At 52.8% G+C, this 57,671-nt stretch carries 48 protein-coding genes, 1 tRNA gene and 1 pseudogene (1 of these 50 running past the window's edge); 36 read left to right on the forward strand and 14 right to left on the reverse strand.

Going from position 1 to position 57,671, the window contains the following annotated elements; all coding sequences use genetic code 11:
- Positions 1-209: 209 nt before the first annotated feature.
- A pseudogene (locus ACLD4K_RS12160) lies at positions 210-460 on the reverse strand (hypothetical protein).
- A gap of 208 nt (positions 461-668) precedes the next feature.
- On the opposite strand from ACLD4K_RS12160, the gene vapB reads away from it, so the two are divergent.
- From vapB to ACLD4K_RS12215, 11 genes are all read left to right on the forward strand, one after another.
- The gene (gene vapB / locus ACLD4K_RS12165) at positions 669-896 is read left to right on the forward strand and encodes a toxin-antitoxin system antitoxin VapB (protein ID WP_000557549.1); all 228 of its coding nucleotides are present in this window, start codon (positions 669-671) and stop codon (positions 894-896) included.
- Entirely contained in the window at positions 896-1,294 is a 399-nt protein-coding gene (gene vapC, locus ACLD4K_RS12170; RefSeq protein ID WP_411011929.1) for a tRNA(fMet)-specific endonuclease VapC, read from the forward strand. Before vapB ends, vapC begins: the two co-directional genes overlap by 1 nt.
- Positions 1,295-1,672: 378 nt before the next feature.
- Positions 1,673-2,131, forward strand: a complete 459-nt coding sequence (gene tnpA / locus ACLD4K_RS12175) for an IS200/IS605-like element IS200F family transposase (RefSeq protein ID WP_000502119.1) — start codon at positions 1,673-1,675, stop codon at positions 2,129-2,131.
- Between the two features lie 679 nt (positions 2,132-2,810).
- A complete protein-coding gene (locus ACLD4K_RS12180) occupies positions 2,811-3,347 on the forward strand; it encodes an STM3031 family outer membrane protein (RefSeq protein WP_001038506.1) in 537 nt (178 codons plus the stop codon).
- A gap of 46 nt (positions 3,348-3,393) precedes the next feature.
- Positions 3,394-4,026 carry a YfdX family protein gene (locus ACLD4K_RS12185; RefSeq protein ID WP_000835265.1) on the forward strand — a complete coding sequence of 211 codons (633 nt, stop codon included), beginning with the start codon at positions 3,394-3,396 and terminating at the stop codon, positions 4,024-4,026.
- Between the two features lie 718 nt (positions 4,027-4,744).
- Positions 4,745-5,329 carry a fimbrial protein gene (locus tag ACLD4K_RS12190; RefSeq protein WP_001244638.1) on the forward strand — a complete coding sequence of 195 codons (585 nt, stop codon included), beginning with the start codon at positions 4,745-4,747 and terminating at the stop codon, positions 5,327-5,329.
- A 119-nt stretch (positions 5,330-5,448) separates the two neighbouring features.
- Positions 5,449-7,938, forward strand: a complete 2,490-nt coding sequence (gene stdB, locus ACLD4K_RS12195) for a fimbrial outer membrane usher protein StdB (protein ID WP_000705484.1) — start codon at positions 5,449-5,451, stop codon at positions 7,936-7,938.
- 40 nt (positions 7,939-7,978) lie between these two features.
- Positions 7,979-8,722 carry a fimbrial biogenesis chaperone StdC gene (stdC, locus tag ACLD4K_RS12200; protein WP_000798504.1) on the forward strand — a complete coding sequence of 248 codons (744 nt, stop codon included), beginning with the start codon at positions 7,979-7,981 and terminating at the stop codon, positions 8,720-8,722.
- Positions 8,719-9,795: an outer membrane protein gene (locus ACLD4K_RS12205; protein WP_000141329.1), complete on the forward strand. Its 1,077-nt coding sequence runs from the start codon at positions 8,719-8,721 to the stop codon at positions 9,793-9,795. The genes stdC and ACLD4K_RS12205 overlap by 4 nt, the downstream gene beginning before the upstream one ends.
- Before the next feature lie 143 nt (positions 9,796-9,938).
- The gene (locus ACLD4K_RS12210) at positions 9,939-10,451 is read left to right on the forward strand and encodes a CaiF/GrlA family transcriptional regulator (RefSeq protein WP_000336259.1); all 513 of its coding nucleotides are present in this window, start codon (positions 9,939-9,941) and stop codon (positions 10,449-10,451) included.
- Entirely contained in the window at positions 10,438-11,196 is a 759-nt protein-coding gene (locus tag ACLD4K_RS12215) for a transcriptional regulator (RefSeq protein ID WP_000134792.1), read from the forward strand. Before ACLD4K_RS12210 ends, ACLD4K_RS12215 begins: the two co-directional genes overlap by 14 nt.
- Before the next feature lie 209 nt (positions 11,197-11,405).
- On the opposite strand, the gene ACLD4K_RS12220 is transcribed toward ACLD4K_RS12215, so the two are convergent.
- On the reverse strand, positions 11,406-12,230 hold the full coding sequence (locus ACLD4K_RS12220) for a nickel/cobalt efflux protein RcnA (RefSeq protein ID WP_411011930.1): 825 nt from the start codon (positions 12,228-12,230) through the stop codon (positions 11,406-11,408).
- A gap of 121 nt (positions 12,231-12,351) precedes the next feature.
- On the opposite strand from ACLD4K_RS12220, the gene rcnR reads away from it, so the two are divergent.
- On the forward strand, positions 12,352-12,624 hold the full coding sequence (gene rcnR / locus ACLD4K_RS12225; RefSeq protein WP_000019953.1) for a Ni(II)/Co(II)-binding transcriptional repressor RcnR: 273 nt from the start codon (positions 12,352-12,354) through the stop codon (positions 12,622-12,624).
- Positions 12,625-12,654: 30 nt separating this feature from the next.
- On the opposite strand, the gene ACLD4K_RS12230 is transcribed toward rcnR, so the two are convergent.
- Positions 12,655-13,884, reverse strand: coding sequence for an amino acid permease (locus ACLD4K_RS12230; protein ID WP_411011931.1), 1,230 nt, complete (start codon positions 13,882-13,884; stop codon positions 12,655-12,657).
- A gap of 141 nt (positions 13,885-14,025) precedes the next feature.
- Complete coding sequence (locus tag ACLD4K_RS12235; protein WP_001519547.1) at positions 14,026-14,481, reverse strand: multidrug/biocide efflux PACE transporter; 456 nt, start codon at positions 14,479-14,481, stop codon at positions 14,026-14,028.
- A 103-nt stretch (positions 14,482-14,584) separates the two neighbouring features.
- On the opposite strand from ACLD4K_RS12235, the gene ACLD4K_RS12240 reads away from it, so the two are divergent.
- The 6 genes from ACLD4K_RS12240 (at position 14,585) to ACLD4K_RS12265 (ending at position 21,409) form a co-directional block, all read left to right on the forward strand.
- A complete protein-coding gene (locus tag ACLD4K_RS12240) occupies positions 14,585-15,448 on the forward strand; it encodes a LysR family transcriptional regulator (protein ID WP_368372229.1) in 864 nt (287 codons plus the stop codon).
- A gap of 122 nt (positions 15,449-15,570) precedes the next feature.
- Positions 15,571-16,749 carry an acetyl-CoA C-acetyltransferase gene (locus tag ACLD4K_RS12245; RefSeq protein ID WP_058111118.1) on the forward strand — a complete coding sequence of 393 codons (1,179 nt, stop codon included), beginning with the start codon at positions 15,571-15,573 and terminating at the stop codon, positions 16,747-16,749.
- Positions 16,750-17,165: 416 nt separating this feature from the next.
- On the forward strand, positions 17,166-18,002 hold the full coding sequence (kduI, locus tag ACLD4K_RS12250; protein WP_411011932.1) for a 5-dehydro-4-deoxy-D-glucuronate isomerase: 837 nt from the start codon (positions 17,166-17,168) through the stop codon (positions 18,000-18,002).
- Between the two features lie 56 nt (positions 18,003-18,058).
- Positions 18,059-18,820 (forward strand): 2-dehydro-3-deoxy-D-gluconate 5-dehydrogenase KduD, encoded by a 762-nt coding sequence (kduD, locus tag ACLD4K_RS12255; protein WP_000602490.1) that lies wholly within the window; start codon positions 18,059-18,061, stop codon positions 18,818-18,820.
- A 352-nt stretch (positions 18,821-19,172) separates the two neighbouring features.
- Entirely contained in the window at positions 19,173-20,588 is a 1,416-nt protein-coding gene (gene araE / locus ACLD4K_RS12260; RefSeq protein WP_183058801.1) for an arabinose-proton symporter AraE, read from the forward strand.
- A gap of 113 nt (positions 20,589-20,701) precedes the next feature.
- The gene (locus tag ACLD4K_RS12265) at positions 20,702-21,409 is read left to right on the forward strand and encodes an aspartate/glutamate racemase (RefSeq protein WP_411011933.1); all 708 of its coding nucleotides are present in this window, start codon (positions 20,702-20,704) and stop codon (positions 21,407-21,409) included.
- Here ACLD4K_RS12265 and ACLD4K_RS12270 read toward each other — a convergent pair.
- Positions 21,381-22,316, reverse strand: a complete 936-nt coding sequence (locus ACLD4K_RS12270; RefSeq protein WP_115198352.1) for a LysR family transcriptional regulator — start codon at positions 22,314-22,316, stop codon at positions 21,381-21,383. The genes ACLD4K_RS12265 and ACLD4K_RS12270 overlap by 29 nt on opposite strands.
- Positions 22,317-22,433: 117 nt before the next feature.
- Here ACLD4K_RS12270 and lysA point away from each other — a divergent pair, with 117 nt between their 5' ends.
- Positions 22,434-23,696, forward strand: coding sequence for a diaminopimelate decarboxylase (gene lysA / locus ACLD4K_RS12275; RefSeq protein WP_411011934.1), 1,263 nt, complete (start codon positions 22,434-22,436; stop codon positions 23,694-23,696).
- A 9-nt stretch (positions 23,697-23,705) separates the two neighbouring features.
- Here lysA and ACLD4K_RS12280 read toward each other — a convergent pair whose 3' ends face one another.
- Positions 23,706-24,728, reverse strand: a complete 1,023-nt coding sequence (locus ACLD4K_RS12280) for a LacI family DNA-binding transcriptional regulator (protein WP_411011935.1) — start codon at positions 24,726-24,728, stop codon at positions 23,706-23,708.
- 10 nt (positions 24,729-24,738) lie between these two features.
- On the reverse strand, positions 24,739-25,767 hold the full coding sequence (gene galR, locus ACLD4K_RS12285) for an HTH-type transcriptional regulator GalR (RefSeq protein WP_000201030.1): 1,029 nt from the start codon (positions 25,765-25,767) through the stop codon (positions 24,739-24,741).
- Between the two features lie 592 nt (positions 25,768-26,359).
- On the opposite strand from galR, the gene aas reads away from it, so the two are divergent.
- Together aas and lplT are read left to right on the forward strand one after the other, a co-directional pair.
- Positions 26,360-28,519 carry a bifunctional acyl-ACP--phospholipid O-acyltransferase/long-chain-fatty-acid--ACP ligase gene (gene aas / locus ACLD4K_RS12290; protein ID WP_000896101.1) on the forward strand — a complete coding sequence of 720 codons (2,160 nt, stop codon included), beginning with the start codon at positions 26,360-26,362 and terminating at the stop codon, positions 28,517-28,519.
- Positions 28,512-29,714, forward strand: coding sequence for a lysophospholipid transporter LplT (lplT, locus tag ACLD4K_RS12295; protein WP_411011936.1), 1,203 nt, complete (start codon positions 28,512-28,514; stop codon positions 29,712-29,714). The genes aas and lplT overlap by 8 nt, the downstream gene beginning before the upstream one ends.
- Positions 29,715-29,800: 86 nt before the next feature.
- Here lplT and ACLD4K_RS12300 read toward each other — a convergent pair whose 3' ends face one another.
- The 4 genes from ACLD4K_RS12300 to mutH all read right to left on the reverse strand — a co-directional run bounded on the left by ACLD4K_RS12300 (position 29,801) and on the right by mutH (position 33,010).
- Complete coding sequence (locus ACLD4K_RS12300) at positions 29,801-30,841, reverse strand: NADP(H)-dependent aldo-keto reductase (RefSeq protein ID WP_411011937.1); 1,041 nt, start codon at positions 30,839-30,841, stop codon at positions 29,801-29,803.
- Between the two features lie 190 nt (positions 30,842-31,031).
- Positions 31,032-31,250, reverse strand: a complete 219-nt coding sequence (locus ACLD4K_RS12305) for a YgdI/YgdR family lipoprotein (protein WP_000758662.1) — start codon at positions 31,248-31,250, stop codon at positions 31,032-31,034.
- Between the two features lie 169 nt (positions 31,251-31,419).
- The gene (locus ACLD4K_RS12310) at positions 31,420-32,133 is read right to left on the reverse strand and encodes a TerC family protein (protein ID WP_000895635.1); all 714 of its coding nucleotides are present in this window, start codon (positions 32,131-32,133) and stop codon (positions 31,420-31,422) included.
- Positions 32,134-32,314: 181 nt separating this feature from the next.
- Positions 32,315-33,010, reverse strand: coding sequence for a DNA mismatch repair endonuclease MutH (gene mutH / locus ACLD4K_RS12315; protein ID WP_411011938.1), 696 nt, complete (start codon positions 33,008-33,010; stop codon positions 32,315-32,317).
- 682 nt (positions 33,011-33,692) lie between these two features.
- On the opposite strand from mutH, the gene rppH reads away from it, so the two are divergent.
- The 12 genes from rppH (at position 33,693) to recD (ending at position 52,115) form a co-directional block, all read left to right on the forward strand.
- Positions 33,693-34,223, forward strand: a complete 531-nt coding sequence (rppH, locus tag ACLD4K_RS12320) for an RNA pyrophosphohydrolase (protein WP_000564481.1) — start codon at positions 33,693-33,695, stop codon at positions 34,221-34,223.
- 12 nt (positions 34,224-34,235) lie between these two features.
- A complete protein-coding gene (ptsP, locus tag ACLD4K_RS12325) occupies positions 34,236-36,482 on the forward strand; it encodes a phosphoenolpyruvate--protein phosphotransferase (RefSeq protein ID WP_000957888.1) in 2,247 nt (748 codons plus the stop codon).
- A gap of 215 nt (positions 36,483-36,697) precedes the next feature.
- On the forward strand, positions 36,698-37,573 hold the full coding sequence (gene lgt / locus ACLD4K_RS12330) for a prolipoprotein diacylglyceryl transferase (RefSeq protein ID WP_000204645.1): 876 nt from the start codon (positions 36,698-36,700) through the stop codon (positions 37,571-37,573).
- A 6-nt stretch (positions 37,574-37,579) separates the two neighbouring features.
- Positions 37,580-38,374, forward strand: coding sequence for a thymidylate synthase (gene thyA / locus ACLD4K_RS12335; RefSeq protein ID WP_000816247.1), 795 nt, complete (start codon positions 37,580-37,582; stop codon positions 38,372-38,374).
- A gap of 184 nt (positions 38,375-38,558) precedes the next feature.
- The gene (locus tag ACLD4K_RS12340) at positions 38,559-39,029 is read left to right on the forward strand and encodes a prepilin peptidase-dependent protein (protein ID WP_079943941.1); all 471 of its coding nucleotides are present in this window, start codon (positions 38,559-38,561) and stop codon (positions 39,027-39,029) included.
- Positions 39,020-39,583, forward strand: a complete 564-nt coding sequence (locus ACLD4K_RS12345; protein WP_000029156.1) for a prepilin peptidase-dependent protein — start codon at positions 39,020-39,022, stop codon at positions 39,581-39,583. Before ACLD4K_RS12340 ends, ACLD4K_RS12345 begins: the two co-directional genes overlap by 10 nt.
- Positions 39,580-39,987, forward strand: a complete 408-nt coding sequence (locus tag ACLD4K_RS12350; protein ID WP_001078529.1) for a DUF2509 family protein — start codon at positions 39,580-39,582, stop codon at positions 39,985-39,987. Before ACLD4K_RS12345 ends, ACLD4K_RS12350 begins: the two co-directional genes overlap by 4 nt.
- Complete coding sequence (locus ACLD4K_RS12355; protein ID WP_411011939.1) at positions 39,972-40,292, forward strand: prepilin-type N-terminal cleavage/methylation domain-containing protein; 321 nt, start codon at positions 39,972-39,974, stop codon at positions 40,290-40,292. The genes ACLD4K_RS12350 and ACLD4K_RS12355 overlap by 16 nt, the downstream gene beginning before the upstream one ends.
- Before the next feature lie 15 nt (positions 40,293-40,307).
- A complete protein-coding gene (recC, locus tag ACLD4K_RS12360; protein ID WP_411011940.1) occupies positions 40,308-43,679 on the forward strand; it encodes an exodeoxyribonuclease V subunit gamma in 3,372 nt (1,123 codons plus the stop codon).
- A gap of 177 nt (positions 43,680-43,856) precedes the next feature.
- On the forward strand, positions 43,857-46,745 hold the full coding sequence (gene ptrA, locus ACLD4K_RS12365) for a pitrilysin (protein ID WP_411011941.1): 2,889 nt from the start codon (positions 43,857-43,859) through the stop codon (positions 46,743-46,745).
- Complete coding sequence (gene recB / locus ACLD4K_RS12370) at positions 46,738-50,283, forward strand: exodeoxyribonuclease V subunit beta (protein ID WP_411011942.1); 3,546 nt, start codon at positions 46,738-46,740, stop codon at positions 50,281-50,283. The genes ptrA and recB overlap by 8 nt, the downstream gene beginning before the upstream one ends.
- Complete coding sequence (gene recD, locus ACLD4K_RS12375; protein ID WP_411011943.1) at positions 50,280-52,115, forward strand: exodeoxyribonuclease V subunit alpha; 1,836 nt, start codon at positions 50,280-50,282, stop codon at positions 52,113-52,115. Before recB ends, recD begins: the two co-directional genes overlap by 4 nt.
- A gap of 102 nt (positions 52,116-52,217) precedes the next feature.
- Here the strand turns inward: recD and argA are convergent, their stop codons facing one another.
- On the reverse strand, positions 52,218-53,549 hold the full coding sequence (gene argA / locus ACLD4K_RS12380) for an amino-acid N-acetyltransferase (protein ID WP_183058809.1): 1,332 nt from the start codon (positions 53,547-53,549) through the stop codon (positions 52,218-52,220).
- A 232-nt stretch (positions 53,550-53,781) separates the two neighbouring features.
- On the opposite strand from argA, the gene amiC reads away from it, so the two are divergent.
- Positions 53,782-55,035, forward strand: coding sequence for an N-acetylmuramoyl-L-alanine amidase AmiC (amiC, locus tag ACLD4K_RS12385; RefSeq protein WP_000011919.1), 1,254 nt, complete (start codon positions 53,782-53,784; stop codon positions 55,033-55,035).
- Between the two features lie 114 nt (positions 55,036-55,149).
- Here amiC and ACLD4K_RS12390 read toward each other — a convergent pair.
- Positions 55,150-55,226: transfer RNA gene (locus ACLD4K_RS12390), tRNA-Met, on the reverse strand.
- Between the two features lie 207 nt (positions 55,227-55,433).
- On the opposite strand from ACLD4K_RS12390, the gene mltA reads away from it, so the two are divergent.
- Positions 55,434-56,531 carry a murein transglycosylase A gene (gene mltA / locus ACLD4K_RS12395; protein WP_000678621.1) on the forward strand — a complete coding sequence of 366 codons (1,098 nt, stop codon included), beginning with the start codon at positions 55,434-55,436 and terminating at the stop codon, positions 56,529-56,531.
- Between the two features lie 109 nt (positions 56,532-56,640).
- Positions 56,641-57,447 carry a tRNA cyclic N6-threonylcarbamoyladenosine(37) synthase TcdA gene (gene tcdA / locus ACLD4K_RS12400; RefSeq protein WP_061424620.1) on the forward strand — a complete coding sequence of 269 codons (807 nt, stop codon included), beginning with the start codon at positions 56,641-56,643 and terminating at the stop codon, positions 57,445-57,447.
- Positions 57,448-57,498: 51 nt separating this feature from the next.
- Here tcdA and rarD read toward each other — a convergent pair whose 3' ends face one another.
- A protein-coding gene (gene rarD, locus ACLD4K_RS12405; RefSeq protein WP_014343890.1) for an EamA family transporter RarD crosses the window boundary here: on the reverse strand, positions 57,499-57,671 show its 3' end. The gene runs 715 nt beyond the window's last position; only the last 173 of its 888 coding nucleotides appear in the window; its start codon lies off the right edge, out of view; its stop codon occupies positions 57,499-57,501.

A 57,671-nucleotide genomic window follows, 5' to 3' on the forward strand; every position in this document is an offset into this window, starting at 1 on the left:
ACCACTTTGTCGGATACATCAGATTATGACCAGACGGTTCGCGCTGTACGCTTACGATCATCATACGACTTTATTCGCAGTTGTTTTTTGCCTGATCGTCAAAGCCAACATGCCCCTTCAGGCTGGCTTATAAGTCAGAGTGTAGATTCCGACGTGTCCGATCAGCGATTCTGACGCGCCCACCTCGGTGTGGCGGTCGTCGCTGACGATCACTTTGACATGGAGAATTTTGTACTCACTGAATGTCCGAACCGGACCACCTCCGAAGAGGTGAAGGAATAGTCCATCAGACGGATTTCCTGTCGCGCGGTCTCAATTATCTTAAGAACAAGCTGGAGAGCTGTACCTTCCGGATAAAATCCTGCCTCAATGATGGCTGCGTAAGTATGCGGTACTGGCGCACACAGAGCCAGACCGAGCAAACCGGGCAGAAGCCATCGGCCATATGTTTTTTATGCATTGTTTGCATGGTATTTCCTTCATTGGATGTATTCAGAAATGCCGGAGTCGGGGAAACTCGTTTTCCCCGATTGCCGGGGTTGGACAAGGATGCCCTGCGGAGTGCGCGTTATGTGACTGGATTATTTTTTCCTGTATATCTCTTTGACATATACATCGCCTCTACTCATAATGGATATACGCGTTGTATATCCAGAAAGGAGGCAGTTATGCACACAACACTTTTTTTTAGTAACCGGACCCAGGCAGTCAGATTGCCTAAATCGATATCCTTTCCGGAGGATGTGAAACATGTCGAAATCATTGCGGTTGGCAGAAGCAGAATCATTACTCCAGTCGGAGAATCCTGGGACAGCTGGTTCGATGGCGAAGGCGCCAGTACTGATTTTATGAGTACCAGAGAACAACCCGCAGTACAGGAACGGGAAGGATTCTGATGCTGAAATTCATGCTTGATACCAATACCTGTATTTTCACCATCAAAAATAAGCCCGAACACGTCAGAGAACGCTTCAACCTCAATACATCCCGAATGTGTATCAGCTCCATCACCTTAATGGAGCTGATTTACGGGGCTGAAAAAAGCCTGGCGCCGGAGCGTAATCTTGCCGTCGTGGAGGGATTTATCTCCCGCCTTGAGGTTCTGGATTACGATACACAGGCAGCGATACATACCGGTCAAATCCGTGCCGAACTGGCCCGCAAGGGAACACCTGTCGGGCCTTATGACCAGATGATTTCTGGCCATGCCCGTAGCCGCGGACTGGTTGTCGTCACAAACAATCTCCGCGAATTTGAACACATTCCGGGTATCCGAATCGAAGACTGGTGCTAATTTCTGCATCAGATGTTATCCCCGGATTCATGCTCTTTTCCGGATTTAGTGGTCAAGTAATTTGGTTACCTGCTTAATGGTGGTTTGCATCACATTTTTAGCTGGTGGTATTTTTTTATGTTGACTGGAGATATCTGCCAACAGCATAACTTTTACGGCCAGATAATAAATAAAAGAGTACCAAAATGTCGTATTCTGACATGTTTACGAAGGGAGTACCGCTCCCTTCTTTTTTGTCTATGGAAAACCCCCAGCTAGGCTGGGGGTTCCGGAAAGCTTTCAGCTTTAAGCCAGTTATTAAAACCCCTTTTGATTTGTTAAAACATCTTGCGGTCTGGCAACTGCAAAAGTTCAACAAGAAATCAAAAGGGGGTCCCAATGGGGGACGAAAAGAGCTTAGCGCACACCCGATGGAACTGTAAATATCACATAGTTTTCGCGCCCAAATACCGAAGACAAGCGTTCTATGGAGAGAAGCGTAGGGCAGTAGGCAGCATATTAAGAAAATTGTGTGAATGGAAAAACGTACGAATTCTGGAAGCAGAATGTTGTGCAGATCATATTCACATGCTTCTGGAGATCCCGCCGAAGATGAGTGTGTCGAGTTTCATGGGATATCTGAAGGGTAAAAGTAGTCTGATGCTTTACGAGCAGTTTGGGGATCTAAAATTCAAATACAGGAACAGGGAGTTCTGGTGCAGAGGGTACTATGTCGATACGGTGGGTAAGAACACGGCGAAGATACAGGACTACATAAAGCACCAGCTTGAAGAGGATAAAATGGGTGAGCAATTATCGATCCCGTATCCGGGCAGCCCGTTTACGGGCCGTAAGTAACGAAGTTTGATGCAAATGTCAGATCGTATGCGCCTGTTAGGGCGCGGCTGGTAAGAGAGCCTTATAGGCGCATCTGAAAAACCTCCGGCTATGCCGGAGGATATTTATTTTGTTTCCTGGATACTCACTGAACAATGCCGTTACTGCCCGATAACTGCCGCATCCCCCTCTCCATAGCCGTTTCCTGCAACTTAAATCACAGACGTTGATTTACCAGGCCGATAGGCCTTCTTTCCCGTTATATACCCTTCATACTTCAAGTGGCTTATGTGTTAGCTACGGATTACTCAGTCCATCCATGGGCCTCGCCCTGACGGGCCGTCGCATGCGACGTTCAAGTCTGCTCCCGGCAGATTTGTTGCTCTCCCCGGTCACAGCGTTATCTATGCTCCCGGGGACTCACTCCCTTGCCGCCTTTCAGCAACTCAAATTATTTTTGGTATATATCAGTGAACTTCTATTTTTGTCAGTTTTTATTTTCCAGTTTATTTATTATTAAATACTGTTTCTGGCCTGGATATATTTTCGTGAATAGCCTCCCGACAGCCGGAGATAAAGTTATTTGCTGGCGTAACAGTGCTCATAATTTAAAAGATTTATTTATAGTTTGTTATCACGGAAAGATTTTAACTTAATACATGCCAGTAAGGCATCAGGTAAAATAACCGGAGAGAAGAAGATGAACAAAATGCTATTAGCCGGAAGTACCGGTATTGTTCTGCTGTCTGCTGCAGCCAGTCCGGTATGGGCAGACGATAATGCCAGTACATTTTCACTTGGATACGCCCAGTCCCATACTAATCACGCCGGGACGTTGCGTGGGGTACGGCTGGCAAACAACTATGAAATGTCACCGGACTGGGGGCTGACAACCTCATTTGCATGGCTAAATGGAAGCCAGCGCTATTCCGATGAAAGCAGTAATGGTCGTGTAACAACCCGTTATTACTCCCTGCTTGCAGGCCCCTCATGGAAAATAAATAACCAGTTAAGTCTGTATAGTCAAGTGGGCCCCGTATTATTGCATCAGCGTGATCACGGGATAAATGAGTCTGACAGTAAGGTCGGATATGGTTATTCTGCTGGCGTGGCTTATACCCCGGTCAGTAGTGTCGCTATAACTCTGGGTTATGAGGGAGCGGATTTTGATGCTACCCATAACAGCGGAAGCCTTAATAGCAATGGTTTTAATCTTGGCGTGGGTTACCGGTTCTGAATAGGATAATCCGATAAAAAATGTTACTTTGTGGAGATGATGGATTATGAAAAGCCATATTATGCCAGGCGTTGCGCTGATGGTTATCCTGTTTTCAGGAAATATTATGGCCGCAACAAACATGACTGATAACGTTACTCTGAATAATGACAAGATATCCGGACAGGCCTGGCAGGCCATGCGTGATATCGGAATGTCGCGATTCGAGTTGTTTAATGGTCGCACCCAAAAGGCGGAACAACTGGCTGCGCAAGCAGAAAAACTCCTGAACGATGACAGCACTGACTGGAATCTGTATGTCAAATCAGATAAAAAAGCCCCAGTTGAAGGAGACCACTATATTCGGATAAATTCATCGATTACGGTAGCAGAAGATTATCTCCCTGCGGGCCAGAAAAATGATGCTATTAATAAAGCAAACCAGAAAATGAAAGAAGGAGATAAAAAAGGGACTATAGAGGCCCTGAAACTAGCAGGCGTCAGTGTTATTGAAAATCAGGAACTCATTCCTCTTCAGCAAACCCGTAAGGATGTGACCACAGCGCTTTCCTTGATGAACGAAGGAAAATACTATCAGGCAGGTCTGTTACTGAAATCAGCTCAGGATGGCATAGTTGTAGACTCTCAGTCAGTTCAGGAATCACCCACGCACTCCGTGCAGCACGACGCCGCGCATTAATATCCCCCAGCCTGCTGTATACATTACAGCAGGCAGCATTATGTCTGACAGCTATTACCAGTTTGTTCTTTGCTGTCGGCATTGTTTTTAAATTTCATCCGCGAAGTTCAGAAATGTCAGGGTACCTGCATTTATATCTATTGTGATGCCCATCACAAATACAGAAGAATATCATTTCATTTATTATTTTTTATTCCTTCCACTTATGATGGTTCATAATGATTTATTAAGTTAATGTTTTGGAATTAAATGCCTTTTACTTGCATTATATCCAGTTTTTTATGCTACCAGTAATTTCATTGTTATATATGATTAGTATTATGTTTTGTAAATATCCAGTGTAATGGAAAAGCAAAACATACATTCCAGATAATATATTACAAAATATTTCATGTCCGCTGCGAATATCTGTCTGTTAGGTATTCACCCGCTTATAATTACATTAAAAAGTATTTCTTTGATGATTATTCTTAAATTACGATCATAATCATCGATCGTATCGATCTATTTTTATTGTTTTAATTTGAATAAGAATTTTCTTACAACTGATTAGGCATTAGCTGAAATCAATATTTTTCGATGGAAAGTTCAGGTGCTTCGTTTAACACCAGGCGTTTATTATTCATACGAATCTTTTCTGAACGCTTTCATTAATACCCTCAGAGTTGTTTTCAGCCTTTGCAAAATAATTCTCATTCACCCAAAGGACATATTATCTATGCGTAATAAAATAATACTTGCCATGGCGGCTGCCGGTATGATGTATGGTGCTTCTGTATTTGCCGCCGATACTACACCCACAGCAGGCCCGTTCGGCTCAGGTAAAATTCTTTTCACTGGTACCATCACCAACTCACCCTGTGATATCGCACCGGGCGACGATGCGATCACCGTTCCGTTTGGACAGATTTCTTACCGTAAACTGAATACCGCCAATGCAACCACGGACTCAAAACCGTTCACCATTCATCTGCAGAACTGCGCCTTCGATCCGAATGAAACTACAATAGCCGGCTCCGCAGGGAAAATGTCTAAAGTAACCGTCTCTTTCAGTGGCACAGCAGATACCTCAGGTAAAGCTTACGTCAGCACCGGCAGTGCCCAGCATGTTGGTGTGCAGCTTCTGAAAGGTGACAACACCTCACTGATTACACCCAATACCCCGATGCCGGATGGCGACGCCCAGCAACTGCAGGCCGGGAATAACGAACTCAACTTCTTTGCCCGCCTGATAGCCCTGACAGATGCCGCAACTCCTGGCGATGTTAACGCATCCGTCACCTACACCCTGAAATACCTGTGATTTCACGCGGTAAATAACGACAGGGAGAAGCCGTCCACGGAGGGGATCGGACGGCTTTTATATCTGACTGTGCCTGCGGGCTGTCTGTTACACGGACGACAACACGAAAGCGCCATGCCATGAAAATTACCCGGCTTGCCATTCTGATTACCCTGACATTTTCCGTCCTGAAGTCGCAGGCCACGGAGTTCAATGCCAGCCTGCTGGACAGCGGGAACCTGTCTAACGTGGACCTCACGGCCTTCAGCCGCGAGGGGTATGTGGCGCCCGGTAACTATATTCTCGATATCTGGCTCAATGACCAGCCGGTACGGGAACAGTATCCGGTCAGGGTTGTACCGGTTGCCGGACTCGACGCGGCCGTCATCTGTGTGACAACAGACATGGTGGCCATGCTGGGTCTTAAGGATAAGATTATTCATGGCCTGAAACCCGTTACCGGTATCCCGGACGGGCAATGCCTTGAGCTGCGCTCCGCTGACAGTCAGGTACGGTACAGCGCTGAAAATCAGCGTCTGACCTTCATTATTCCCCAGGCCTGGATGCGTTATCAGGACCCGGACTGGGTGCCCCCTTCACGCTGGAGCGACGGCGTCACCGCCGGCCTGCTTGATTACAGCCTGATGGTCAACCGCTATATGCCGCAGCAGGGGGAAACCTCTACCAGCTACAGCCTCTACGGCACCGCCGGGTTTAATCTCGGCGCCTGGCGATTGCGGAGCGATTACCAGTACAGCCGTTTTGACAGTGGGCAGGGCGCATCACAGTCCGATTTTTATCTGCCGCAGACGTATCTGTTCCGTGCCTTGCCAGCACTGCGCTCAAAACTGACGCTCGGACAGACGTACCTCAGCTCCGCTATTTTTGACTCCTTCCGCTTTGCCGGGCTCACTTTGGCCAGCGATGAGCGCATGCTGCCGCCCTCTCTTCAGGGGTATGCCCCGAAAATTAGCGGCATTGCGAACAGTAATGCACAGGTCACCGTCAGCCAGAATGGTCGCATTCTGTACCAGACCCGGGTGTCGCCGGGGCCTTTTGAGCTTCCCGACCTGAGCCAGAATATCAGCGGCAACCTGGATGTCAGCGTCCGGGAAAGCGACGGTAGCGTCCGGACCTGGCAGGTCAACACGGCCAGCGTCCCCTTTATGGCACGCCAGGGACAGGTTCGCTATAAGGTGGCCGCCGGACGTCCGCTGTACGGCGGGACGCATAACAACAGCACGGTCAGCCCTGACTTTCTGCTCGGGGAGGCCACCTGGGGAGCATTTAACAACACGTCGCTGTATGGCGGCCTCATTGCCTCCACCGGCGACTACCAGTCCGCGGCGCTCGGGATCGGCCAGAATATGGGGCTGTTGGGCGCTCTGTCTGCGGACGTCACCCGCTCAGATGCGCGGTTGCCGCATGGGCAGAAGCAGTCCGGTTACAGCTACCGTATCAACTATGCCAAAACGTTTGATAAAACCGGCAGTACCCTGGCGTTCGTCGGATACCGCTTCTCGGACCGCCATTTTCTGTCCATGCCGGAGTACCTGCAGCGTCGGACCACTGACGGCGGCGATGCATGGCATGAAAAACAGAGCTACACCGTGACTTATAGCCAGTCCGTTCCGGTACTCAACATGAGCGCGGCCCTCTCGGTAAGCCGGCTCAATTACTGGAACGCACAGTCCAACAATAACTACATGCTCAGCCTCAACAAGGTGTTCAGTCTCGGCGACCTTCAGGGACTCTCGGCCTCGGTGTCGTTTGCCCGTAACCAGTACACCGGCGGGGGTAGCCAGAACCAGGTCTACGCCACCATCAGTATCCCGTGGGGAGACAGTCGCCAGGTGAGTTACAGCGTACAGAAAGATAACCGGGGCGGCCTGCAGCAGACCGTGAATTACAGCGATTTCCATAACCCGGACACTACATGGAACATCAGCGCCGGTCATAACCGTTATGACACCGGCAGCAACAGCAGCTTCAGCGGCAGCGTGCAGAGCCGTCTGCCGTGGGGCCAAGCGGCAGCGGACGCCACCCTGCAGCCCGGACAGTACCGCAGCCTGGGCCTGAGCTGGTACGGCTCGGTGACTGCCACCGCCCACGGTGCCGCTTTCAGCCAGTCGATGGCCGGGAATGAGCCCCGCATGATGATAGATACCGGAGACGTGGCCGGTGTGCCGGTGAACGGCAACAGCGGGGTGACCAACCGCTTCGGGGTGGGCGTGGTGAGCGCCGGCAGCAGCTATCGCCGCAGCGATATTTCGGTTGATGTGGCCGCCCTGCCGGAGGACGTGGACGTCAGCAGCTCCGTCATCAGCCAGGTGCTGACGGAGGGCGCGGTGGGCTACCGGAAGATTGACGCCAACCAGGGGGAGCAGGTGCTCGGTCATATCCGGCTGGCTGATGGCGCAAGTCCGCCGTTTGGCGCCCTGGTGGTGTCCTGGAAAACCGGCAGAACCGCGGGGATGGTCGGAGATGGCGGTCTGGCCTACCTGACAGGTCTCAGCGGGGAAGACCGCCGGACCCTGAATGTGTCCTGGGATGGCCGGGTGCAGTGCAGACTCACCCTGCCGGAAACGGTGACACTCAGCCGGGGGCCGCTGTTACTGCCCTGCAGATAAAAATATCCCTGTCACAGAGCAGGTCTAAAGGAGAAAACAGGTGAAAAACAGCAGAAGAAGCCGTGTGATTTTACTCGCACTGGCGGCGGCATGGAGCCAGTACAGCCCGGCGGCCGTCAATGTTGACCGGACCCGTATTATCATGGATGCGCCGCAGAAAACGGTGGCCATCACGCTGAATAACGATGACAAAACCACGCCGTTCCTGGCGCAGTCCTGGGTGACGGATGCTGACGGGGTGAGAACCGATGCGCTGATGGCGCTGCCGCCGCTGCAGCGTATTGATGCCGGACAGAAATCCCAGGTCCGTATCACCCAGGTTCGCGGGCTGACAGATAAGCTCCCTCAGGACAGGGAAACACTGTTCTGGTTTAACGTGCGGGGCGTTCCCCCGAAGCCGGAAGACGACAACGTCCTGCAGCTGGCCATGCAGAGCCAGCTGAAACTGTTTTACCGTCCGAAAGCCATTATCAGAAGCAGCAGTGACCAGCCGGAAAGAAAGCTGACTGCTGAGCGGAATGCGGGACATCTGACCCTCAGAAACCCGACGCCGTACTACATCACTGTGGCGTGGCTGGGAGCAGACCGTAGCCACAGGCTCAGCGGTTTCCGCGAGGGCGTGATGGTGCCGCCCCTGGGGAACCTGCCTTTAAAGGCTGTTCTGCCGGCAGAAACCCGGACGCTGTGGGTGGGGTATATTGATGATTACGGGGGACTGCAGATGAATCGCTACACCTGCGATGCCCTGAACTGCGCGTTTAAGGACGCAGGGGCGACATCATGACAGAATGGATTTTTAATCTGAAAACAAAACTGACCGTGCTGGTGATGATGTTGTGCTCTTTATGTGTGACTAAAGTGTATGCGGTTGAGCTAGGTATAAATGAATGTGCAGTCACTTCCGGTCAGAATATTAATTTAAGAAGTATAAATTTGACAACCGATGATTTTAAACCTGGCCCGGATTCGGTTATCTATACAATCAATCAGGATGCAGTTTTTAAATGTTACATGGGATATGACACGCAATTTCCACAGCTGGTATTTAATCAGGGCTACTTCAGTAAATTTACCAAGACACTAGATGCGATGGGACTTGGATTCAGAATGTCCATTCAAGAAACAGGAAATGCTTCAAGTGTTGTTTCGTTCTCCTGGGATGAAATAAAGAGTACTCAGTCAGGAAATGAGTTACGAAAAGAGTTTGGCACAAAACTACCTGTTGGGACTACAGAACGAAAAGTAAGGATAACACTGGATTTCTTATATACAAAAGCATATTCAGAGAGTAGTGCAGTTACAGCTTTTACGGGGATAAGTAATGTTTTAAATATTGTACCTTTTTCTTATTCTTTGAGACAAAACGGATTTGTTTTATCTGGTTTTAATGTGAGAATTCTCAGAAACGGATTGGGTAAAGTTGACATTGTTCCATTACAGGTCAACTTTGGGCATATTTATACGACTTATGAACCTTCACAGACCAGACAGGCAAATTTTACAGTGATCGCCAGGCAGGTTTTACGACCGGCTATGGGACAGGAATTCACGATCCCTCTGGCCATCACCTTCGGGAAAGGTGCACTGACACAGGATACCGGGCAAACTCTGAATCTTGTCAGCCTGGATGGCCCCAACAAAGGTCAGCCTAATGGGCTCCGGCTTTCAATAAAAGATGATAAAGGAAAAGAGATTACTTTTGATAAACAAGAAGTACTGGGGGATATTACTATTACAGGAGCTGTCACCGGTAATGTGTCGAAGGTATATACTGCAGTAATAACCCCGACCCCGGGGGGAAGTGTAAAGACAGGAACGTTTTCTGCTGCAATACCCGTTACTGTTACCTATAACTAATCGGGGGGGCAGATAATAAAAATAAAAGAACTGACTGAGTTATCGGGGAACTAATCCCGAATAAACACACATTAATAATAAATACTATTTAAGAGTTGTTCTTCACCTCCGGGAAATCATTTACCCAGTTATGGAGAGGTTTTATGTGCCCTGATAATACACACGCAAAAAAGCAGTACCTTACCCCTGGTAACGATATTCATTATCCCGGACAGACCAACCATGATGCCTGTTTTATTCCGGTAAGTGTCCGCCAGTATGCCGGCGAGCCCCTGTATATCATTGTGGCACACTGGTGCCTGTTGCAGCAGAACTGGGTTCAGCGTAACCAGATAGCAGAGGCGTTTCACATCACGGCCAGACGGGCCAGCTACCTGATTGCCTATCTGCGAAGCAAAACATCGCGGGTGGTCAGCATCTGCCGTCACCAGACCCTGCCTAATAAAGCACGACGCTATGAGATTTATGTTATCCGGGTTCTTGACAGTCCCACCCCGTCCACGCGCCGTGAAAAAGCCGGACCGCCGCTGGTATCAAAACGCCGGGTCGGTAATGGTGACAGGTCGATGGCAAATGAACTGTGGAACCGGCTGTGCAGTAACAGAAATGCGGGGAAGATCCTGAAAAAGAAGGAGGATGAGGATGACGGAACATAACCGGATACCGGCCTGGCAGATTATCGTTTACGGTGACTGCTGGCCGGTGACGATCGCCGTGGCACACCTGGTCCGGAGATTTATGCCGGGCTGCAACTGTGAAACCGCATACAGGCAGCCTGTTCTGTTGCAGCAATTACGTCGGAAACCGGAGGCCATACTGATACTGTGTCTGCGTCCCCGTGAACATCTCTTTTTGTTCTATTCCCTGAGACAGATACTGCCGGACTACCCGGTTATGATTATCAGCGATGAGCTGTTTTTCAGCGACCGGGTGGTACTGAAGGTATACGGCGGCATCCCGGCGCTGCTGGAGCAGGAACTGGCGGAGATACTTATTCGGTGGCGGCGGGATGAACAGTGGGCCGGGGGCGCACGCCTGCGCAGGACAGGAGCGCTGGACGCCTTTTTGTTATCTCCGGATCCGGTGACGGGCTTTCTGGAAGTGCCACCGATATTTAACAATCCGAAGCGGTTGATGAACTATATGGATCAGTTGATGCACCGGGAGATACTGGCATGCGGAGTGAGCCTGGCCCAGTTACGCTTGCTTCAGGAAGTTTACCGTGGACGAGGAAGGTTGTCAGCGTTGTGTGGAAGGCTGAATACACAGGAGAAGCAAATCTGGCAGGACAAATACCGGTTACTGGTGAAGCTGGGAATGCGGAACCGATTACGGGAACTGCTGTTTGGTACCCGGTTTTGTAAATCACTGCAGCGAACCCCGTTTATCGCTCCGCAATAACCCGCCTCCGGCGACCCTATCCAGAAACACTGACACGCCGGCTAAACCCGGTGGCGGTGGGGTATTTTTTGCCTGTGGTGTAGTGGAGTAAAATACAGAATTCAGGCGGGACGCTGAATGTATGGCCTTTCATACCGTTTGATAAGTAAAAACGCTTCTGGAATGAAACCCGACGTGAATGATACGTCCTGAGCAGAAGCGTTACATATTTACTGTATGATCCCGGTATAGCCATGAATTCCCATATACACGCCGACCAGACCAATCAGAATGCTCGAAAAATAGGGCGCCCGCCGGGCAAGCGTCGAAAAACCACTCCAGCGTTTTGCTGCCTGTTGAACGCTTATCGCCGCGCCCACGCCTACCGTCACCAGCGTTAATGCCAGGCCAAGACTAAAGCTCAGCACCATCGTGGCGCCCAGCGTAAACGCTTTAAGCTGGATACAAATCAGTAAAACGGTGATCGCAGCCGGACAGGGGATAAGCCCTCCGGTCAGGCCGAACAGCAGGATCTGTCCATTAGTCACTGTTTGACCATCAAAACGGCGTTGAATATCGGCAGCATGGGCGCGTTCATGGGCATCCTGATACGCTTTTGACGTTGCGCCTTCCGGATGTATGTGACCATGATGGTCGTGGTCGTGGTCGTGGTCGTGGTCGTGGTCGTGATGGTGGTTTCCCGCCAGCCACTGCTGCTCGCCTCGCCATGTCCGCCAGAACATCCAGCACGCGGTGCTCAGAATAATAATCGCAGAAATTAACTGCAGCCATGGCTCCACTGATTGTGCGGTGAATGCCCGGCTAAGATACATCCCACCCAGCGCGATTAACCAGACGATCGCGGTATGAGAAAGCGTTGCTGCCAGACCGAGCATGACGGCCTGTTTAACCGTACCTTTAATGGCAATGATAAAAGCCGCCATCATGGTTTTGGAGTGCCCTGGTTCAAGCCCGTGCAAAATACCTAATAAAATGGCGCTGGGAATGAAGAACCAGCCGTTTCCTTGCTGAAGAAGTGTCGAAAATTCACCCATGAGAATGATTCTTAGTTGTTTTATGTGGGTGTCATTCTACTCCCCCCTAGTATGCAATACTACCCCCCAGTAGCCTCGTAATGCTATAATTTGTATTTGTTAATGTTAGTGAGGTGTTGCAATGTCACATACCATCCGGGACAAACAAAAGCTTAAAGCCAGAACCAGCAAGATTCAGGGGCAGGTGATAGCGCTAAAAAAAATGCTGGATGAACCGCATGAATGCGCGGCCGTGTTACAACAGATCGCGGCGATTCGCGGCGCGGTAAATGGCTTAATGCGCGAGGTGATTAAAGGGCATCTGACCGAGCATATCGTTCATCAGAGTGATGAAGCCAGACGTGAAGAAGATCTGGACGTCATATTAAAGGTGCTGGATTCTTATATAAAATAGCCGGGAGTTATATCCCGGCTATCTTTTACTTTAGCCGAAAAACATCACTGATACGCAAAGTAAACCGACGACCAACGTAATGAAATTACCTACTGATCGGTAGGGTTTTAATGCCGGTATCAGGTACGTTGACAACGTGGGCATAATAAACAGAATCATCGCAATGAGCGGGCCGCTAATGGCATAAATCATAGAGATGGCATTCGGGTTAATACAGCAAATAATAAACGTAATCCCGGAAACCAGTATGATAGACAGCGCGCGATTGAACGCCCGGCTTTTTTTCACGCCAACCTGCTGTAGGGTGGTTCTTACCATTTCGGTTGCGCCCTCAATGACGCCGAAATAGGTACCGAGGAAAGATTTCGACATGGCCACGACGGCAACGATAATACCGGAAATAGAGAGCCAGGCCGGCGCATTGGGCATCATCGAGAGCGCGGAAAGGATGGTAACGCCTTCGTTGCGCGCGTCTTCAATGTATGACGGCGGAATGGAGAGCAGGCAGCTAAAGACAAAGAACAGCACGCTCAGACAGATAATCAGATAGGCGACCTTCATGATCTTTCTGCATTTATCCATGGCCTGATCGCCAAAATTTTCCCGTCTGTCGATGGCAAACGTCGAAATAATGGGCGTATGGCTAAAAGCAAAAACCATCACCGGAATAGAAATCCATACCTGGTGCAACGTGCGACTATCCAAAGACATCTGCCCGGTCAGTAACGAGGGTTGCCAGCTTCCGGTTAAGTAGAGCGAAAGGAACAAGAAGTAAGCGATAAGTGGAAAGACTAAAAAGCCCATTACGCGAAGAGTGGCATGTCTTCCCATTAAGAAAATCATATTCAGGATAAGTACTACGCCGAAGCTAACTGCCATCCGGATGCGAATATCTATCTGAATATGCTTCGCTAATTGCTCTGTCAGGGAATTGGTAATCGCCACAGCATAAATTAATACCACGACAAAAAACGCAATGAAATAAAGCGTGGTAATAATACTGCCGATTTTCTTGCCGTAATAATGAGTAACGGCGCCAGTAATTCCCTCACCGGCAGATGTCTTTGAGGAAAGAATAAACTGACACAGCGCCTTATGCGGCCAGTATGTTAGAGGCCAGGCGACCAGCGCGGTAATAAATAGCACGATTGCGCCTGCCGATCCCAACTGGATGGGAAGGAAAAGAGTGCCTGCGCCTACAGCCGTTCCGTATAATGCAAAACTCCAGAGAGTCTCATCTTTTGACCAAATTTTAGACATTATTTGAATTTATCAACTATAAAACCCACAAAAAGAAGCGCAATTTACCATAAATAGCGTCAGTTGGGGGCGTTTTAAGCAGATGGATGTCGTGGAGGAAGGGGGCCGGGAGCGTTGCGATCCCGGCAAAAAAGCGCAATATCATGCACTAACGCGCTGTTGGCGGCGGGTCACTATTCGCTGGCGTAAAACATCGTATGCCCAGTTGTACAGCATCGTGTACGGCAAAAAGAACAGGAAGAAACCAATTTCCAGGGTGAATGCTTGTAGCAGGCTGACATTCAGTACCCAGGCGACAATACTCACGCCAATGACAATAAACCCACTTTCAAATCCTAACGCATGGAGTGCGCGCACTTTGGCGGTTCGTCTCACCTGATGCGCGGGCCACAGTCGATCAAACAGAGCGTTATAAATGATATTCCAGATCATGGCCGTCGTTGCCAGCAATATCGTCAGGCCGCCCATCTCCAGCACCGAGCGCTGCATTAGCCAGGCGGTCGTTGGCGCCAGTATTGCAGTCGCAATACCTTCAAAACAGACAGCATGGAAAATACGCTCCGGCAGCGAGCGACGTTGTATGGCGTCATGTTGCATAAACGAAAAAACCTTACTCTTAATCAAGCTAAAGAAATTTCCGCTATTTTATCGTTTAATGTGATACCTAAAAGATAACATCCATCGATAAAGTAGATAGGTTATGCGTTACTCACCTGAAGCGTTAATGGCATTTGTTGAGACCGTCTCTTGCGGTTCGTTTTCTGCGGCGGCGCGCCGCCTGCGTAAAAGCCAGTCCACCATTAGTACCGCCATTGCGCATCTGGAGGCGGATCTGGGATTTTCATTATTTGATCGATCATCGCGCCAGCCCGTTCTGACCGAAGAAGGAAAACGGGTGCTTAGCTATGTTCAGGCTATTTTATCGGCGAGCGACCGTCTGGATGAGGTGGCGCTGACGTTATCCGGCGAGACGGAGACAAGACTCACGTTCGTCCTCTCTGATACCCTGCACCCTGACAGTCTGGAAGAGTTAATGGCGCAGTTTGATCGTCAATTTCCGCATACCGAGTTTGAATGCTTGATCGGAGAAAATGATGATGTCATCGACCTGCTGCAAAAAGGGCGCGCCCAGATAGGCCTGATTGAAGCGCGTGATGACTATCCCACAAACATTGGCGCGACGCGTCTGCCTGTTCAAAGCTGGATGGGGGTTTATGTGGCGACCACGCATCCGTTGGCGTCGCAGACGAACCTGCAATGGGAGCAACTGCATACCTGGCGCGAGCTGCGTCTGAATACCTACCTTGACTCTAACGCCAACATTACGCGCGGCCCGGCCTGGTCAGCGCCAAACTATTTATTGCTGTTGAGCATGGCGGTTCAGGGATTTGGCTGGTGCGTATTGCCCTGCGCGCTGGTGGAAGAGTTTGCGGCGGAAAAACCGCTGGCGCAGCTGGATGTTCCTGGCTGGCCGAGGGCGATTGCTATTGATTTGCTATGGAACAAGAAGACGCCGCCCGGAACGGCGGGGAACTGGCTTCGCTACCATCTGCAGCAGAAATAAGCTGCGCCACCGTCAAATCAGCGTCATTTCCTTTGTGATAAAACTCACTTTTTTTAAACAATCAAGATAACTAATTTTAACAATGCTCTACTATGGCGGTGTCATTTTGCGCTGAGGTGGTAATGAAAGAGGTTGTGATAGTGGGGGCTTTACGGACACCCATCGGCTGTTTTCAGGGAACGCTGGCCCGTCATTCCGCCGTCGAGCTGGGGAGCATGGTCGTAAAAGCGTTAATTGAGCGCACCGGCGTGGACGCTAATGCTATCGATGAGGTCATCCTCGGTCAGGTGCTGACGGCTGGCGCCGGGCAGAATCCGGCGCGCCAGTCAGCCATCAAAGGAGGGCTGCCGACTACCGTTTCCGCCATTACCATTAATGACGTTTGTGGTTCCGGTTTAAAAGCGTTGCACCTGGCGACGCAGGCTATTCAGTGCGGCGAAGCGGACATTGTTATTGCGGGCGGGCAGGAGAATATGAGCCGTGCGCCGCATGTCCTCAATGACAGCCGTAGCGGCGCGTTGCCTGATGCCGACAATCTGGTGGATAGTCTGGTACATGATGGCTTATGGGATGCCTTCAACGATTATCACATTGGCGTGACGGCAGAAAACCTGGCGCGGGAATATGGCATCAGCCGCGAGTTACAGGATGCTTATGCGCTCAGTTCGCAGCAAAAAGCCAGGGCCGCGATTGATACCGGGCGTTTTAAAGATGAGATTGTCCCCATCGTCACGCAACGTAATGGGCAGACCGCAATTGTCGATACGGATGAACAACCGCGGGCCGACGCCAGTGCGGAGGGGTTAGCCCTGCTGCATCCGGCGTTTGATAGTTTAGGTTCGGTGACGGCGGGTAATGCCTCCTCAATCAACGATGGCGCCGCCGCGGTGATGATGATGAGCGAGACGAAAGCCCAGGCGCTGGGGCTGCCGGTGCTGGCGCGCATCCGCGCGTTTGCCAGCGTCGGCGTCGATCCTGCGCTAATGGGGATTGCGCCGGTATATGCTACCCGGCGCTGTCTGGAGCGTGCCGGCTGGCAACTGGCGGAGGTCGACCTTATCGAAGCCAACGAAGCGTTTGCCGCCCAGGCGTTGTCGGTAGGAAAAATGCTGGAATGGGATGAGCGACGGGTAAACGTTAATGGCGGCGCGATTGCGCTGGGGCATCCCATTGGCGCTTCCGGCTGTCGAATTCTGGTTTCACTGGTGCACGAAATGGTTAAACGCGACGCGCGAAAAGGCCTGGCGACGCTGTGTATCGGTGGCGGCCAGGGCGTTGCCTTAACCATTGAACGCGACTGATCCTGCGCCAGCCATCCTTTTCCTGCTTCAGTATTCCGTCATAAAAAGCCCTCTATCACGAGGGCAAAGCCAGTGACAGAACCCCCTTTTTCGTTATAGCGCAGAACGTGTTACCGCGTCGGGCATTGCAGACGCGTACCGCTTTTAATTCAATTCGCACATAAAACAAGCTCCAATTTTTATCTGAGTAACCGCATACAGCATCTGGCGCACATGTCTGAAAATCAGACATGTGCGTAAGTTTTAGCGCCGATCGTGATCGCTACAGCAGTTTTAAAAATAACCAACCATATAAATGAAACGTTGTTTTATTTATTGTTGAAAACCTTCATCCAGGCGACTATGAAGCTGTTAAATAAATCAAAACAGTGTTTTGATTTTATGCCGTTGCGATCGATTTATCATTGGAGGGAAAGGTGGACGTAAGGCAAAGCATCCATAGCGAACACGCTAAAACGCTGGACACCCAGGCGCTGCGACGCGAGTTTTTAATAGAAAATATTTTTGTCGCTGATGAATATACGATGGTCTACAGCCATATCGACCGTATTATTGTCGGCGGCATTATGCCCGTCAGCCATTCTGTTGAAATCGGCGGAGAGGTGGGTAAACAGCTTGGCGTTTCCCGGTTACTGGACCGCCGCGAGCTGGGCGTCATTAATATTGGCGGCGCGGGCGCCATTATCGTTGACGGGCAGCGCCATGACATTGGCCATCGTGATGCTCTGTATATTGGTAAAGGGGCGAAAGAGCTGGCCTTCGTCAGCAATGAGGCGAGCAGACCGGCGAAGTTTTATTACAACTGCGCGCCAGCGCATACCGCTTATCCGACGAAAAAAGTGTCGCCTGCCGACGTTGCGCCCGTCACCTTAGGCGATAACCTCACCAGTAACCGTCGCACCATCAATAAATACTTCGTACCGGATGTACTGGAAACCTGTCAGCTCAGTATGGGACTCACCGAACTGGCGCCCGGCAATCTATGGAACACCATGCCATGCCATACCCATGAGCGCCGTATGGAAGTGTACCTCTATTTCAATATGGAAGAGGACAGTTGCGTTTTCCATATGATGGGGCAGCCTCAGGAAACCCGTCATATTGTGATGCGTAATGAACAGGCGGTTATTTCCCCAAGCTGGTCAATACATTCCGGCGTTGGCACCAAAGCCTATACGTTTATTTGGGGCATGGTGGGAGAAAATCAGGTCTTCGATGACATGGATCACGTTGCGGTACAAGATCTGCGCTAGTCGCGACCGGTGATAACGCCTGTGCGTGACAGGCATGACAAAAATAAGGATTAACAATGATTTTGAATGCATTTTCTCTTGAAGGTAAAGTCGCGGTTGTGACGGGGTGCGATACCGGATTGGGGCAGGGGATGGCGTTAGGACTGGCGGAAGCGGGCTGTGACATTGTCGGTATTAACATTGTTGAACCGACGGAAACTATTGCGCGCGTCACCGCTCTGGGACGTCGTTTTTTAAGCCTGACAGCCGATCTGCGTCAAATCGATGGTATTCCGGCGTTACTGGAACGGGCGGTGGCGGAATACGGTCATATTGATATTCTGGTGAATAACGCGGGTTTGATCCGTCGTGAAGATGCGATTGATTTCACGGAAAAAGACTGGGATGACGTCATGAACCTGAACATCAAGAGCGTGTTCTTTATGTCTCAGGCGGCGGCAAAACATTTTATTGCCCAGGGCAACGGCGGCAAAATTATTAATATCGCGTCTATGCTCTCCTTCCAGGGCGGTATTCGCGTTCCGTCTTATACCGCGTCGAAAAGCGGCGTAATGGGAATAACGCGTCTGATGGCGAACGAGTGGGCGAAACACAATATCAATGTAAACGCCATCGCGCCGGGCTATATGTCCACGAATAATACCCAGCAATTGCGCGCTGATGCACAACGTAGCGCCGAAATTCTCGACCGTATTCCGGCTGGACGTTGGGGGCTACCGGGCGATTTAATGGGCCCGGTAGTCTTCCTGGCATCCAGCGCCGCTGATTATATTAACGGCTATACCATAGCGGTAGATGGCGGTTGGCTGGCGCGTTAATCCGCTACCGACAAATACGTTTCTGGGAAAGTCGACTCCTGGACCGAAAAACTGATAAAGCCCTGTCCTCGTACAGGGCTTTTTTATGATCTCATTAGCATAGTCCATATTGTGGGTTTAACTTAATCCATATATCGTTAAACAATAGTCATGACCAATGCTTTAATTCATTGAAATATTGGTGGTTTGAAAAAATACCCGGCAACGGTGTTAAATTTAAAAAGTGTAATATCCATCACATATCGCTATAGCGTAGCCATTTAATCCATATTTATGCCGTTTCCAGCCTGACACTTGTGGAAGAGTATCCCGTACTTTCAGGCTATGTCTTACTCTGTTGTGGCAGGAAAATATGGTCTCTATTAATGACTCTGCTTTAACGCCGCGTTCGCTTCGCGATACACGACGTATGAATATGTTTGTTTCGGTTTCTGCAGCGGTAGCGGGGCTGTTATTTGGTCTGGATATCGGCGTTATCGCTGGGGCGCTGCCTTTTATTACCGACCATTTCGTACTGACCAGCCGGCTGCAGGAATGGGTCGTCAGCAGTATGATGCTTGGCGCGGCAATTGGCGCATTATTTAACGGCTGGCTTTCATTCCGGCTGGGGCGTAAGTATAGCCTGATGGCCGGCGCGATTTTGTTCGTGCTCGGCTCGCTGGGGTCGGCGTTTGCTTCCAGCGTGGAAGTATTGATTGGCGCCCGCGTGATACTGGGCGTAGCAGTAGGGATTGCGTCCTATACCGCGCCGCTTTATCTCTCTGAAATGGCAAGTGAAAATGTTCGCGGCAAAATGATCAGTATGTATCAACTGATGGTGACGTTAGGCATTGTGCTGGCTTTTTTATCCGATACGGCATTCAGCTACAGCGGCAACTGGCGCGCGATGTTGGGCGTGCTGGCGTTGCCTGCGGTGTTGCTCATTATTCTGGTGGTATTTCTGCCGAATAGTCCGCGCTGGCTGGCGCAAAAAGGTCGCCATATCGAAGCGGAAGAGGTGCTGCGTATGCTGCGCGATACCTCGGAAAAAGCCCGTGATGAACTGAATGAGATTCGGGAAAGCCTCAAACTCAAGCAGGGCGGGTGGGCATTATTTAAAGCTAACCGCAATGTTCGCCGCGCCGTGTTCCTCGGTATGCTGCTGCAGGCAATGCAGCAGTTCACCGGCATGAACATCATTATGTACTATGCGCCGCGCATTTTTAAAATGGCCGGCTTTACCACCACGGAACAGCAAATGATCGCGACGCTGGTGGTCGGACTGACCTTTATGTTCGCGACTTTTATCGCCGTCTTTACGGTCGATAAGGCCGGGCGTAAACCGGCGTTAAAAATCGGTTTTAGCGTAATGGCGTTAGGGACATTGGTGTTGGGCTACTGCCTGATGCAGTTTGATAACGGTACGGCATCAAGCGGCCTCTCCTGGCTTTCCGTTGGGATGACGATGATGTGTATCGCCGGTTACGCGATGAGCGCCGCTCCGGTGGTGTGGATATTATGTTCGGAAATCCAGCCGCTGAAATGTCGTGATTTTGGCATTACCTGTTCAACCACGACAAACTGGGTATCGAACATGATCATCGGCGCGACATTCCTGACTCTGTTGGACAGCATTGGCGCGGCAGGTACATTCTGGCTTTACACCGCGCTGAATATCGCTTTTATCGGCATCACTTTCTGGCTGATTCCGGAAACCAAAAATGTCACCCTGGAGCACATCGAACGCAAGCTGATGGCGGGCGAGAAGCTAAAAAATATTGGCGTGTAATCACCTCACCCATGCCGGATGACGCCTGTTATCCGGCATGATGAAAAATAGACTGGAAACGGATGTGTAAGTTTGCTTCACTGCCATAATGCTTTAAAAATAAGGAGAGCGCAGTGAAAACGATCGGGCTGTTGGGGGGGATGAGCTGGGAATCGACTATCCCTTATTATCGTCTAATCAATGAAGGCATTAAACAGCAGTTAGGAGGCCTGCACTCGGCGAGCTTACTGCTGCATAGCGTAGATTTCCACGATATTGAAGTATGTCAACGCCGCGGCGAATGGGATAAAGCGGGCGATATCCTGGCGCAGGCCGCGCAGGGGTTACAGCAGGCGGGCGCAGAAGGCATTGTGCTGTGTACCAACACCATGCATAAAATCGCGCACATTATTGAATCTCGTTGTTCTCTGCCTTTCCTACACATCGCGGATGCTACCGGGCGAGCCATCGCCCGTCAGGGGTTGCATCGCGTGGCGCTATTAGGGACCCGCTATACGATGGAGCAGGATTTTTATCGCGGGCGGCTGGAACAGCAATTTGCGATTGAGACCATCGTGCCGGAGGCGGACGATCGGGCGCGTATCAATCAGGTCATTTTTGACGAGCTCTGTCAGGGGACATTTACTGACGCGTCGCGCCACTATTATTTACAGGTTATCGAAAAACTGGCTGCGCAAGGCGCGCAGGGCGTTATTTTTGGCTGCACTGAAATAGGTTTGCTTGTTCCCCAGACGCAAAGTGCGCTACCGGTTTTCGATACCACGGCAATTCATGCCGCAGATGCCGTGAGCTTTATGCTTTCGTCATCGGCCCCAGAATAACCTCCAGCGGTTCGACCAGGCGCGAAAGGTGCGTTTGTAAATGCTTACTGAAGGCGTCAACCAGCGCGGAGGCGGGGCGGTGTAGCGGGCGAATCAGGCTGACGGTAAAGGGCACGTCAATGCTGAAGCGGCGAACGGTGACGCCGCTGGCGGCATAGTCCAGCGCGGTCAGCGGGTTAACGATCGAAACGCCCGCCCCGGCGCGCACCATCGCGCAGACGGAGGCCGCGCTATGCGTTTCCACCACCATTCTGCGCTTCACCTGATGTTCGGCAAATAACGTATCCAACAACTGTCGATAGCTGTCCAGGCGGGAGAGGCTGATAAAGTTTTCCCCCTGAAAATCGTCTGGCGTCAGTACCGTTTTAGCGGCAAGCGGATGGTCGCAGGGCAGTACGCACACTTCATTTAGCGTTAGTAACTCGGTACGGGTTGTTCCTGCCGGGGCATGAAGCGTCTCCGTCAGCCCTAAGTCGTGGCGCTGAGCGGAGAGCCACTCTTCCAGCAACGGCGACTCCTGCGGCACAATATTCAGGCTGACATCCGGATAACGCGCCAGAAAAGGCGGTAGTAGCGGCGGCAAAAAGGATTGTGAAAAGACCGGCAGGCAGGCGACAGAGAGCTCGCCCTGACGGAACTCGCGCAGACTTTCCGCCGCGCTGACGATGCGATCCAACCCATACCAGGAGCGTTGTACCTCTTCGAACAGGCGTAGCCCTTGCACCGTCGGATGCAAGCGCCCGCGTGTGCGCTCAAACAGCGTTAATCCCAGCACTTTCTCAAAACGCGCCAGCTCGCGACTGACGGTAGGCTGCGAGGTATGCAGCAGCCGCGCCGCTTCGGTGAGATTTCCGGCGGTCATTACGGCATGAAAAATTTCAATGTGACGTAAATTAACGGCAGCCATACGTTTCCCTGAATCATTTATCCCATATCATTTTTGCATAGACTGACAATAAAACGATATTTTTTATTCTTTCTAAGGTATGGCGTAATCGTTAAAAAGCCCGTTCCGGAGTTTGTTATGTCATTGCCGCATTATCACGCTGAAACTGACCTTAACGCTGAAAATTTGCTCAGATTGCCTGCTGAATTCGGTTGTCCGGTCTGGGTCTATGACGCGCACATTATTCGCCGTCAGATAGCCGCCCTGCAGCAGTTTGACGTCGTGCGTTTTGCGCAAAAAGCCTGTTCGAACATTCATATCCTGCGCTTAATGCGCGCGCAGGGTGTCAAGGTGGATTCTGTTTCATTGGGGGAGATCGAACGTGCGCTGGCGGCGGGCTACGATCCGCAAACGTGCCCTGATGATATCGTTTTTACCGCCGATGTGATTGACGCCGCCACGCTGGCGCGCGTCAGCGAACTGCATATTCCGGTCAATGCTGGCTCGGTAGATATGCTGACGCAGCTTGGTCAGGTTTCGCCTGGGCATCGCGTCTGGTTGCGCGTGAATCCTGGCTTTGGTCACGGCCACAGCCAGAAAACCAACACCGGGGGCGAAAACAGCAAGCACGGCATCTGGCATAGCGATCTTCCGGCGGCGCTGGCGGTAATGCAGAAATACCGACTGAAACTTGTCGGTATCCATATGCACATTGGTTCCGGCGTCGATTATGGCCATCTGGAGCAGGTTTGCGGCGCGATGGTACGTCAGGTGCTGGAATGTGGCCAGGATGTGGAGGCGATTTCGGCAGGCGGCGGACTCTCGATACCTTATCGTGAGGGAGAAGAGCCCGTTGATACGCGCCATTACTATGGTTTGTGGAACGCGGCGCGCGAGCAAATCGCCCGCCATCTGGGACATGCGGTCAAACTTGAGATCGAACCCGGACGTTATCTGGTGGCGCAATCGGGCGTGCTGGTGACGCAGGTGCGTAGCGTAAAACAGATGGGAAGCCGCCATTTCGTGCTGGTAGATGCGGGTTTTAACGATCTGATGCGCCCGGCGATGTACGGTAGCTATCACCATATTTCGGCGCTGGCGGCGGATGGCCGCGCGCTTGAAAATGGCCCGTGGGTCGAGACGGTGGTCGCCGGGCCGCTATGCGAATCAGGCGATGTTTTTACGCAGCAGGAAGGGGGAATGGTTGAAACACGCGCCTTACCTGCGGTCATCCCCGGCGATTACCTCGTATTGCACGATACCGGCGCGTACGGCGCGTCTATGTCATCGAATTACAACAGCCGCCCGCTCCTGCCGGAAGTGCTGTTTGACAATGGACAGGCGCGGCTGATCCGCCGTCGTCAGACCATTGAAGAGCTGTTAGCGCTGGAGATGCTCTGAAGCGCATCATTAGGCCGGACGTTGAAAAAACGGGCCCGCGGCGACGGACTCGCGCAGAATCAGCGTGCCGGTAAAGGGCGGGATCGGGGCGACCGGCTCGCTGTTCGCCAGACGAACGGCCTGATCGATCGCGGTGGCTATCATATCCTCGATGGGTAAATAGACTGTTGAAAGCCCCGGTTCAAGCCAGGTTGCGCCCGGCGCATCGTCAAAACCAAACAGCGACACATCCTGTGGGATGCGTAATCCGGCCTGGCGCAGCGCTTTTGCTGCGCCCAGCGCCGTGTCATCATTACAGGCGAATAGCGCGCTAAACGTGACGCCTTCCTCCAGTAATTCCCGGCATGCGTCATAGCCGCGCGTCAGCGTGTAATCGCCGTATTTCACTTTTGTCGGTTGCCACGGAATACCATACTTTTCCAGCGCCTTGCGATAACCCGCTACGCGTGATGTGCCGGTGGGAGTATGAACAGGCAGCGTAATACAGGCGATATCGCGATGGCCCTGCGTAATCAGATATTCCACCGCCTGGAATGCCGCCGTCTCCTGCTCGAAGAAAATAGCGCGATCGCGGGCCTGAGTGACGTTGCGATTAATAATCACCAGCGGCATTTCCGTGGCGTCAATCAACGACAAAATCGCCGGCTCATTCATATAGCGAGTGTAAAGAATAATAGCGTCGCACTGCCTGTCGGCCAACATTTGTACGGCTTTCTGCTCTCGTTCCGGCGTATCGTGACCATCGGTGACGATCAACTGCTTGTTATGAGACTCCGCCTGGCGCGACGCCCGGCGCAACAAACTGCCAAAATAGAAGCCGTCAAACGTAGAGACGACCAGACCGATGCTGTTGCTGGTGCGATTCGCCAGCGAGCGTGCCAGCAGGTTGGGGCGATAGCCCAGAGCCTGCATCGCCGTAAACACTTTCTGGCGCGTACTTTCTTTTACCTGTCCCGTTCCATTCAGCACCCGTGAGACGGTGGCCTTTGATACGCCCGCATGGCGGGAAACATCCAGCATTGTCGCCATCATGCTACCCTGATTAATCGGTTGTCGACAGGTGTCCGGTATCCGTCGGCGTGGACACCGAATGTCGGCGTACCAGTGTCGGACTAAATACATGGGTCACTTCCGGCGTAGGGCATTTCCCTGCCAGCGCTAACGCCAGCTCCGCCGCCTGTGTCGCCATGGTGACGATCGGATACCGAATGGTGGTCAGTCGGGGACGCACATAGCGTGAGACCAGTACATCATCAAAACCGATGAGCGATACTTCGCCCGGCACCCCCACGCCATTATCATTTAATACTCCCATCGCGCCGGCCGCCATCGAGTCGTTATAGCAGGCTACTGCGGTAAAATTTCTGCCGCGACCTAATAACTCAGTCATCGCCTGCTCGCCGCCGCTTTCATCCGGTTCGCCGAACGTCACCAGCCGATCGTTAGCCGGGATATGGCTTTCCGCCAGCGCATCGTAATAGCCCCTCAGGCGATCTTCGGCATCAGAGATGGTGTGATTGGAACAGATATACCCAATACGCGTATGACCTTGCTGGATCAGATGCCGGGTCGCCAGCCATGCCCCGTAACGGTCATCCAGCGCGACACAGCGGTGTTCTAACCCCGGTAAAATGCGGTTAATCAGCACCATGCCGGGGATTTGCTTCATTAATGAGGCCAGGTCCGCATCCGGAATCATTTTGGCGTGTACCACTAACGCTGCGCAACGATGACGAATCAACTGTTCAATAGCCTGACGCTCTTTTTGTTCGTTATGATACCCGTTGCCAATCAGTAAAAAATTGCCGGTGTGATACGCCACCTGTTCAACGGCTTTCACCATCGCGCCGAAAAAAGGATCGGAAACGTCGCCGACCACCAGACCGAGGGTTTCCGTTGCCTGCTGTGCCAGCGCGCGCGCGTTGGCGTTAGGGTGATAGCTCAGGGACTCCATTGCGCTGGTCACCGCCAGCCGGGACGCTTCGCTGGCTTTTGGCGAATCGTTAATAACGCGAGAAACGGTGGCGACTGAAACACCGGCCAGTCGGGCTACATCTTTTATGGTCGCCATGATAATACCTATAGTGGGTAAACGCTTACATTACGCCAGTTTTACGGAAAATGAACCTCTGTTCAAGCCTCTTGCCCCGCCGTGTCGGGCAAATGTGACCTGCACGGGAGAAATGCGTCTGTAAAGTGACAATACAAATCTTTCGTTACAGTTTGCGAAGCGCTGTTGCGATTGTCTGCTGGCAGGCCAGCGAGTCAGGTTGATAGAGTGGTGATCCCAGAGGTATTGATAGGTGGAATCAACGTCATTGTTGATCACACGAATTACACCAACCTGCGTAGATATGCGCAGGTTTTTTTTTGTTTCGCCTGAACCTGTAACAGTAACGGATAATTTACACAACTCGTTGCATTTCCGTTTATTCCTTTGCGTTTTCGGACTGGCGATGTAGACGCGCGAAGCCCACAATCAAGATCCCAGAGGTATTGATTGGTGAGATTATTCGGTACGCTCTTCGTACCTGTCTCTTGCACCAACCTGCGCGGATGCGCAGGTTTTTTTTCGAACCTATTTTGCTATCGCTCCTGTTACGCAACTCGTGTAATCTGCCACAATTCATGTTTTAGCGAATTGTCGGCCAAAGGGAGTTGAAATGCTGTTTGGATTTTTCCGTAACCTGTTTCGCGTGCTTTATCGTGTGCGCGTCACTGGCGATGTCCGGGCGCTACAGGGGAACCGGGTCTTAATTACCCCCAATCACGTTTCATTTATCGATGGTATGCTACTGGCGCTGTTTTTGCCGGTACGGCCTGTCTTTGCGGTATATACCTCCATTAGCCAGCAATGGTATATGCGCTGGTTAACGCCGCTGATCGATTTTGTGCCGCTCGATCCCACTAAACCCATGTCCATTAAACACCTGGTGCGTCTGGTGGAGCAGGGGCGTCCAGTGGTGATTTTCCCGGAAGGGCGGATTTCCGTGACCGGCTCGCTGATGAAAATTTATGACGGCGCAGGCTTTGTGGCGGCAAAATCGGGCGCAACCGTCATTCCGCTCCGCATTGACGGCGCGGAGCTTACCCCTTTCAGTCGCCTGAAAGGTCTGGTTAAACGGCGCTTATTCCCCCGCATTCAGCTTCATATTTTACCGCCGACGCAAATACCGATGCCGGAAGCGCCGCGCGCGCGCGACAGGCGTAAGATAGCGGGTGAGATGCTGCATCAGATCATGATGGAAGCGCGTATGGCGGTGCGCCCACGCGAGACGTTATACGAATCGTTGCTGGCGGCGCAATATCGTTACGGCGCGGGTAAAAACTGTATTGAGGACATTAACTTTACGCCGGATACGTATCGTAAGTTACTGACCAAGACGCTTTTTGTTGGCCGGATTCTGGAAAAGTACAGCGTTGAGGGCGAGAAAATCGGTTTAATGCTGCCGAATGCCGCCATCAGCGCGGCGGTGATTTTCGGCGCGGTTTCTCGTCGCCGCATTCCGGCCATGATGAACTACACAGCGGGGGTAAAAGGGCTGACCAGCGCGATTACCGCGGCGGAAATTAAAACGATTTTTACCTCCCGCCAGTTCCTCGATAAAGGTAAATTGTGGCACCTGCCGGAGCAGCTAACGCAGGTTCGCTGGGTTTACCTGGAAGATTTAAAAGCGGACGTCACACCCGCCGACAAGCTGTGGATTTTTGCCCACCTCCTGGCGCCGCGACTGGCGCAGGTAAAACAGCAGCCGGAAGACGCGGCGATCATTCTTTTTACCTCCGGCTCGGAAGGGCACCCGAAAGGGGTGGTGCACAGCCATAAAAGCATTCTGGCGAACGTCGAGCAGATAAAAACGATTGCGGATTTCACCGCCAATGACCGTTTTATGTCGGCGCTGCCGCTCTTTCACTCGTTCGGTTTGACGGTGGGCCTGTTTACGCCGTTGTTGACCGGCGCGGAAGTGTTTCTTTATCCAAGTCCGCTGCACTATCGCATTGTGCCGGAACTGGTCTATGACCGTAACTGTACCGTGCTGTTTGGTACGTCAACCTTCCTCGGCAACTATGCGCGCTTTGCCAATCCGTATGATTTTTATCGCCTGCGCTATGTGGTGGCCGGTGCGGAAAAACTTCAGGAGAGCACCAAACAACTGTGGCAGGATAAATTCGGTCTGCGCATTCTTGAGGGCTACGGGGTAACGGAATGCGCGCCAGTAGTCTCGATTAACGTGCCGATGGCGGCTAAGCCTGGCACTGTTGGCCGCATTCTGCCTGGCATGGACGCGCGTCTGCTGGCGGTGCCCGGTATTGAAAACGGCGGTCGGCTACAGCTGAAAGGGCCGAATATCATGAATGGCTATCTGCGCGTGGAAAAACCGGGCGTGCTGGAGGTGCCGTCGGCGGAAAACGCCAGAGGCGAAACCGAGCGCGGGTGGTACGACACGGGCGATATTGTACGCTTCGATGAAAATGGTTTTGTGCAGATTCAGGGGCGCGCGAAACGCTTTGCGAAAATTGCTGGCGAAATGGTCTCGCTGGAGATGGTCGAACAACTGGCGCTTGGCGTTTCGGCGGACAAAATGCACGCTACCGCCATTAAAAGCGATGCCAGCAAAGGTGAAGCGCTGGTATTGTTTACGACTGACAGCGAACTCACCCGAGAAAAATTACAGCACTATGCCCGTGAACACGGTATTCCGGAACTTGCCGTCCCGCGTGATATCCGTTATCTGAAACAGCTTCCCTTGCTTGGCAGCGGGAAACCCGATTTTGTGACGCTGAAAAGTTGGGTGGATGCGCCGGAACAACATCATGAGTGAGTCAGTACGTACTAACACCTCCATCTGGTCGAAAGGGATGCTGTCGGTGATTGTCGCGCAGTTTCTCTCGGCTTTTGGCGATAATGCGCTGCTGTTCGCGACGCTGGCACTGCTGAAAGCTCAGTTTTACCCGGACTGGAGCCAGCCTGTTTTGCAAATGGTGTTTGTGGGCGCTTACATTCTTTTTGCGCCGTTTGTCGGCCAGATAGCGGACAGCTTTGCCAAGGGCCGGGTGATGATGGTCGCCAATGGTCTTAAACTGGCGGGAGCGGCAGGTATCTGCCTCGGCGTAAATCCTTTTGTCGGTTATACGTTGGTCGGGATTGGCGCGGCGGCTTATTCTCCGGCGAAATACGGTATTCTGGGCGAACTGACGACGGGTGATAAGCTGGTGAAAGCCAATGGCCTGATGGAAGCCTCTACGATTGCGGCGATTTTGCTCGGTTCCGTCGCGGGCGGCGTATTGGCCGACTGGCATGTCATCGCCGCGCTGGTTGCCTGCGCGTTGGCCTACGCTGGCGCAGTGGCGGCGAACCTGTTTATCCCGAAGCTTGTGACGGCGCGTCCAGGACAATCCTGGCGGTTGTCGGCGATGACGCGTAGCTTCTTCTGCGCTTGCGTTGTCCTTTGGCGTAACGGTGAAACGCGTTTTTCGCTGGTGGGGACCGGGCTATTCTGGGGCGCAGGCGTGACGCTGCGTTTTCTGCTGGTGCTGTGGGTGCCGGTGGCGCTGGGCATTACGGATAACGCCACGCCAACTTACCTGAACGCCATGGTGGCGGTAGGCATTGTGGTCGGCGCGGGTGCGGCGGCAAAACTGGTGACGCTGGAGACCGTATCGCGCTGTATGCCCGCCGGGATTTTGATTGGCGTTGTGGTTGCGATCTTCTCATTACAGCACGCATTGCTGCCTGCTTATGCCTTGTTGCTGTTGATAGGTATGCTGGGCGGCTTTTTTGTGGTGCCGCTCAACGCCTTGCTCCAGGAGCGCGGTAAGAAGAGCGTTGGCGCCGGGAATGCCATTGCCGTACAAAATCTGGGCGAGAATAGCGCCATGCTATTAATGCTGGGACTGTACTCGCTCGCGGTGCTGGCTGGCGTTCCGGCAGTGGCGATAGGTATCGGCTTTGGCGTGCTGTTCGCGCTGGCGATCGCGGCGCTGTGGATCTGGCAGCGCCGGCAGGCATCATACTGAGTGAATATGCCGGGCGGCGAGTGCGCGTTATCCGGCTTACATTGTCTCTGTAAGCCCGGAAGCGTAGCGCCACCGGGCACTGACTATCACGGCGCCGGGTAGGTATAAACCTGATGCGCCGCCTCAATCTCCGCCAGGACCTCTTTGCTTAACGTCAGATGCAGACTTTCCACATTCGTCTTGAGCTGCGCCATCGTGGTTGCGCCCAGTAACGTACTGGCGACAAACGGCTGGCGGCGAACAAAGGCCAGCGCCATCTGCGCCGGATCAAGATTGTGACGCTTCGCGATATCGACGTAGGCGGCAACGGCTTTTTGCGCCTGTTCGCCGCTGTAACGTGTGAAGCGGCTGAACAAGGTATTCCGCGCGCCTGCGGGTTTGGCCCCGTTCAGGTATTTACCGGTTAATGTGCCAAACGCCAGACAGGAATAGGCGAGCAATTCAACACCTTCATACTGGCTGACTTCCGCCAGGCCGACCTCGTAGCTGCGGTTTAACAGGCTATAGGGGTTCTGGATCGTGACAATACGCGGCAGGTCATGTTTTTCCGCCAGATGCAGATAGCGCATAACGCCAAACGCTGTCTCATTTGAAACGCCAATATAACGAATCTTACCCGCTCGCTGAAACTCACTTAGCGCGTCTAACGTCTCCAGTAGACTTACTACTGGCGTGGAGTCTGTCCAGTTATAGCCGAGTTTACCGAAGCAGTTAGTGGGGCGCTGCGGCCAGTGCACCTGATACAAATCCAGATAGTCGGTCTGCAACCGGGTCAAACTGTCGTGTAGCGCTTCGCGAATATTTTTACGATCCAGCGCCTGATGAGGCCGGATGCCTTGATCATTATTACGTGCCGGTCCGCTAACTTTGCTGGCGATGATCAGTTTTTCACGGTTGCCGCGTTTGGCGAGCCAGTTACCGATATAGGATTCCGTCAGCCCTTGTGTTTCCGGGCGCGGCGGTACCGGATACATCTCGGCGGCGTCGATAAGGTTAATGCCATTTGCGATGGCATAGTCGAGCTGTGCGTGAGCGTCGGCTTCGCTGTTTTGTTCACCAAATGTCATTGTGCCCAGCCCTAGCGTACTTACTTCGAGCGAGCTGTGGGGTATACGGTGATAGTGCATAGCCGTTTCCTTTTTATTATGAAGTCAGAAATTCCCGACAAAGGACAATAAAAATGGCAGAGGGAAGGCAAAAGGGAAAGTAAAATTGCAGGCTGCGCGGTGTAATGGTTACCGGGCGTGGTCGCCACGCACCGTTACGGGACGCAGCCTGAAGGCTTGCAGAACGCTGACCTCGATCACAGGCCACCGCTTAACGTTCGATGATTTGAGACACTTCGTCACGGTTGATTTGCATCTCGTTTCCCTGTGCATCGGTATAGCTGACCAGACCGGTATCATCGTCAACTTGTGGTTTTCCATCGGTCAGGATCATACGACCATCTTTCGTTGCCATTACATAATCGCTGCTGCATCCGGATACCGCAAAAGCCAACCCTACTGCGGAAATTACAACTGCCCACTTTTTCATCCGTTTGTCCTCACATAGCCTGCATCTGATAATAGTCTGTTAATCATATGTCTGATAATAGTCTAGTAATAACGCGCAGCTCTGCATGTCGGAAGCAGCAAAATCTTAATCTGTGAGAAGAAAGGAAATAAAGTGAGTATTCGCTCCCCGGCGGGGGAGCGAGACAGGATTACAGCGGATTCTTTTTATTACGCAACAGGTTCAGGCTCTCTACTGCGATAGAGAAGAACATGGCGAAATAGATATACCCTTTCGGAACGTGAACGTCGAAACTTTCCAGAATCAGGGTAAAGCCAACCAGGATCAGAAAGGAGAGCGCCAGCATTTTTACCGACGGATGGCGATCGACAAACTCGCCGATGGGCCGTGCCGCAAACATCATGACGCCCACGGCAATAACGACTGCCGCCATCATAATAAACAGATGATCGGAGAGGCCAACCGCTGTGATAACTGAATCAAGGCTGAAAATAATATCCAGCAGCATAATCTGTACTATTGCGCCCAGGAAAGAAGAAACCCGGGTTTTTAACCCTTCTTCTTCGCCTTCGATGGACTCATGGATCTCCTTGCTGGCTTTCCAGATTAAAAATAACCCGCCCAGTAACAGAATGAGATCGCGGGCGGAAATCGCTTCGCCGAAAAGCTCAAACAGCGGATTAGTCAGCCGAGTGACCCAGGCGATTGACGCCAGCAGCGCCAGGCGCATGACCATCGCTGCCGCCAACCCAAGCCGCCGTGCGTGGTTTCGTTGCGCCGTAGGAAGTTTTGCTACCACCAGAGAAAGAAAAATAATGTTGTCGATCCCAAGTACAATCTCCAGCAGCGTCAGCGTACCGAGCGCCAGCCAGGCATTAGGATCGGTTATCCATGCAAATAACATCGAACAAAGTCCTGCCAAAAAAAGAAGCGGTAATTATAGGCCCGTCGAGTGACGGGCGAAAGCCCAGGCTGAATTTGCGCAACCAGGAACGGTGTAAAATAGCGGCGACAATACGCTTACGTTTATCCGGCGCTGGCCCGATGCGTAGCCATAGCGGAGGCGCATTTGCGTGTAATGGACGTTACGGATTCTGCAATAAAAAATGGCGAGCCAGCAGCGCCTGCGTAAAATTTTTTTTCAGATAAAATCCACGCGGTAGCGTCAAAATAGGTTCCCCGCGCGCGCCGATAGCCTCGGTGAGCGCCCTGGCATTGGCGGCTTTGGGCCGCAGTTGCAAGACTTCGCCATGACGGGCGGTAATGCGTTCCACCTGGCCCAGCACTATCATGTCCATCAGCTCTTCCCAGTCGAGGCGTAGCTGCCTGTCCTCTTCTTTACTCGGACTCCAGAGTAGCGGCGAACCTACGCGGCGTTCGGCTAACGGTATGCTGCGCTCGCCTTCGACCGGCATCCATAGCACGCGCTTCAATTTATGCCGTACGTGGCTTGTCTCCCAGGTCACGCCGCTGTTACCGGTTAACGGCGCCACGCAAACAAAGGTTGTTTCCAGAGGACGACCCAAACTATCCACCGGGATGGTTTTCAGTTCTACGCCTAACGCGGCGAAATCCTGCTCCGGCTTGCTCCCGGCGCTGGCGCCGAGCCAGATCTCCAGCAAGACGCCGATCCAGCCTTTGTCTCGCTTCAAATCTTTAGGCGTGGTAATGCCGGCCATCGCCGCCAGCTCGCCTAACGTATAGCCGGAAAGCTGCCGCGCCTGGGCTAACAGCGATGCTTCCGAAGCAGGCGGAGTCAGTAGCGGACAAAGAGCTGACATTACCATTACCTTAGATTAAAAAATGAGCAGTGATTTTATACCGTATGGGCAGAGTTTATCTTTTTCTGTGTCTTATATTCAATAGACTGATTTTTATTGCCTTTTTTGTGTTGTTTCTTCGTGTTGCGCAACGCTGAAGCGGGTTTTCCAATTCTGGTCACTGACAATAAACAGGATCTTACACTATGTTATCCACAGAAAGTTGGGATAACTGTGTAAAACCACCACTACTGTTTCCATTTACAGCCTTGACGTGCGACGAAAATCGAAAATTCAGACAAATAGTGCGTAAGTTATTGGCACAATCTGTGGATAAAACCGACGCTGGTTGATCTTTCATCAGCATAAGGATCTTAGATGTGATGCTGGTCACGCTTTATGAAGGTGGTATGTAAGATTTGTCTATAACACAATGAATATAAGGCACTATTTTTACTGTTTTCCGCATGAGGAATTCAGACTGTTCTGGGTTTTCCCGTGGTAATTCCATACTTCTTCACAACTATATCCACAGAAAAGGTGAATAAAATGGCGCAAGGGCGTCATCATCTGTTTATAACTCGGCTATTTACTGTGAGTTATTCAATTGTTATTAGGCTGTGTCACTATTACAGAGTGGTTTACCGCCTCACTGGAGTATGAAACAATCGTTCATATATAAGGTTTATGTTGAGGTAGTCCGGTGATTGATGACGATGGCTACCGCCCAAATGTAGGTATCGTAATTTGTAATCGTCAGGGGCAGGTGATGTGGGCCCGGCGATTTGGTCAGCACTCCTGGCAGTTCCCGCAGGGCGGGATAAATCCAGGGGAGTCGGCAGAACAGGCGATGTACCGGGAACTGTTTGAAGAAGTTGGGTTAAGCCGTAAAGATGTGCGGATCCTTGCTTCTACTCGCAACTGGTTGCGTTACAAGTTACCAAAACGTTTGGTGCGTTGGGACACAAAGCCGGTATGTATCGGCCAGAAACAAAAGTGGTTTCTTTTGCAGTTAATGAGCGCCGACGCCGAAATCAATATGCAAACCAGCAGTACGCCGGAGTTTGACGGCTGGCGCTGGGTAAGTTACTGGTATCCGGTTCGACAAGTGGTGTCATTTAAACGCGATGTCTACCGCAGGGTAATGAAAGAGTTTGCAAGTGTTGTCATGGCGCTTCAGGATAATCCCCCTAAGCTACAAAGCGCGCCTGCTTATCGACGTAAAAGAGGTTAAGCCACGCAAATTATGCTCACTCGCCTGCGCGAAATAGTCGAAAAAGTGGCCAGTGCGCCGCGTCTGAACGAGGCGCTGAATATTCTGGTCACGGATATCTGTCTTGCGATGGATACAGAGGTTTGCTCGGTTTACCTGGCCGATCATGACCGACGCTGTTATTACCTGATGGCGACGCGGGGGTTGAAAAAACCGCGTGGTCGAACCGTTGCGCTTGCGTTTGATGAGGGGATCGTCGGTCTGGTGGGCAGGCTGGCGGAACCCATTAACCTTGCCGATGCGCAAAAACATCCCAGCTTTAAATACATTCCTTCGGTAAAAGAGGAGCGTTTTCGCGCGTTTCTCGGCGTGCCGATCATTCAGCGTCGCCAACTTCTCGGCGTGCTGGTCGTACAGCAGCGCGAATTGCGCCAGTACGATGAAAGCGAAGAGTCTTTCCTCGTCACGCTCGCTACGCAGATGGCGGCTATCCTGTCACAGTCGCAGGTCACAGCGCTGTTCGGGCAATACCGGCAGACGCGAATCCGCGCGCTTCCTGCGGCGCCGGGCGTGGCTATCGCAACGGGCTGGCAAGACGCGACCATGCCGCTGATGGAACAGGTTTACGAAGCGTCTACGCTGGATACCTCTCTTGAACGCGAACGATTGACCGGCGCGCTGGAAGAGGCGGCGAACGAGTTCCGACGATACAGCAAACGCTTTGCCGCCGGCGCGCAAAAAGAGACGGCGGCCATTTTCGATCTGTACTCACACCTGCTTTCAGACGCCAGACTGCGTCGCGAACTCTTCGCCGAGGTCGACAAAGGCGCTGTTGCGGAGTGGGCCGTTAAAAAAATCATCGAAAAATTTGCCGAGCAATTTGCGGCGCTAACCGATAACTACCTCAAAGAACGAGCGGGAGACTTACGCACGCTGGGGCAGCGGCTGTTATTCCACCTTGATGATTCAGTTCAGGGGCCAAACGCCTGGCCGGAACGTTTTATTCTGGTCGCGGATGAGCTGTCGGCGACCACTCTGGCGGAGCTGCCGCAGGACAGGCTGGCGGGCGTTGTGGTGCGCGACGGCGCGGCAAACTCGCATGCGGCGATTATGGTGCGCGCGCTCGGTATCCCGACCGTCATGGGCGCGGATATCCAACCTTCGGTGCTACATCGCCGTACGTTGGTGGTGGATGGCTATCGCGGTGAATTATTGGTCGATCCTGAACCCGTGCTTATTCAGGAATATCAGCGGCTCATTAGTGAAGAGATAGAACTCAGTCGTCTGGCGGAGGACGACGTCAATCTTCCCGCCCAACTGAAAAGCGGCGAGCGAGTCAAAGTGATGCTGAATGCCGGGCTCAGCCCCGAGCATGAGGAAAAGTTAGGCAGTCGGATCGACGGTATCGGCCTGTACCGTACTGAAATTCCCTTTATGCTGCAAAGCGGGTTTCCCTCGGAAGAAGAGCAGGTGGCGCAGTATCAAGGGATGCTGCAAATGTTTAACGATAAACCGGTGACGCTGCGGACCCTGGATGTGGGAGCGGATAAGCAACTGCCCTATATGCCGATCAGCGAGGAGAACCCGTGTCTGGGCTGGCGCGGGATCCGCATTACGCTGGATCAGCCGGAGATCTTTTTGATCCAGGTCCGCGCGATGCTGCGCGCCAATGCGGCGACTGGCAACCTCAGCATTTTGTTGCCGATGGTCACCAGTATTGATGAAGTCGATGAAGCGCGGCGTCTGATCGAACGCGCCGGGCGCGAGGTCGAGGAGATGATCGGCTATGCGATCCCGAAACCGCGTATCGGCATTATGCTGGAAGTGCCGTCAATGGTATTTATGCTGCCGCATCTGGCTAACCGGATCGACTTTATCTCGGTCGGCACCAACGATTTAACGCAATATATCCTGGCGGTAGATCGCAACAATACCCGCGTGGCCAGTATTTACGACAGTCTGCATCCGGCTATGCTGCGCGCGCTGTCCATGATTGCGCAGGAAGCCGAAAAAAATGGCCTCGATCTTCGCTTGTGCGGCGAGATGGCGGGCGATCCGATGTGCGTGGCGATTCTTATCGGTCTGGGATATCGCCATCTTTCAATGAATGGCCGTTCGGTAGCGCGTGTGAAATATCTGCTGCGGCATATCGATTTTGAAGACGCGCAAACTCTTGCCAGACGCAGCCTTGAGGCGCAGATGGCGACCGAAGTGCGTCATCAGGTGGCGGCGTTTATGGAGCGCCGCGGGATGGGGGGATTGATTCGCGGAGGGTTGTAACGACTGGAGCGGGAAAAGAGAGTGACTGTGGATTCACGGCGCAGACAACACGCCTGCAAGATGAAAGACAATGCGTATACATATCTTTTAACGGTAATCGGCATCTCGCTTTTAACCCTTGTGCTATTATTCGCACCTTTGGAGCGTCTGCAACGCGCAGGCGCGCTTATCAATCGCTATCTCTTCAGCGAAATAACAAGAAATTGTGGTGACAGATGACCAGTAGCTATCTGCATTTTCCGGACTTTGATCCGGTCATTTTCTCAATTGGGCCCGTCGCGCTTCACTGGTATGGCTTGATGTATCTGGTGGGGTTCGTTTTCGCGATGTGGTTGGCGGTGCGTCGCGCTAACCGTCCGGGAAGCGGTTGGACCAAAAACGAAGTTGAAAATTTACTCTATGCAGGTTTCCTGGGGGTCTTCCTGGGGGGGCGTATTGGCTATGTCCTGTTTTATAACTTCCCTCTGTTTCTGGATAACCCGCTCTATTTATTCCGCGTCTGGGACGGCGGCATGTCCTTCCACGGCGGGCTTATCGGTGTGATACTGGTGATGATTATCTTCGCCAGGCGCACGAAGCGCTCTTTCTTTCAGGTGTCTGATTTTATTGCGCCGTTAATTCCGTTCGGCCTGGGCGCCGGGCGTCTGGGCAACTTTATCAACGGTGAATTGTGGGGGCGCGTCGATCCTGACTTCCGGTTTGCCATGCTCTTTCCTGGCTCACGCGCGGAAGATATTGCGCTGCTGCCGTCACATCCGCAATGGCAGCCTATTTTTGATACCTACGGCGTATTGCCGCGCCACCCTTCCCAGTTGTATGAGCTGGCATTAGAAGGCGTGGTGCTGTTTATCATCCTTAATCTCTTTATTCGCAAACCGCGTCCGATGGGCGCAGTCTCCGGATTATTCCTGATTGGCTATGGCGCGTTTCGTATCATTGTTGAATTCTTCCGCCAGCCGGACGCGCAATTTACCGGCGCGTGGGTACAGTACATCAGCATGGGGCAGATTCTCTCTATCCCGATGATTATCGCTGGCGCGATCATGATGGTTTGGGCATATCGCCGCCGCCCGCAGCAACACGTTTCCTGAGGAACCATGAAACAGTATTTAGAACTGATGCAAAAAGTGCTGGATGAAGGCACACAGAAAAACGACCGTACCGGCACCGGCACGCTTTCCATTTTTGGCCATCAGATGCGTTTTAACCTGCAGGAAGGCTTTCCGCTGGTGACGACAAAACGCTGCCATTTACGTTCAATTATTCACGAACTGCTATGGTTTTTGCAGGGCGATACCAACATCGCTTACCTGCACGAAAATAATGTCACCATCTGGGACGAATGGGCCGATGAGAACGGCGATTTAGGCCCGGTTTATGGTAAGCAGTGGCGTGCATGGCCAACACCGGATGGCCGCCATATCGATCAGATCGCCACGGTTTTAAGCCAGCTTAAAAACGACCCAGACTCTCGTCGTATTATCGTTTCTGCGTGGAACGTCGGCGAGCTGGATAAGATGGCGCTGGCGCCGTGTCACGCCTTTTTCCAGTTTTATGTCGCAGATGGAAAACTCTCCTGTCAGCTTTATCAGCGCTCCTGCGATGTGTTCCTCGGTCTGCCGTTCAACATTGCCAGCTACGCGTTACTGGTGCATATGATGGCGCAACAGTGCGACCTGGACGTCGGCGATTTTGTCTGGACCGGCGGCGACACGCACCTGTACAGCAACCATATGGAGCAGACGCACCTGCAATTAAGCCGTGAACCGCGCGCGCTGCCGAAGTTGGTCATTAAGCGTAAACCCGATTCGCTTTTTGACTACCGGTTCGATGATTTCGAAATTGAAGGCTATGATCCGCACCCCGGTATTAAAGCGCCGGTCGCTATCTAAGCGTTGACGATCCTGCCATAACCGACGTCATCGCGCGTCGGTTTTTTTTACCCTTAGTCTCAATCTTCGGCGCGGATTCCTGAAATTTTGCAACGCGCTGCAAGACATGAACTTTTTTCCGTAACGCGCCGAACAATCTGTATTTGGCGCTCGTTATTTTTTCCCCGCCCGCCATACTGCCGATATGAAAAAACAACAGGGCTATACGCTCATTGAAACGGTGGTCGCGATGTCACTCATTATCATTCTCAGCGTCACAGGACTTTATGGCTGGCAACGCTGGCAGCAGCAACAGCGCCTGTGGCAAACCGCATGTCAGGTGCGGGATTACCTGCTGCAACTTCGTGAGGACGCTCACTGGCATAACCGCGATCACATTCTTCGCGTGGTCAGCGAAGGTGGTTCATGGTGCTTTGTCAGCTCTGTTGCTACGCAAACATCGTGTACGCCATCTTCCCCCTTTGTGTTTACGCCCGACTGGCGTGATGTCGTCCTTGCCGATATCACGCCGTCGTTAGCCTTCTTTGGCCTGCGCAATACGGCATGGGCAGGGCACATCGTACTGAAAAACGCTGCCGGAGAGTGGCGTCTGGTCGTCTCCTCCTGGGGGCGAATCAGGCTATGTGAGCGTAACGAGGCCGCCACGTGTCAATAACCACGCGGGGGTTCTCGCTACTGGAGGTTGTGCTGGCGATGGCGATAGGTTCCATTTTACTGCTTGGGTCCGCACGATTTTTACCGGCGCTACAGCGTGAGATCTGGCACAACACGCGACAGTTATCGCTGGAAGATGAAATCTGGCAGCGAACCTATACCGTAGCGAAGCATCTTCAGCGTGCGGGTTACTGCCATGGCCACTGTACTGGCGAAGGGTTACATCTTGCCGAACAGGGGCAATGCGTCATCGTTCAGTGGGACGGGAATAATAACGGTGTCTGGGATACCATACCGGCGAAAGAGGCCGACCAGACCGGGTTTCGTATGAAGGATAACGTTCTGGAAACATTACGCGGAGCAACATCTTGCCAGGGGAAGGGATGGGAAAAAATGACCGATCCCAATACGGTACTCATCACGGCGTTTACCGTTGAGCGCCGGGATATAACGGGATTCTCTCCAGTGCTCATGCTGCATTTGCGCGGCGCCAGCAAAGCCGAGCCTCAGACGGTTATTGACGCGCAATACAGCGTAACGGGATTTAATCTGTGAATCGGGAACGTGGCGCTTCTTCGCTAATACTGGCGCTTTTAATACTGATTCTGGGTAGTCTGCTACTGCAAGGCGTAAATCAGCAGCAGGCCAGCTATGCCGCCCGCGTAACGACGCAGAGCCTGGCGATACAACGCCAGGCGCTCGTACAGTCGGCGCTGGAATGGGGGCGGGGGCAGCTATGGTCAGGCGTAACCGAAATGGAATGTCGGCGCTATTCCCCTTCAGGAGCGAGGGTCTGTTTGCGGAGATTATCGGGGGATGAAGTGGTGATGGCGGCGCAAGATGACAGCATGACGTTATGGCGTTTGGGCAACGTCATTCAGGGAAGTATTGTCTTTTCTCCCCACGGCTGGAGTGATTTTTGTCCGTTAAAAGAGGTGGCGTTATGTCGCATCCCCTGAATTTACAACGCGGGTTTAGCCTCCCGGAAGTTTTAGTGGCGATGGTTCTAATGGTAATGATCGTCACCGCGCTGTCAGGCTATCAGCGGGTATTAATGCACAGTTTTGCATTACGACACCAGTATCTCCAGATCTGGCGGCAGGCGTGGCAGCAAACGGCGCTGTATCCATTTTCGCCTGCTGAAGGGTGGAAGGCCAACCAGATGCAGACAACGCAATCGGGATGTGTCAGCATCAGCGTCACGATGGTTTCACCCTCTGGCAGGCAGGGGCAGATGACGCGCTTGCATTGTCCAAATCGTTAATCGTCAGGAGTAATTATGTTAAGGGTCTACCACTCCAATCGTCTGGATGTGCTGGAAGCGTTGATGGAATTCATCGTCGAACGCGAGCGGCTGGATGATCCCTTTGAACCAGAAATGATTCTGGTACAAAGCACGGGTATGGCGCAGTGGCTGCAGATGACCCTTTCACAAAAGTTTGGTATTGCGGCGAATATCGCTTTTCCGTTACCGGCGAGTTTTATCTGGGAGATGTTTGTCCGCGTGTTGCCGGATATCCCCAAAGAAAGCGCTTTCAGCAAACAAAGCATGAGCTGGAAACTGATGACCTTGCTGCCGCAGTTGCTGGATAAGGATGAGTTTGTACTGCTGCGCCATTATCTGACCGACGACACCGATAAACGCAAACTCTTTCAGCTTTCCGCGCGCGCCGCCGACCTGTTCGATCAGTATCTGGTTTATCGGCCTGACTGGCTTACGCAGTGGGAAGCGGGAAAAACCGTGGAAGGTCTGGGGGAGGCGCAAAACTGGCAGGCGCCGCTGTGGAAAGCATTGGTGGAATATACCGCCGCGCTGGGGCAGCCGCGCTGGCACCGCGCCAATCTCTACCAACGCTTTATTCAAACGCTGGAGAGCGCGACCGCCTGCCCGCCAGGGTTGCCGTCCCGCGTTTTTATTTGCGGCATTTCCGCGTTACCGCCAGTGTATCTCAGAGCATTGCAGGCGCTGGGTAAACATATTGAAATCCATCTCCTTTTTACTAATCCGTGTCGGTATTACTGGGGGGATATTAAAGACCCAGCCTGGCTGGCAAAACTCATGGCTCGCCAGCGTCGTCACAGTTTTGAAGACCGTCATTTACCGCTGTTCCGCGAAAATCAGAATCCGGAAGCCTTATTTAACAGCGACGGCGAACAGGATATCGGTAATCCGCTACTGGCCTCATGGGGAAAACTGGGGCGGGATTATATCTACCTGCTATCTGAACTGGAAAACAGCCAGGAGCTGGATGCGTTTGTTGATATTACGCCAGATAATCTTTTGCATCGGATTCAGGCGGATATTCTTGAACTGGAAAGCCATGCGGTGGCGGGCGTAAATCTTGAGGAGTATTCGCGCAGCGACAATAAGCGTCTGCTCGATCCCAAGGATAACAGCCTCTCTTTTCACGTTTGTCACAGCCCGCAGCGCGAGGTGGAAATACTGCACGATCGCCTGCTGGCGATGCTGGAAGCCGATCCGACGCTAACGCCGCGCGACATTATCGTTATGGTGGCTGATATTGACAGCTATAGCCCGTTTATCCAGGCGGTATTTGGTAGCGCGCCAACGGAGCGCTATCTGCCTTATGCCATTTCCGATCGGCGGGCGCGTCAGTCACATCCGGTGTTACAGGCATTTATCAGCTTACTTTCGTTACCGGACAGCCGCTTTGTCTCCGAGGATGTTCTGGCGTTGTTAGACGTACCGGTATTGGCTGCCCGCTTTACGATCAACGAAGAAGGGCTGCGTTATTTGCGCTTGTGGGTCAATGAGTCAGGTATTCGCTGGGGAATTGACGATGACAACGTGCGCGAGCTGGAACTTCCTGCCACGGGGCAGCATACATGGCAATTTGGCCTGACGCGTATGCTGCTGGGGTATGCGATGGAAAGCGCCCAGGGCGAGTGGCAGTCGGTTCTGCCTTATGACGAATCCAGCGGTCTGATTGCTGAGCTGGTCGGGCATCTGGCTTCTCTGCTGATGCAGCTTAATATCTGGCGGCGCGGTCTGGCGCAGGAGCGACCGCTGGAAGAGTGGTTGCCCGTTTGTCGCGATATGCTCAATGATTTCTTCCTGCCCGATGCGGACACGGAAGCGGCAATGACATTGATTGAACAGCAGTGGCAGGCCATTATCGCCGAAGGCGTCGCGGCGGAATATGGCGACGCGGTACCGATTTCGCTACTGCGGGATGAACTGGCGCAGCGTCTGGATCAGGAACGTATTAGCCAGCGCTTCCTGGCGGGCCCCATCAATATTTGTACGCTGATGCCGATGCGTTCCATTCCGTTCAGAGTCGTTTGCCTGCTGGGAATGAACGACGGCGTATACCCGCGCCAGCTTGCGCCGTTGGGTTTTGACCTGATGAGCCAAAAACCCATGCGCGGGGATCGTAGCCGTCGCGACGATGACCGCTACCTGTTTCTGGAAGCGTTAATCTCGGCGCAGCAGACGCTGTATATCAGCTACATCGGTCGCTCCATCCAGGATAATAGCGAACGCTTTCCCTCTGTACTGGTGCAAGAATTGGTGGATTACATCGGGCAAAGCCACTATTTGCCGGGCGACGAAACGCTGACCTGTGATGAGAGCGAAGCACGAGTCAAAGCGCATATTACGCGTCTGCATACCCGTATGCCTTTTGATGCGCAAAATTACCAACCCGGCGAACAGCAAAGTTATGCCAGAGAGTGGTTGCCCGCGGCGAGTCAGTCGGGGAAAGCGCATTCTGACTTTGTGCAGCCGCTTCCTTTTACGATGCCGGAAACATTGACTCTGGAAAGTCTGCAGCGTTTTTGGGCCCATCCGGTACGCGCATTTTTTCAGATGCGGCTTCAGGTTAATTTCCGCTCGGAAGAGAGTGAGATTCCTGATGCGGAACCGTTTGAATTAGAGGGGTTGACGCGATATCAACTTAACCAACAGTTGCTCAATACGCTGGTTGAAGAAGACGACGCCGAACGCTTGTTCCGCCGTTTCCGGGCTGCGGGAGAGTTGCCTTACGGCGCGTTTGGCGAAATATTCTGGGATGCGCAATGTCAGGAGATGCAGCAACTGGCAAGCCGGGTCATCGCCTGCCGTAAGCCGAGCCAAAGCCTGGAAGTGGATCTGCTTTGCAATGGCGTTCAGCTAACCGGCTGGCTACCGCAGGTACAGGAGGATGGATTATTGCGCTGGCGTCCCGCTTTAATCAGCGTCGCGCAAGGTGTGCAACTTTGGCTGGAACACCTTGTCTATTGTGCCAGCGGCGGGAGTGGTGAAAGTCGCCTGTTTTTGCGCAAAGAGGGAGAATGGCGATTTCCGCCTCTTGATAAAACGCAGGCAATGGCTTACCTGGCGCAACTGATTGAAGGCTACCGGGAAGGCATGTCTTCTCCGCTATTGGTACTGCCGGAAAGCGGCGGCGCATGGATAAAAGCCTGTTATGACGCTGAAAATGATGTCATGTTAGACGACGATGATACCTTACAGAAGGCCAGGACAAAGTTTTTACAGGCTTATGAAGGCAACATGATGGTGAGCGGCGAAGGCGAAGATATCTGGTATCAACGTCTTTGGCGTCAGCTGGAATCTGAAACGTTGCAGGCTATCATTGCGCAGTCCCGACATTACCTGTTACCGCTGTTTCGTTTTAATCAGTCTCGTTGATTGTATGAAAATCGCGCAATTAAAAGGCTTCGACTATGATGCGCTCTTCGTCACGGACTGATTACTGATAAAAAGATGCTGCCTGGTTCAGTACAATAATATCCCGTTCTGCTCAGGTCGATGGTTTATGTGGCCATACAGATGAGTGGGAATGAAAGTTAATGATGAGGTCCGTGAATGCCCCGCAGCACCTGGTTCAAAGCGTTATTGTTATTGGTCGCCCTCTGGGGGCCTGCAGTTCAGGCGGATATCGGTTGGCAACCGCTGCAAGAAACTATCCGTAAAAGCGATAAAGATACCCGGCAGTATCAGGCGATACGTCTTGATAATGACATGGTGGTGTTGCTGGTATCCGATCCGCAGGCTGTAAAGTCGCTTTCTGCGTTAGTGGTGCCCGTTGGAGCGCTTGAAGATCCTGAGACTCATCAGGGGCTTGCTCATTATCTTGAGCATATGTGCCTGATGGGGTCAAAAAAATATCCGCAGGCGGATAGCCTTGCCGAATATCTTAAAAGACATGGTGGTAGCCACAACGCCAGCACCGCGCCTTATCGAACAGCCTTCTATCTGGAGGTTGAAAACGACGCGCTTCCAGGCGCCGTAGATCGCCTGGCCGACGCCATTGCCGCGCCATTGCTCGATAAAAAATACGCCGAACGCGAACGAAACGCGGTGAATGCCGAGCTGACGATGGCGCGCACCCGCGACGGTATGCGTATGGCGCAGGTAAGCGCCGAAACCATTAACCCGGCGCATCCAGGCTCGCACTTTTCTGGCGGCAATCTGGAAACGCTAAGCGATAAGCCGGGAAATCCGGTGCAACAGGCGTTGATCGCTTTTCATGAAAAATACTATTCAGCTAATCTGATGAAGGCGGTGATTTACAGTAATAAACCCTTGCCGGAACTGGCGCGTATTGCCGCCGCAACCTATGGTCGCGTGCCGAATAAACAGATTAAAAAACCGGAAATTACCGTACCTGTCATCACCGAGGCGCAGAAGGGCATCATTATTCATTACGTGCCGGCGCTACCGCGTAAAGTGCTGCGCGTGGAGTTTCGTATTGATAACAATAGCGCGCAGTTCCGCAGCAAGACCGATGAACTGGTCTCTTATCTGATTGGCAATCGTAGCCCAGGGACGCTCTCTGACTGGCTGCAAAAACAAGGACTGGTCGAAGGCATTAGCGCGGATTCCGATCCGATTGTTAATGGTAACAGCGGCGTATTTGCCATTTCGGCAACGCTGACCGATAAAGGTTTGGCCAATCGTGATGAAGTCATCGCAGCTATCTTTAGCTATCTCAACACGTTACGTGAAAAAGGGATAGATAAACGTTACTTTGACGAGCTGGCGCATGTGCTGGATCTCGACTTCCGCTATCCGTCGATTACCCGCGATATGGACTATGTCGAGTGGCTGGCGGACACTATGATCCGCGTCCCGGTAGCGCATACGCTGGATGCGGCGAATATCGCCGATCGTTACGATCCTGCCGCTATCAAAAATCGCCTGGCGATGATGACGCCGCAGAATGCGCGCATCTGGTACATCAGTCCCCAGGAACCCCATAATAAGATTGCGTATTTTGTGGATGCGCCTTATCAGGTCGATAAGATTAGCGAACAGACGTTTAAAAACTGGCAGCAAAAAGCACAGGGCATTGCGTTGTCGCTGCCGGAGTTAAACCCCTATATTCCTGATGATTTTACGCTTGTTAAGAATGACAAAAACTACGTACGGCCAGAACTGATTGTCGATAAAGCGGATTTGCGCGTGGTTTATGCGCCGAGTCGTTATTTCGCCAGCGAGCCAAAAGCCGACGTGAGCGTGGTATTGCGTAACCCGCAGGCGATGGACAGCGCCCGCAATCAGGTACTGTTCGCCCTTAATGATTATCTGGCGGGAATGGCGCTAGATCAGCTTAGCAACCAGGCGGCGGTGGGCGGCATTAGCTTTTCCACTAACGCCAACAATGGTCTGATGGTCACTGCGAACGGTTATACCCAGCGTTTGCCGCAGCTTTTCCTGGCGTTGCTGGAAGGATATTTTAGCTACGACGCCACGGAAGAACAGCTGGCGCAGGCGAAATCCTGGTATACGCAGATGATGGATTCTGCGGAGAAGGGAAAAGCCTACGAGCAGGCGATTATGCCGGTGCAGATGATTTCGCAGGTGCCTTATTTTTCCCGAGATGAACGTCGCGCTTTGCTGCCGTCCATTACGTTGAAAGAGGTGATGGCCTATCGTAATGCGTTAAAAACGGGCGCTCGTCCGGAATTTCTGGTTATAGGAAATATGAGCGAAGCCCAGGCGACCTCTCTGGCGCAAGATGTCCAAAAACAGCTCGCGGCGAACGGAACGGCGTGGTGTCGCAACAAAGACGTGGTGGTTGAGAAAAAGCAGTCCGTAATATTTGAAAAAGCGGGCAGTAGCACCGACTCCGCGTTAGCCGCGGTCTTTGTCCCGGTCGGCTACGACGAGTACGTCAGCGCCGCCTACAGCGCGATGTTAGGTCAGATTGTTCAACCGTGGTTTTACAATCAGCTACGAACCGAAGAGCAACTGGGATACGCCGTTTTCGCCTTTCCGATGAGCGTTGGCCGTCAGTGGGGAATGGGATTCCTGCTACAGAGCAACGATAAACAGCCCTCTTACCTGTGGCAACGCTATCAGGCATTTTTCCCTGACGCCGAGGCGAAGCTGAGGGCGATGAAGCCGGAAGAGTTCGCCCAAATTCAGCAGGCGATCATTACGCAAATGCGCCAGGCGCCGCAAACGTTGGGCGAAGAAGCATCCCGTTTAAGCAAGGATTTCGATCGGGGTAATATGCGCTTTGACTCGCGTGATAAAATCATCGCTCAGATAAAATTGCTGACGCCACAAAAGCTTGCCGACTTCTTCCACCAGGCGGTGGTGGAACCACAAGGTATGGCAATATTGTCACAGATTGCTGGTAGCCAGAATGGAAAAGCAGAATACGTGCATCCGACAGGCTGGAAAGTGTGGGATAACGTCAGCGCATTGCAGCAAACGTTACCTCTAATGAGCGAAAAGAATGAATGATGTCGCCGAGACTCTTGATCCGCTGCGCTTGCCCCTGACAGGCGAGCGTCTGATTGAAGCATCAGCGGGCACAGGCAAAACGTTTACTATCGCGGCGCTGTATCTGCGGTTATTGCTCGGTTTAGGCGGCAGTGCCGCATTTCCCCGCCCGTTGACCGTTGAAGAACTGCTGGTGGTAACCTTTACGGAGGCCGCCACTGAAGAGCTGCGTGGGCGAATCCGCAGTAATATCCATGAGTTGCGCATCGCCTGTCTGCGGGAAAGCACGGATAATCCGCTGTATGCCCGCTTGCTGGAAGAAATTAGCGACAAAAAGCAGGCCGCGCAGTGGTTATTACTGGCGGAACGACAAATGGACGAGGCCGCGGTCTTTACCATCCACGGTTTTTGCCAGCGTATGCTCAGCCTGAACGCTTTCGAATCCGGTATGTTGTTTGAGCAACAGCTTATTGAAGACGAATCTTTGTTGCGTTATCAGGCCTGCGCCGATTTCTGGCGGCGTCATTGCTATCCGCTGCCGCGCGACATCGCGCAGGTGGTGTTTGACGTATGGAAGGGGCCGAAGGCGCTCTTAAAGGATATCGATCGTTATCTGCAGGGCGAAGCGCCGGTCATTAAAGCGCCGCCATCGCAGGAGGAGACGCTGGCATCGCGTCATGAACAGATCCTGGCGCGCATCAACCAGGTGAAGCAGCAGTGGTGTGAGGCGGTTAGCGAGCTGGACGCGCTAATCGAATCATCCGGTATCGATCGCAGAAAATTCAACCGCGGCAATCAGGCGAAATGGATCGAAAAGATCACCGCGTGGGCGCAAGAAGAGACCAAAAATTATCAATTACCCGAGGCGTTGGGAAAATTTTCACAGCGTTTTTTAGCTGAGCGCACCAAAGCTGGCGGCGTGACCCCCCAGCACCCATTGTTTGTCGCCATTGATAACCTGTTGGGCGAACCGCTATCGATTAAAGATCTGGTTCTTACCCGAGCGCTCTCAGAGATCCGTGAAACGGTGGCTCAGGAAAAACGCCGGCGCGGCGAGCTGGGGTTTGACGATATGCTCAGCCGTTTAGATACCGCGCTGCGTAGTGAAAGCGGCGAGGCGCTGGCTACGGCGATTCGTACCCGTTTTCCGGTGGCGATGATCGATGAATTTCAGGATACCGACCCACAACAGTACCGTATTTTTCGCCGTATCTGGCGACATCAACCCGATACGGCGCTATTGCTGATTGGCGATCCTAAACAGGCGATTTATGCGTTTCGTGGCGCGGATATTTTTACCTACATGAAGGCCCGCAGCGAAGTGAGCGCGCACTATACGCTTGACACTAACTGGCGCTCCGCGCCGGGGATGGTGAATAGCGTTAACAAGCTGTTCAGTCAGATGAACGACGCCTTTATGTTCCGCGATATTCCCTTCAGTCCGGTAAAGTTTGCGCCCAGAAACCAGTCGCTGCAATTTAAAGTGAATGACGCGCCTCAACCGGCGATGACCCTGTGGCTAATGGAGGGGGAAAGCTGCGGTTCGGGCGATTATCAAAGTTATATGGCGCAGGTGTGCGCCACGCAAATTCGCGACTGGCTGCGTGCCGGGCAAACGGGCGACGCGCTGCTGACGAACGGCGATTCGTCGCGGCCCGTTCGTGCCTCGGATATCAGCGTGCTGGTGCGCAGCAGGCGGGAAGCCGCGCTGATACGGGATGCGCTGACCTTACTGGCGATCCCCTCCGTCTATCTTTCTAACCGCGACAGCGTATTCGAAACGCTCGAAGCGCAGGAAATGCTGTGGGTGTTGCAGGCGGTGATGGCGCCCGAACGTGAGAATACGCTGCGTAGCGCTCTGGCGACATCAATGATGGGCCTTACCGCGCTGGATATCGAAACGCTTAACAATGATGAAAATGCGTGGGATGCGGTTGTCGAAGAGTTTGATGGCTACCGACAGATTTGGCATAAACGCGGCGTGATGCCGATGCTGCGTGCGCTAATGTCGGCGCGCAATATTGCTGAAAACCTGCTGGCGACGGCGGGAGGCGAACGTCGGCTGACGGATATTCTGCATATTAGCGAACTGTTACAGGAAGCCGGTTCGCAGCTGGAAAGCGAACATGCCCTGGTGCGTTGGCTGGCGCAGCATATCCTTGAACCCGATAGCAATGCTTCCAGCCAGCAACTACGTCTGGAAAGCGATAAGCATCTGGTGCAAATCGTCACCATTCATAAATCGAAAGGTCTGGAATACCCGCTGGTCTGGTTACCTTTTATCACCCATTTCCGCGTGCAGGACCAGGCTTTTTATCACGACAGGCACTCCTACGAGGCGGTGCTGGACCTTAGTCACGCCGAAGAGAGCATAGCACTGGCGGAAGCCGAACGCCTGGCGGAAGACCTGCGCCTCCTTTATGTCGCGCTGACCCGTGCAGTGTGGCATTGCAGCCTCGGCGTCGCGCCGCTGGTACGGCGTCGCAGCGATAAGAAAGGCGAGACGGATGTGCACCAAAGCGCGCTTGGGCGACTCCTGCAAAAAGGCGAACTGATGGATGCCGCAGGCCTTCGCGCCTGTATTGAGGCGCTATGCGACGAGGATATCGTGTGTCGAACGCCAGGCAATACGGATAACGACCGCTGGCAAATTGCCGCTGCATCGCACGCGGAACTCAGCGCCAGAACGCTGCAACGCCTGCTTTATGATAGCTGGCGCGTCACCAGTTATTCCGGTTTGCAGCAGCGGGGACATAGCGTGGCGCAAGATCTTATTCCTCGTTTCGACATTGACGCCGCAGGCGTTGGCGAAGCGGCGGAAGCGCCGACAATGACGCCGCATCACTTTCCTCGCGGGGCATCGCCGGGAACATTTTTGCACAGCCTGTTTGAAGAGCTTGATTTTACTCAACCGATAGACCCCCAATGGGTACAGGAAAAACTGGAGCTGAGTGGTTTTGAGACGCGATGGGAGCCCGTACTTACCCGCTGGCTGGACACCGTGTTGCACGTTCCCCTTAACGAGACGGGCGTTAGTCTGAGCGTGCTGACCGAGCGTGAAAAACAGGTCGAAATGGAGTTTTATCTGCCGATTGCCCAGCCGCTTACCGCCGGAGAGCTGGATGCGTTGATTCGTCGATACGACCCGCTTTCAGCAGGTTGCCCTGCGCTGGATTTCATGCAGGTTCGCGGCATGTTAAAGGGCTTTATCGACCTGGTGTTCCGTTATGAGGGGCGCTATTACCTGCTCGACTATAAATCTAACTGGCTGGGCGAGGATAGCGCCGCTTATACCCAGACGGCGATGGCTGCGGCGATGCAGGCGCATCGCTATGATTTGCAGTACCAGCTTTATACGCTGGCATTGCACCGTTACCTTCGTCATCGAATAGCGAATTACGACTATGAACGCCATTTCGGCGGCGTCATCTATCTCTTTTTACGCGGGGTGGATAGCGAACGTCCGCAGCAGGGTATTTTTACCACTCGCCCTGCGGCGGCGTTAATTAACCAACTGGATGATATGTTTGCAGGTGAAATAAGTGAGGAGGCGCAATGACAATCCAGGAGCGGTTGCTGGAGGCCGTTGAACAAAAACTCTTACGGCCCATTGATGCCCAGTTTGCTTTAACCGTCGCCGGTAACGACGATCCCGCCGTGACGCTGGCGGCAGCGCTGCTTAGTCATGACGCAGGTGAAGGTCACGTGTGTCTGCCGTTATCGCGTTTAACGTTAACGGAGGAGGCGCATCCCTTACTGGTCGCCTGGATAAGCGAAACGGCTACGCCAATCGACTGGAAAAAGCGGTTACTGGCGTCTGCGGCGGTTAGCTGTGGCGATAGCCCCGCGCCGTTAATTCTGTGCGGCGATCGCCTCTACCTGAATCGCATGTGGTGCAACGAGCGTACGGTTGCGCGCTTTTTTAACGAGGTTAACCAGGCCATCGCCGTAGATGAAGATCAGTTATCCCGTATTCTGGACGCGCTATTCCCTCCGACAGACGAGGTGAACTGGCAAAAGGTGGCCGCCGCCGTAGCGCTAACTCGCCGTATCTCCGTGATTTCAGGCGGTCCCGGCACCGGTAAAACCACCACCGTCGCGAAGCTGCTGGCGGCATTAATTCAAATGGCGGATGGCGAACGTTGCCGTATCCGGCTGGCGGCGCCGACCGGGAAAGCGGCCGCACGCCTGACGGAGTCGCTCGGCGCGGCGTTGCGTCAGCTTCCACTTACCGATGCGCAGAAAAAGCGTATACCGGAGGACGCCAGTACGCTGCACCGACTGCTAGGTGCACAGCCCGGCAGCCAGCGATTACGCCATCATGCGGGCAACCCGCTGCATCTGGACGTGCTGGTGGTCGATGAAGCATCAATGATTGATTTGCCGATGATGTCACGTTTGATTGACGCTCTGCCGCCGCACGGGCGGGTCATTTTTCTTGGCGATCGCGATCAGTTGGCATCCGTTGAGGCGGGCGCTGTGTTGGGCGATATTTGCGCCTATGTCAACGCAGGGTTTACGGCGGAACGTGCCCGACAACTAAGTCGACTAACAGGGAGCGCCATTCCGGCGGGGGCCGGAAGGCAAGCCGCCTCTTTACGCGATAGCCTCTGTTTGTTGCAAAAGAGCTACCGTTTCGGCAGCGATTCTGGCATCGGCAAGCTGGCGGCGGCGATTAACTGCGGCGACAGGTCGGCAATCCAGGCTGTTTTTCAGCAGGGGTTTAGCGATATAGAGAAGCGTACATTGCAAAGCAGCGACGATTATGCCGGGATGCTGGATGAAGCGCTGGCGGGCTATGGTCGCTACCTGCGGTTGCTGCATGAGAAAGCGACGCCGGAGGCAATCCTTCAGGCTTTCAATGAGTATCAACTGCTTTGCGCGCTGCGCGAAGGCCCATTTGGCGTGAGGGGACTGAATGACCGCATTGAGCAGGCGATGGTGCAGCAACGAAAAATTCAGCGGCATCCGCATTCTCGCTGGTATGAAGGGCGTCCGGTAATGATTGCGCGCAACGATAGCGCGTTGGGGTTATTTAACGGCGATATTGGTATTGCGCTCGATCGCGGGCAGGGGTTACGCGTCTGGTTTGTGATGCCGGACGGCACGATCAAGTCCGTTCAGCCCAGCCGTCTGCCGGAACATGATACAACCTGGGCGATGACGGTACATAAATCACAGGGGTCTGAATTTGATCACGCCGCGCTGATTTTACCCAGCCAGCGTTCGCCGGTCGTGACGCGGGAGCTGGTGTATACCGCTGTTACGCGGGCGCGGCGGCGGTTATCGCTGTATGCCGATGAACGGATCCTGGCAGGCGCGATTGTGACGCGTACAGAACGGCGCAGCGGATTAGCCACCTTATTTGATGAAGTCAGTCGTACCGGATAAGACGAGTTCTCGCCGGATGGTGACGCGTAGCGTCTTATCCGGCCTCCAAATGATGCTTTCGAACGTAGGCCTGATAAGCGCAGCGCTATCAGGCCCTCCTTGTTATCCTAAATCCGCCATCAGCACCTTTGAACGTCGCTGATAGTTATACATTTTTTTCTTGCTCTCAGGCAGTAACTCAATATCGACAGGCGTGAAACCGCGCTCCTGGAACCAGTGAATACTGCGCGTCGTCAACACAAACAATTTACGCAGCCCCATTTGCCGCGCCTGGGTGGCAACCCGCTCCAGAAGCACTTCTCCACGCGATGAGCTGCGATAATCCGGATGTACCGCTACGCAGGCCATTTCGCCTATTTTCTCTTCCTCAAAAGGATACAGCGCCGCGCAGGCGATAGTCATATTATCGCGCTGAATAATGGTAAACTTATCGATCTCCATCTCCAGTTGTTCACGGGAACGGCGTACCAGAATGCCCTGCTGTTCCAGTGGGCGGATAAGCTCCAGAATACCGCCAATATCGTTGATGGTGGCGCGGCGGATCTGTTCGGCGCTCTCCATGACGATCTGCGTACCGATACCATCACGCGAGAACAATTCCTGTAATAGCGTGCCATCTTCCTGATAGCTGATCAGATGGCAACGACGAACGCCGCTACGACAGGCTTTTACCGCGCCGCGCAAAAAACGTACGGTTCCGGAGTTGTAATCGCCCTGCGCTTCCAACTCTTCCACCCGCGCCTGCGCTTCATTCGGGAAGAGTTCAGAAATGATGCCGCCCTCGCTATTGGTAACGCCCTGAGAAGAACAGAAACCGATCATTTTTTCCGCTTTCAATTTAACGGCGAGTTGAGTGGCAATCTCTTCTGAGGTCAGATTAAAACTTTCGCCGGTCACTGAGACGGCGACCGGCCCCATCAGAACGATCGCGCCGTTATCCAACTGGCGGTTGATCGCATCTTCATCAATGCGCCGGATACGGCCGCTATGACAGTAGTCCACGCCATCATCAACGCCCAGCGGCTGCGCAATGGTGAAATTGCCACTGACGACATTAATGTGCGCGCCCTGCAACGGCGTATTGTTCAGACTCATCGACAGACGGGCGGTAATATCAAGCTGGAGTAAACCGGCGGCCTGTTTCACCAGCTCCAGTGCTTTGGCGTCCGTCACCCGCGTGTTTTTGTGGTAAATCGGTTCATGATGATGCGCGGCCAGATTGGCGTCGATTTGCGGTCGCGCGCCATACACCACGACAAGGCGAATACCGAGGCTATGCAGTAGCCCGATATCGTTAACGATGCTGGAAAAATTGTCATGCTCAATGGCTTCGCCGCCGAGCATAATGACAAAGGTTTTTCCGCGATGGGTGTTGATATAGGGAACTGAATGGCGAAACCCTTCTACCAGTTCGGTTTTACGTTCCTTTATCATTGCGCGCCCCACTAGTGAATTATTATTCGAAATTAGTGTATTTTTATTCTGTTTTTGTCCTATGTGCAAGCGTAAATTTTATGCGGTCCGATCGCTTTTCTTAGTAATGCCGTGAATATAAAAAGAATGTTTACCCTTTTATAGATGACAGATTATGCGTCATTCGCTAAAGTTTCCGGTCAATTTGGATGAACTTTGTATGATCTCTATTTAGTTTTTGCTCGGGAGAAGCATGTCGGGAGCCAATTCAGCAATCAGCCGTCGCCGTTTACTACAAGGCGCGGGCGCCATGTGGCTATTAAGCGTGAGCCAGGTCGGGCTGGCTGCCGTAAGCCAGGTCGTTGCGGTGCGTATCTGGCCTGCGTCCAGCTATACCCGCGTCACGGTAGAGTCGAATCGTCTGCTGAAATATAAACAATTTGCCTTAAGTAACCCGGACCGCGTGGTAGTAGATATTGAGGATGTGAATCTGAACTCGGTGCTTAAAGGCATTGGCGCGCAGATTCGCAGCGACGATCCGTATATCAAATCCGCAAGGGTAGGGCAGTTTGATCCTAAGACTGTGCGTATGGTCTTTGAGCTAAAACAAAACGTGAAGCCGCAGCTATTTGCGCTGGCGCCTGTGGCAGGCTTTAAAGAACGTCTGGTGATGGATCTTTATCCTGCCAATGCGCAAGATATGCAGGATCCGCTGCTGGCGCTGCTGGAAGACTACAATAAAGGCGATCTGGATAAACAGGTGCCGCCTTCGCAAAGCGGGCCGCAGCCCGGTAAAGCGGGGCGCGATCGTCCCATTGTCATTATGCTTGATCCGGGACACGGCGGCGAAGACCCCGGCGCGATAGGCAAATACAAAACGCGTGAAAAAGACGTGGTGCTCCAGATAGCGCGCCGCCTGCGCGCGTTGATCGAAAAAGAAGGCAACATGAAGGTCTATATGACGCGCAATGAAGACATCTTCATTCCGTTAAAAGTCCGGGTGGCGAAAGCGCAGAAACAGCGCGCCGACCTGTTTGTCTCTATTCATGCGGATGCCTTCACCAGCCGGCAGCCTAGCGGTTCATCCGTATTCGCGCTATCGACCAAAGGCGCCACCAGTACCGCGGCGAAATATCTGGCGCAAACGCAGAACGCCTCGGACTTAATTGGCGGCGTGAGCAAAAGCGGTGACCGTTATGTCGACCATACAATGTTCGATATGGTGCAATCGCTGACCATTGCCGATAGTTTGAAATTCGGTAAAGCGGTGTTGAAGCAGCTTGGTAAAATTAATGACCTGCATAAAAACAAGGTCGAGCAGGCGGGGTTTGCGGTGTTAAAGGCGCCCGATATTCCGTCTATTCTGGTCGAGACGGCGTTTATCAGTAACATTGAAGAAGAACGCAAGCTCAAGACCGCGACGTTCCAGCAACAGGTCGCAGAGTCGATTCTGGCGGGCATTAAAGCGTATTTTGCCGATGGGGCGACGCTGGCGAGAAGAAGTTAACCTGAGATGACGGCGAGTTTATTGCGCGGGTAGGTAGGATGGATGCTGCCCGCACTGTCGTTGCGGACCAGACGACAGATACAAAAAAAACACCCGTAAGGGTGTTCATTAAGTTGGTTGCGGGGGCCGGATTTGAACCGACGACCTTCGGGTTATGAGCCCGACGAGCTACCAGGCTGCTCCACCCCGCGTCCGTGGATGCGCACTATACTCCGCTGAGCTTTTGTTGCAACCCTTTTTTCATATAAATCGCTAATTTCTCATGAATTGCGCAAATACGCCGCAGATAGCGCGATTTTTAAACGAATTTACATAATGAGATCGCGATCGCATTTCATTACTCCGGACGGTTTGTTATCTTCACCGGGCACTTTCGATTACGCAGAAGACGAGACACCATGAAAGGACGTTGGGCAAAATATGTGGCGACAGGCGTAATGCTGGCAATGCTGGCTGCCTGTTCATCAAAACCGACCGATCGCGGTCAGCAATATAAGGACGGGAAATTTACCCAGCCCTTCTCCCTGGTAAACCAGCCGGACGCGGTGGGCGCGCCGATTAATGCTGGTGACTTTGCCGAGCAGGTCGACCAAATCCGTTCCGCGTCGCCACGTTTATACACCAATCAAAGCAACGTCTATAACGCTGTCCAGAACTGGTTACGTTCCGGAGGCGATACGCGCACTATGCGCCAGTTTGGTATCGATGCCTGGCAGATGGAAGGCACCGACAACTACGGTAACGTCCAGTTCACGGGCTACTATACGCCCGTCGTTCAGGCTCGCCATACGCGCCAGGGCGCGTTCCAGTACCCTATCTATAGTATGCCGCCAAAACGTGGACGCTTACCGTCCCGCGCTCAGATCTACGCAGGCGCGCTGAGCGATAAGTACATCCTGGCCTGGAGTAATTCGCTGATGGATAACTTTATTATGGATGTCCAGGGCAGCGGCTATATTGATTTTGGTGACGGTAGTCCGCTGAACTTCTTTAGTTATGCCGGTAAAAACGGCTGGCCTTATCGCAGTATTGGTAAAGTGCTTATCGATCGCGGTGAAGTGAAAAAAGAAGATATGTCGATGCAGGCTATACGCGAATGGGGAGAGAAGCACAGCGAAGCGGAAGTGCGTGAATTACTGGAGCAGAACCCGTCGTTCGTCTTCTTTAAGCCGCAATCTTTTGCGCCGGTCAAAGGTGCCAGCGCCGTACCGCTGATTGGGCGAGCATCCGTCGCCTCCGACCGCAGCATCATTCCGCCTGGCACGACCTTGTTGGCGGAAGTACCGTTGCTGGATAATAACGGTAAATTTAGCGGTCAGTATGAGCTACGTTTGATGGTCGCGCTGGATGTCGGCGGAGCGATTAAAGGCCAGCACTTTGATATTTACCAGGGGATCGGCCCGGATGCCGGGCATCGTGCCGGATGGTATAATCACTATGGTCGCGTCTGGGTGTTAAAAAGCGCGCCGGGCGCCGGTAACGTGTTTAGCGGCTGATTGTGGTATTCTGCGGCAACCGGATTGCCCGATAACGCGATCGCTATCGGGCCTGAAAATAGTGAGCAGGGGTGAGGAATAACCTCACCTTTTTTTATTCTGAGGTCATATGTCAGTGGTGATAAGTGATGCCTGGCGCCAACGCTTTGGCGGCACCGCGCGTCTGTACGGTGAAAAAGCGCTGCAGCAGTTTGCTGAGGCGCATATCTGCGTCGTGGGAATCGGCGGGGTGGGATCATGGGCGGCAGAGGCGCTGGCGCGTACGGGCATCGGCGCGATTACGCTGATTGATATGGACGATGTCTGCGTGACCAATACGAACCGTCAGATCCATGCGTTGCGTGATAACGTTGGGTTGGCGAAAGCGGAAGTGATGGCCGAACGGATTCGGCAAATTAACCCGGAGTGCCGGGTAACGGTTATCGATGATTTCATCACGCCGGATAATGTGGCGGGTTATATGAACGCGGGTTTTACCTATGTCATTGACGCCATTGACAGCGTTCGTCCAAAAGCCGCGCTGATTGCGTACTGTCGCCGATATAAGGTTCCTTTAGTGACCACTGGCGGCGCGGGCGGGCAGATCGATCCGACGCAAATCCAGGTCGCTGATTTGGCGAAAACCATCCAGGATCCGCTGGCGGCAAAACTGCGTGAGAGATTGAAACATAATTTTGGCGTAGTGAAGAACAGTAAAGGTAAACTGGGCGTGGACTGCGTTTTTTCCACCGAAGCGCTGGTTTACCCACAGGCGGACGGTTCCGTATGCGCGATGAAAGCTACCGCAGAAGGGCCAAAACGGATGGATTGCGCCTCTGGCTTCGGCGCGGCGACGATGGTGACGGCAACGTTCGGTTTTGTCGCCGTTTCCCATGCGCTGAAGAAGATCATGGCTAAAGCGGCGCGACAAGAATAAAAGGACGGGGCGGAGTGTCACGCAGACGCGTATCCGGCCCTGCGCCCTTTGTTAGCGAAAGAAGCGCTGTACCCTGCCGAACACCGGTTTCAGACGGGCGCGGAGATAATGGGAATATAAATTTTCAGATATGCATAGAAACAACCCGAACCATACCGCACAAAAGCAGAGCAGTTCCGCGTAATTAATGTGCTCGCCAAATATCATAATGGCAAGTAAGAACT

The sequence above is a fragment of the Salmonella sp. 741265055_HSA genome (assembly GCF_046569525.1).
Lineage (GTDB): Bacteria > Pseudomonadota > Gammaproteobacteria > Enterobacterales > Enterobacteriaceae > Salmonella > Salmonella enterica.

Bases quoted from the DNA above. Each gene is read 5' to 3' on its own strand.
- vapB (WP_000557549.1), top strand. From the start codon at position 669: ATGCACACAACACTTTTTTTTAGTAACCGGACCCAGGCAGTCAGATTG.
- vapC (WP_411011929.1), top strand. From the start codon at position 896: ATGCTGAAATTCATGCTTGATACCAATACCTGTATTTTCACCATCAAA.
- tnpA (WP_000502119.1), top strand. From the start codon at position 1,673: ATGGGGGACGAAAAGAGCTTAGCGCACACCCGATGGAACTGTAAATAT.
- ACLD4K_RS12180 (WP_001038506.1), top strand. From the start codon at position 2,811: ATGAACAAAATGCTATTAGCCGGAAGTACCGGTATTGTTCTGCTGTCT.
- ACLD4K_RS12185 (WP_000835265.1), top strand. From the start codon at position 3,394: ATGAAAAGCCATATTATGCCAGGCGTTGCGCTGATGGTTATCCTGTTT.
- ACLD4K_RS12190 (WP_001244638.1), top strand. From the start codon at position 4,745: ATGCGTAATAAAATAATACTTGCCATGGCGGCTGCCGGTATGATGTAT.
- stdB (WP_000705484.1), top strand. From the start codon at position 5,449: ATGAAAATTACCCGGCTTGCCATTCTGATTACCCTGACATTTTCCGTC.
- ACLD4K_RS12205 (WP_000141329.1), top strand. From the start codon at position 8,719: ATGACAGAATGGATTTTTAATCTGAAAACAAAACTGACCGTGCTGGTG.
- ACLD4K_RS12210 (WP_000336259.1), top strand. From the start codon at position 9,939: ATGTGCCCTGATAATACACACGCAAAAAAGCAGTACCTTACCCCTGGT.
- ACLD4K_RS12215 (WP_000134792.1), top strand. From the start codon at position 10,438: ATGACGGAACATAACCGGATACCGGCCTGGCAGATTATCGTTTACGGT.
- ACLD4K_RS12220 (WP_411011930.1), bottom strand. From the start codon at position 12,230: ATGGGTGAATTTTCGACACTTCTTCAGCAAGGAAACGGCTGGTTCTTC.
- rcnR (WP_000019953.1), top strand. From the start codon at position 12,352: ATGTCACATACCATCCGGGACAAACAAAAGCTTAAAGCCAGAACCAGC.
- ACLD4K_RS12230 (WP_411011931.1), bottom strand. From the start codon at position 13,884: ATGTCTAAAATTTGGTCAAAAGATGAGACTCTCTGGAGTTTTGCATTA.
- ACLD4K_RS12235 (WP_001519547.1), bottom strand. From the start codon at position 14,481: ATGCAACATGACGCCATACAACGTCGCTCGCTGCCGGAGCGTATTTTC.
- ACLD4K_RS12240 (WP_368372229.1), top strand. From the start codon at position 14,585: ATGCGTTACTCACCTGAAGCGTTAATGGCATTTGTTGAGACCGTCTCT.
- ACLD4K_RS12245 (WP_058111118.1), top strand. From the start codon at position 15,571: ATGAAAGAGGTTGTGATAGTGGGGGCTTTACGGACACCCATCGGCTGT.
- kduD (WP_000602490.1), top strand. From the start codon at position 18,059: ATGATTTTGAATGCATTTTCTCTTGAAGGTAAAGTCGCGGTTGTGACG.
- araE (WP_183058801.1), top strand. From the start codon at position 19,173: ATGGTCTCTATTAATGACTCTGCTTTAACGCCGCGTTCGCTTCGCGAT.
- ACLD4K_RS12270 (WP_115198352.1), bottom strand. From the start codon at position 22,316: ATGGCTGCCGTTAATTTACGTCACATTGAAATTTTTCATGCCGTAATG.
- lysA (WP_411011934.1), top strand. From the start codon at position 22,434: ATGTCATTGCCGCATTATCACGCTGAAACTGACCTTAACGCTGAAAAT.
- ACLD4K_RS12280 (WP_411011935.1), bottom strand. From the start codon at position 24,728: ATGATGGCGACAATGCTGGATGTTTCCCGCCATGCGGGCGTATCAAAG.
- galR (WP_000201030.1), bottom strand. From the start codon at position 25,767: ATGGCGACCATAAAAGATGTAGCCCGACTGGCCGGTGTTTCAGTCGCC.
- aas (WP_000896101.1), top strand. From the start codon at position 26,360: ATGCTGTTTGGATTTTTCCGTAACCTGTTTCGCGTGCTTTATCGTGTG.
- lplT (WP_411011936.1), top strand. From the start codon at position 28,512: ATGAGTGAGTCAGTACGTACTAACACCTCCATCTGGTCGAAAGGGATG.
- ACLD4K_RS12300 (WP_411011937.1), bottom strand. From the start codon at position 30,841: ATGCACTATCACCGTATACCCCACAGCTCGCTCGAAGTAAGTACGCTA.
- ACLD4K_RS12305 (WP_000758662.1), bottom strand. From the start codon at position 31,250: ATGAAAAAGTGGGCAGTTGTAATTTCCGCAGTAGGGTTGGCTTTTGCG.
- ACLD4K_RS12310 (WP_000895635.1), bottom strand. From the start codon at position 32,133: ATGTTATTTGCATGGATAACCGATCCTAATGCCTGGCTGGCGCTCGGT.
- mutH (WP_411011938.1), bottom strand. From the start codon at position 33,010: ATGTCAGCTCTTTGTCCGCTACTGACTCCGCCTGCTTCGGAAGCATCG.
- ptsP (WP_000957888.1), top strand. From the start codon at position 34,236: ATGCTCACTCGCCTGCGCGAAATAGTCGAAAAAGTGGCCAGTGCGCCG.
- lgt (WP_000204645.1), top strand. From the start codon at position 36,698: ATGACCAGTAGCTATCTGCATTTTCCGGACTTTGATCCGGTCATTTTC.
- thyA (WP_000816247.1), top strand. From the start codon at position 37,580: ATGAAACAGTATTTAGAACTGATGCAAAAAGTGCTGGATGAAGGCACA.
- ACLD4K_RS12340 (WP_079943941.1), top strand. From the start codon at position 38,559: ATGAAAAAACAACAGGGCTATACGCTCATTGAAACGGTGGTCGCGATG.
- ACLD4K_RS12355 (WP_411011939.1), top strand. From the start codon at position 39,972: ATGTCGCATCCCCTGAATTTACAACGCGGGTTTAGCCTCCCGGAAGTT.
- recC (WP_411011940.1), top strand. From the start codon at position 40,308: ATGTTAAGGGTCTACCACTCCAATCGTCTGGATGTGCTGGAAGCGTTG.
- ptrA (WP_411011941.1), top strand. From the start codon at position 43,857: ATGCCCCGCAGCACCTGGTTCAAAGCGTTATTGTTATTGGTCGCCCTC.
- recB (WP_411011942.1), top strand. From the start codon at position 46,738: ATGAATGATGTCGCCGAGACTCTTGATCCGCTGCGCTTGCCCCTGACA.
- recD (WP_411011943.1), top strand. From the start codon at position 50,280: ATGACAATCCAGGAGCGGTTGCTGGAGGCCGTTGAACAAAAACTCTTA.
- argA (WP_183058809.1), bottom strand. From the start codon at position 53,549: ATGATAAAGGAACGTAAAACCGAACTGGTAGAAGGGTTTCGCCATTCA.
- amiC (WP_000011919.1), top strand. From the start codon at position 53,782: ATGTCGGGAGCCAATTCAGCAATCAGCCGTCGCCGTTTACTACAAGGC.
- mltA (WP_000678621.1), top strand. From the start codon at position 55,434: ATGAAAGGACGTTGGGCAAAATATGTGGCGACAGGCGTAATGCTGGCA.
- tcdA (WP_061424620.1), top strand. From the start codon at position 56,641: ATGTCAGTGGTGATAAGTGATGCCTGGCGCCAACGCTTTGGCGGCACC.